This is a genomic window from Micromonospora zingiberis, assembly GCF_004331455.1.
GTDB classification, from domain to species: Bacteria; Actinomycetota; Actinomycetes; order Mycobacteriales; family Micromonosporaceae; genus Micromonospora; species Micromonospora zingiberis.
Genome location: NZ_SJJR01000019.1, coordinates 56,841 through 114,511, shown reverse-complemented (window position 1 = coordinate 114,511; position 57,671 = coordinate 56,841). Strand labels below are relative to the sequence as shown.

The 57,671-nt window shown below is 72.4% G+C and carries 45 protein-coding genes and 3 pseudogenes (2 of these 48 cut by a window edge); 28 read left to right on the top strand and 20 right to left on the bottom strand.

Annotated features, from left to right (window positions below; all coding sequences use genetic code 11):
• The 7 genes from pseB to E0H26_RS23155 form a co-directional block, all read left to right on the top strand.
• Positions 1-155 carry the 3' end of a UDP-N-acetylglucosamine 4,6-dehydratase (inverting) gene (pseB, locus tag E0H26_RS23185; RefSeq protein WP_131307179.1) on the top strand. It extends 829 nt beyond the left edge of the window, so 155 of the gene's 984 nt are visible here — the last part of the coding sequence; its start codon lies off the left edge, out of view; its stop codon occupies positions 153-155.
• Positions 152-1,306 (top strand): DegT/DnrJ/EryC1/StrS family aminotransferase, encoded by a 1,155-nt coding sequence (locus E0H26_RS23180; protein WP_131307176.1) that lies wholly within the window; start codon positions 152-154, stop codon positions 1,304-1,306. The genes pseB and E0H26_RS23180 overlap by 4 nt, the downstream gene beginning before the upstream one ends.
• A 15-nt stretch (positions 1,307-1,321) precedes the next feature.
• The gene (locus E0H26_RS23175) at positions 1,322-2,155 is read left to right on the top strand and encodes a hypothetical protein (protein ID WP_131307174.1); all 834 of its coding nucleotides are present in this window, start codon (positions 1,322-1,324) and stop codon (positions 2,153-2,155) included.
• Positions 2,152-4,059 (top strand): class I SAM-dependent methyltransferase, encoded by a 1,908-nt coding sequence (locus E0H26_RS23170; protein ID WP_131307172.1) that lies wholly within the window; start codon positions 2,152-2,154, stop codon positions 4,057-4,059. Before E0H26_RS23175 ends, E0H26_RS23170 begins: the two co-directional genes overlap by 4 nt.
• Complete coding sequence (locus E0H26_RS23165; protein ID WP_131307170.1) at positions 4,052-4,786, top strand: cytidylyltransferase domain-containing protein; 735 nt, start codon at positions 4,052-4,054, stop codon at positions 4,784-4,786. Before E0H26_RS23170 ends, E0H26_RS23165 begins: the two co-directional genes overlap by 8 nt.
• A complete protein-coding gene (locus tag E0H26_RS23160; RefSeq protein ID WP_131307168.1) occupies positions 4,783-5,838 on the top strand; it encodes a PseG/SpsG family protein in 1,056 nt (351 codons plus the stop codon). The genes E0H26_RS23165 and E0H26_RS23160 overlap by 4 nt, the downstream gene beginning before the upstream one ends.
• 277 nt (positions 5,839-6,115) lie before the next feature.
• Complete coding sequence (locus E0H26_RS23155) at positions 6,116-7,462, top strand: uracil-xanthine permease family protein (protein WP_131307166.1); 1,347 nt, start codon at positions 6,116-6,118, stop codon at positions 7,460-7,462.
• An 88-nt stretch (positions 7,463-7,550) separates the two neighbouring features.
• Here the strand turns inward: E0H26_RS23155 and E0H26_RS30485 are convergent.
• The 4 genes and pseudogenes from E0H26_RS30485 to E0H26_RS23145 all read right to left on the bottom strand — a co-directional run.
• Positions 7,551-9,632 (bottom strand): annotated as a pseudogene (locus E0H26_RS30485) (DNA gyrase subunit A); the annotation flags it as partial.
• A gap of 393 nt (positions 9,633-10,025) precedes the next feature.
• Positions 10,026-10,619: pseudogene (locus E0H26_RS30480) on the bottom strand (LAGLIDADG family homing endonuclease); the annotation flags it as partial.
• An 81-nt stretch (positions 10,620-10,700) separates the two neighbouring features.
• Positions 10,701-11,321, bottom strand: a pseudogene (locus E0H26_RS30635) (DNA gyrase subunit A); the annotation flags it as partial.
• A gap of 31 nt (positions 11,322-11,352) precedes the next feature.
• Entirely contained in the window at positions 11,353-13,410 is a 2,058-nt protein-coding gene (locus E0H26_RS23145; protein WP_131307162.1) for a DNA gyrase/topoisomerase IV subunit B, read from the bottom strand.
• A 343-nt stretch (positions 13,411-13,753) separates the two neighbouring features.
• On the opposite strand from E0H26_RS23145, the gene E0H26_RS23140 reads away from it, so the two are divergent.
• The 4 genes from E0H26_RS23140 (at position 13,754) to E0H26_RS23125 (ending at position 17,243) form a co-directional block, all read left to right on the top strand.
• Positions 13,754-15,013: an SGNH/GDSL hydrolase family protein gene (locus E0H26_RS23140; RefSeq protein ID WP_131307160.1), complete on the top strand. Its 1,260-nt coding sequence runs from the start codon at positions 13,754-13,756 to the stop codon at positions 15,011-15,013.
• A 176-nt stretch (positions 15,014-15,189) separates the two neighbouring features.
• Positions 15,190-16,041, top strand: coding sequence for an alpha/beta hydrolase family protein (locus tag E0H26_RS23135; protein WP_131307205.1), 852 nt, complete (start codon positions 15,190-15,192; stop codon positions 16,039-16,041).
• Positions 16,042-16,152: 111 nt separating this feature from the next.
• Complete coding sequence (locus E0H26_RS23130; RefSeq protein WP_240742324.1) at positions 16,153-16,803, top strand: hypothetical protein; 651 nt, start codon at positions 16,153-16,155, stop codon at positions 16,801-16,803.
• Between the two features lie 59 nt (positions 16,804-16,862).
• Positions 16,863-17,243: a hypothetical protein gene (locus E0H26_RS23125; protein WP_131307156.1), complete on the top strand. Its 381-nt coding sequence runs from the start codon at positions 16,863-16,865 to the stop codon at positions 17,241-17,243.
• A 75-nt stretch (positions 17,244-17,318) separates the two neighbouring features.
• Here E0H26_RS23125 and E0H26_RS23120 read toward each other — a convergent pair whose 3' ends face one another.
• The gene (locus E0H26_RS23120; protein WP_131307154.1) at positions 17,319-18,251 is read right to left on the bottom strand and encodes a DUF72 domain-containing protein; all 933 of its coding nucleotides are present in this window, start codon (positions 18,249-18,251) and stop codon (positions 17,319-17,321) included.
• A 79-nt stretch (positions 18,252-18,330) separates the two neighbouring features.
• Here E0H26_RS23120 and E0H26_RS23115 point away from each other — a divergent pair, with 79 nt between their 5' ends.
• The 3 genes from E0H26_RS23115 to E0H26_RS23105 all read left to right on the top strand — a co-directional run bounded on the left by E0H26_RS23115 (position 18,331) and on the right by E0H26_RS23105 (position 21,022).
• A complete protein-coding gene (locus E0H26_RS23115) occupies positions 18,331-19,329 on the top strand; it encodes a glycoside hydrolase family 88 protein (RefSeq protein WP_131307152.1) in 999 nt (332 codons plus the stop codon).
• Positions 19,330-19,427: 98 nt separating this feature from the next.
• Entirely contained in the window at positions 19,428-20,474 is a 1,047-nt protein-coding gene (locus tag E0H26_RS23110; protein ID WP_131307150.1) for an NAD(P)-dependent alcohol dehydrogenase, read from the top strand.
• 32 nt (positions 20,475-20,506) lie between these two features.
• A complete protein-coding gene (locus tag E0H26_RS23105) occupies positions 20,507-21,022 on the top strand; it encodes a 2'-5' RNA ligase family protein (protein WP_131307148.1) in 516 nt (171 codons plus the stop codon).
• A gap of 460 nt (positions 21,023-21,482) precedes the next feature.
• On the opposite strand, the gene E0H26_RS23095 is transcribed toward E0H26_RS23105, so the two are convergent.
• Genes E0H26_RS23095 through E0H26_RS23080 form a run of 4 tightly spaced genes read right to left on the bottom strand, consistent with a single transcriptional unit; the run spans position 21,483 to position 26,421 of the window.
• Positions 21,483-22,424 (bottom strand): siderophore-interacting protein, encoded by a 942-nt coding sequence (locus tag E0H26_RS23095; protein ID WP_131307146.1) that lies wholly within the window; start codon positions 22,422-22,424, stop codon positions 21,483-21,485.
• A gap of 38 nt (positions 22,425-22,462) precedes the next feature.
• Positions 22,463-24,571 (bottom strand): iron ABC transporter permease, encoded by a 2,109-nt coding sequence (locus tag E0H26_RS23090; protein ID WP_131307144.1) that lies wholly within the window; start codon positions 24,569-24,571, stop codon positions 22,463-22,465.
• A complete protein-coding gene (locus E0H26_RS23085; RefSeq protein WP_131307142.1) occupies positions 24,568-25,548 on the bottom strand; it encodes an ABC transporter substrate-binding protein in 981 nt (326 codons plus the stop codon). Before E0H26_RS23085 ends, E0H26_RS23090 begins: the two co-directional genes overlap by 4 nt.
• Positions 25,549-25,587: 39 nt before the next feature.
• A complete protein-coding gene (locus E0H26_RS23080; RefSeq protein WP_131307140.1) occupies positions 25,588-26,421 on the bottom strand; it encodes an ABC transporter ATP-binding protein in 834 nt (277 codons plus the stop codon).
• Positions 26,422-26,720: 299 nt separating this feature from the next.
• Here E0H26_RS23080 and E0H26_RS23075 point away from each other — a divergent pair, with 299 nt between their 5' ends.
• Entirely contained in the window at positions 26,721-28,379 is a 1,659-nt protein-coding gene (locus tag E0H26_RS23075; RefSeq protein WP_131307138.1) for a hypothetical protein, read from the top strand.
• 133 nt (positions 28,380-28,512) lie between these two features.
• Here E0H26_RS23075 and E0H26_RS30105 read toward each other — a convergent pair whose 3' ends face one another.
• Positions 28,513-29,172, bottom strand: coding sequence for a hypothetical protein (locus tag E0H26_RS30105; protein ID WP_240742323.1), 660 nt, complete (start codon positions 29,170-29,172; stop codon positions 28,513-28,515).
• Between the two features lie 329 nt (positions 29,173-29,501).
• Between E0H26_RS30105 and E0H26_RS23065 the strand changes: the two genes are divergently transcribed.
• The 4 genes from E0H26_RS23065 to E0H26_RS23050 all read left to right on the top strand — a co-directional run bounded on the left by E0H26_RS23065 (position 29,502) and on the right by E0H26_RS23050 (position 34,711).
• Positions 29,502-30,464: an AraC family transcriptional regulator gene (locus E0H26_RS23065; protein ID WP_165521965.1), complete on the top strand. Its 963-nt coding sequence runs from the start codon at positions 29,502-29,504 to the stop codon at positions 30,462-30,464.
• A 66-nt stretch (positions 30,465-30,530) separates the two neighbouring features.
• On the top strand, positions 30,531-33,467 hold the full coding sequence (locus E0H26_RS23060; protein ID WP_240742322.1) for an AAA family ATPase: 2,937 nt from the start codon (positions 30,531-30,533) through the stop codon (positions 33,465-33,467).
• Between the two features lie 163 nt (positions 33,468-33,630).
• Positions 33,631-34,155, top strand: a complete 525-nt coding sequence (locus E0H26_RS23055) for a hypothetical protein (protein WP_240742321.1) — start codon at positions 33,631-33,633, stop codon at positions 34,153-34,155.
• Positions 34,156-34,177: 22 nt separating this feature from the next.
• Positions 34,178-34,711 (top strand): DUF3558 domain-containing protein, encoded by a 534-nt coding sequence (locus E0H26_RS23050; RefSeq protein ID WP_131307132.1) that lies wholly within the window; start codon positions 34,178-34,180, stop codon positions 34,709-34,711.
• Positions 34,712-34,725: 14 nt separating this feature from the next.
• Here the strand turns inward: E0H26_RS23050 and E0H26_RS23045 are convergent, their stop codons facing one another.
• On the bottom strand, positions 34,726-35,934 hold the full coding sequence (locus tag E0H26_RS23045) for an FUSC family protein (protein ID WP_131307130.1): 1,209 nt from the start codon (positions 35,932-35,934) through the stop codon (positions 34,726-34,728).
• Positions 35,935-36,238: 304 nt separating this feature from the next.
• On the opposite strand from E0H26_RS23045, the gene E0H26_RS23040 reads away from it, so the two are divergent.
• The 6 genes from E0H26_RS23040 (at position 36,239) to E0H26_RS23015 (ending at position 42,412) form a co-directional block, all read left to right on the top strand.
• On the top strand, positions 36,239-38,338 hold the full coding sequence (locus tag E0H26_RS23040) for a cellulase family glycosylhydrolase (protein ID WP_131307128.1): 2,100 nt from the start codon (positions 36,239-36,241) through the stop codon (positions 38,336-38,338).
• A 62-nt stretch (positions 38,339-38,400) separates the two neighbouring features.
• Positions 38,401-38,781 (top strand): YccF domain-containing protein, encoded by a 381-nt coding sequence (locus E0H26_RS23035; RefSeq protein WP_131307126.1) that lies wholly within the window; start codon positions 38,401-38,403, stop codon positions 38,779-38,781.
• A 380-nt stretch (positions 38,782-39,161) separates the two neighbouring features.
• Positions 39,162-39,581, top strand: coding sequence for an FAD-binding protein (locus tag E0H26_RS30710; RefSeq protein WP_476703379.1), 420 nt, complete (start codon positions 39,162-39,164; stop codon positions 39,579-39,581).
• Positions 39,582-39,648: 67 nt separating this feature from the next.
• A complete protein-coding gene (locus E0H26_RS23025) occupies positions 39,649-40,383 on the top strand; it encodes a polysaccharide deacetylase family protein (RefSeq protein WP_131307199.1) in 735 nt (244 codons plus the stop codon).
• A 137-nt stretch (positions 40,384-40,520) separates the two neighbouring features.
• Positions 40,521-41,621, top strand: coding sequence for an MGDG synthase family glycosyltransferase (locus E0H26_RS23020; RefSeq protein ID WP_240742326.1), 1,101 nt, complete (start codon positions 40,521-40,523; stop codon positions 41,619-41,621).
• Positions 41,609-42,412, top strand: a complete 804-nt coding sequence (locus tag E0H26_RS23015) for a polysaccharide deacetylase family protein (RefSeq protein WP_131307122.1) — start codon at positions 41,609-41,611, stop codon at positions 42,410-42,412. Before E0H26_RS23020 ends, E0H26_RS23015 begins: the two co-directional genes overlap by 13 nt.
• A gap of 37 nt (positions 42,413-42,449) precedes the next feature.
• On the opposite strand, the gene E0H26_RS23010 is transcribed toward E0H26_RS23015, so the two are convergent.
• The gene (locus E0H26_RS23010) at positions 42,450-44,795 is read right to left on the bottom strand and encodes a flippase-like domain-containing protein (protein WP_131307120.1); all 2,346 of its coding nucleotides are present in this window, start codon (positions 44,793-44,795) and stop codon (positions 42,450-42,452) included.
• Between the two features lie 126 nt (positions 44,796-44,921).
• Between E0H26_RS23010 and E0H26_RS23005 the strand changes: the two genes are divergently transcribed.
• Both E0H26_RS23005 and mgtA read left to right on the top strand, forming a co-directional pair.
• The gene (locus tag E0H26_RS23005; protein ID WP_165521964.1) at positions 44,922-45,563 is read left to right on the top strand and encodes a DedA family protein; all 642 of its coding nucleotides are present in this window, start codon (positions 44,922-44,924) and stop codon (positions 45,561-45,563) included.
• Between the two features lie 47 nt (positions 45,564-45,610).
• Positions 45,611-48,169: a magnesium-translocating P-type ATPase gene (gene mgtA, locus E0H26_RS23000; protein WP_165521963.1), complete on the top strand. Its 2,559-nt coding sequence runs from the start codon at positions 45,611-45,613 to the stop codon at positions 48,167-48,169.
• On the opposite strand, the gene E0H26_RS22995 is transcribed toward mgtA, so the two are convergent.
• The 5 genes from E0H26_RS22995 to E0H26_RS22975 form a co-directional block, all read right to left on the bottom strand.
• Positions 48,156-48,644, bottom strand: a complete 489-nt coding sequence (locus E0H26_RS22995) for a hypothetical protein (protein WP_131307113.1) — start codon at positions 48,642-48,644, stop codon at positions 48,156-48,158. The two genes, mgtA and E0H26_RS22995, sit on opposite strands and share 14 nt — an antisense overlap.
• A 72-nt stretch (positions 48,645-48,716) precedes the next feature.
• Positions 48,717-49,343: a vitamin K epoxide reductase family protein gene (locus E0H26_RS22990; RefSeq protein ID WP_131307111.1), complete on the bottom strand. Its 627-nt coding sequence runs from the start codon at positions 49,341-49,343 to the stop codon at positions 48,717-48,719.
• Positions 49,340-50,002, bottom strand: a complete 663-nt coding sequence (locus tag E0H26_RS22985) for a DsbA family protein (RefSeq protein WP_131307109.1) — start codon at positions 50,000-50,002, stop codon at positions 49,340-49,342. The genes E0H26_RS22990 and E0H26_RS22985 overlap by 4 nt, the downstream gene beginning before the upstream one ends.
• A 50-nt stretch (positions 50,003-50,052) precedes the next feature.
• Entirely contained in the window at positions 50,053-52,077 is a 2,025-nt protein-coding gene (locus E0H26_RS22980; protein WP_131307107.1) for a bifunctional copper resistance protein CopD/cytochrome c oxidase assembly protein, read from the bottom strand.
• A 154-nt stretch (positions 52,078-52,231) separates the two neighbouring features.
• Complete coding sequence (locus E0H26_RS22975; RefSeq protein ID WP_131307104.1) at positions 52,232-53,146, bottom strand: cation diffusion facilitator family transporter; 915 nt, start codon at positions 53,144-53,146, stop codon at positions 52,232-52,234.
• Between the two features lie 200 nt (positions 53,147-53,346).
• Here E0H26_RS22975 and E0H26_RS22970 point away from each other — a divergent pair, with 200 nt between their 5' ends.
• Complete coding sequence (locus E0H26_RS22970) at positions 53,347-54,618, top strand: vanadium-dependent haloperoxidase (protein WP_131307102.1); 1,272 nt, start codon at positions 53,347-53,349, stop codon at positions 54,616-54,618.
• A gap of 61 nt (positions 54,619-54,679) precedes the next feature.
• On the opposite strand, the gene E0H26_RS22965 is transcribed toward E0H26_RS22970, so the two are convergent.
• The 3 genes from E0H26_RS22965 to E0H26_RS22955 all read right to left on the bottom strand — a co-directional run.
• A complete protein-coding gene (locus tag E0H26_RS22965) occupies positions 54,680-56,056 on the bottom strand; it encodes an FAD-dependent oxidoreductase (RefSeq protein WP_131307100.1) in 1,377 nt (458 codons plus the stop codon).
• Between the two features lie 172 nt (positions 56,057-56,228).
• Positions 56,229-57,125 (bottom strand): bile acid:sodium symporter family protein, encoded by an 897-nt coding sequence (locus tag E0H26_RS22960; protein WP_131307098.1) that lies wholly within the window; start codon positions 57,123-57,125, stop codon positions 56,229-56,231.
• Positions 57,126-57,193: 68 nt separating this feature from the next.
• Positions 57,194-57,671, bottom strand: the 3' portion of a protein-coding gene (locus tag E0H26_RS22955; RefSeq protein ID WP_131307096.1) for a cellulose binding domain-containing protein. It continues 263 nt past the right edge of the window; the window shows 478 of its 741 coding nt (coding positions 264-741); its start codon lies beyond the right edge, outside the window; its stop codon occupies positions 57,194-57,196.

The following is a 57,671-nucleotide window of genomic DNA, read 5'->3' as shown; positions in this document are numbered from 1 at the left end:
ACCGCTTCATCGTCCAGCCGACCATCGCCACCTGGGGCTACCAGCCGCCGCTCGGCTGCGAACCGGTACCCGACGGCTTCGCCTACCAGTCGGACACCAACGACGAGTGGCTCAGCGTGCCGCAGTTGCGCGACATGCTCGGCCTGCCGGCATGACCTTCCTACCGTACGGCCGGCAGTCGGTGACCGACGACGACGTCGCGGCCGTGGTCGCCGCGCTGCGCAGCGACTGGCTCACCACCGGCCCCGAGGTCACCGCCTTCGAGTCGGAGCTGTCCGGCTGGGCCGGTGGGGCCGGGGTGGCCGTGGTCTCCAACGGCACCGCGGCGCTGCACGTCGCCTACGCGGCGGCCGGGATCGGCCCGGGCGACGAGGTGATCGTGCCGCCGATGACGTTCGTCGCCACCGCCAGCAGCGCCGCCGCGCTGGGCGCCCGGGTGGTCTTCGCCGACGTCGAGGAGGAAACCTTCACCCTCGACCCGTCGGCGGTGGCGGCGGCGACCACCGAACGGACGAAGGTCGTCGCCGCGGTGGACTACGCCGGTCACCCCGCTGACTACGACGCGCTGCGGGTCAGCCTCGCCGGCAGCGGCGCGCTGCTGCTCGCCGACGCCGCGCACTCCATCGGGGCCACCTACCGGGGCCGCCCGGTCGGGACGCTTGCCGACCTGACCACCTTCTCGTTCTTCCCCACCAAGAACCTGACCACCGCCGAGGGCGGCGCGGTCGCCACCGGCGACCCCGAGTTGCTCAAGCGGGCCCGCCGGTTCCGCAACATCGGGCTGGTCCGGGAACGGGACGAACAACGCTGGCCCGACGAGGGCGGCTGGCACCAGGAGGTGCACGCCTTCGGGCTGAACTACCGGCTGCCGGACGTGCTCTGCGCGCTGGGCCGCAGCCAGCTACGCCGGCTCGGTGACTTCCTCGCCCGGCGGGCCGAACTGGTGGCCCGCTACGACGAGGCGCTCGCGGACCTGCCGGGCGTACTGACGCCGGGTCGGCGGCAGTGGGCGGCCCCCGCCTGGCACCTGTACCCGATCCGGGTGCTCGACGGTCGCCGCCGCGAGGTGTACGACCGGATGCGGGCCGCCGGCATCGGGGTGCAGGTGAACTACATCCCCGCACACTGGCACCCGGCCTTCGCCGACCTCGGCTACCGGCGGGGCAGTTGCCCGGTGGCCGAGGCGTTCTACGCGCAGCAGTTGTCCCTGCCGCTGTACCCGGGCCTGCGCGACGCCGACCAGGAGCGGGTCATCGACGCACTCGCCGCGGCGTTGCGCGGCGTCCCGGTCCGCCCCGCCGCCTGAGGGGGTCGGCCGCCGATGCACCACGCGAACCACTTCTACGGCCACGCCCACGTGCTGGCCCGTTACGCGGGGCTGGGCGACGGGCATCCACCCCGGATCAACGGGTACGTCCAGCACGGCTGGAACATCGGCGACGGCCTCGCCCCCGGGCACCCGTACGCCGAGGGCACGCCGAGCCTGCTCTGGTCCGAGCAGACCCGGCGGCGCGCCTGGTCGGTCGGGCGGCGCAACGTCACCGTGATCGGGGCGCCGTTCAGCTACCTGCTGGCGATGGCTGACGAACCGGAGTCGCCGCAGCGGGCCGGCACCATCTGGTATCCGTTCCACGGCTGGGAGGGCCAGCACGTCGAGGGGGACCACGAGAGACTCATCGCCCAGATCCAGGACACCGAACCGGGGCCGGTCACCGTCTGCCTCTACTGGCACGAGCACCGGATGCGCCGGGTCCGCCGACGCTACGAGAACGCCGGCTTCCGGGTCATCTGCCACGGCTACCGGGGCCACTGGTGGACCAACACCGATCCGGACTTCCTGGACCGTCAGCTCACCGAGCTGCGCCAGCACGCCCGGGTCGCCTCCAACCGGCTGACCAGCGCCATCTTCTACGGCATCGCGGCCGGTTGCGCCCCGGCGGTGTACGGCAACCCGATGGTGCTCGCCAACGAGGACCCGACCTTCGGCGGCACCGCCCGGATCCGCCGGCAGTGGCCCGAGCTGCACGGCGAACAGGTGCACCTGCCGACCGCCGTGGAGATCGCCCGTGCCGAGTTGGGCATCGACCACCGCTACCCACCCGCCGCCCTGCGTGAACTGCTGGGCTGGGCGTACCTGCGCGAGGAGACCACGTGACAACCGAGACGGCGCCGACGGTGGCGCTGCCCGGCGGCGAGATGCTGACCTGGTCCGACCAGCGTGCGGAGGGCGGTAACCGGCCACTCGCCGCGTTGGCGGCACGGCTGGTGCCGGCCGGCGCGAAGGTGCTGCTGGCCGGGCCGGCCGACCCGGCGGTGCTCGACGCGTTGGGTCAGGCCCGCGTCACCTGCCTGCTGCGCGGCTACCCGGACGCGGCAGCAGTCGCCGGCCGGGTCGACCGGGTGGTGGTCGCCGGAGCTGCCGGCCTGCCGTACGGCGCCGAGTACGACGTGGTGATCGCCGCTGGCGGGCTGGACACCGTCGAGTCGGTCGAGGGCACCCGGCTGGGCTGGGGCGGGGTGCTGGCCCGGTTGGCCGCCGTGGTGCGTCCCGGCGGCGCCCTGCTGTTGCGGCTGGACAACCCGCTCGGTGTGCACCGGCTGGTGGCGGCGTCCGGCTGGTACGTCGGCCGCGACGACGCCGAGTGGAGCGTCGGCGGGGTGCTCGACGACAGCCGCCCGGCCAACCTGGAGCAGTTGCGGCTCCGGCTCGGCACCGCCGGGCTGCGGCTGGGCGACTGCTACGCCGGGTATCCCCACCCGGAGGCGACCACCGCGTTGCTGGCGACCGAGGCGTTGGCCCGGCAGGCCAGGTCCGGGCTGTTCGACGCGGTGCTGCACGATGCCTGCACCAGCGGCTACGCCGGTCGGTCCGTGCTCGCCGACCCGGCCCGGCTGGCGGTGGACGCGCTGTACGCCGGCCGGGCGGCCGACCTGGCCCCGTCCTGGCTGGTCCTCGCCCACCGGCCGGACACCGGCGGCCACCAGCCGATGACGATCCTGGCAGCCACCGCACCGACCGCCGCCACGGCCACCGGTGGCCCTTCGGCAGTCACCGCCACCACGGCCCACGGCGACGCCACGGCCCCCGGCGACGCCACGGCCCCCGGCGACGGGGCGGGACGGCTGCCGGTGGCGGTGCTGTGGGCCGGCAGGTCGGGCGGTCGGATCGTCGAGGTCGTCGACGGTCCGCACGGCTGGCACTGGCATCGGTCCGGCCCGGTCGTCCCCCGGTCGGCGCCCGCGCCGTACGCCAGCCGGGAGATCGCCCAGCTCGACCCGGCGGCGCCGCACGGACCGGTGCCCGACGGGCGCCTGCTGCGGAGCCTGCTGCTGGACGGCTGCCTGCGCCGCGACACGGCCCTGCTACGTCGGCTGCTGCGCGGGTACGCCGACTGGCTCACCGGCCAGGCCGACCACGGGCGGCTCACCGGCGCGGTGGCGCTGGCCGGGGTGGACAACCTGGTCGTCGCCGGTGACCGTTTCGCGGTGCTCGACCCGACCTGGCGGGCCGACGAACCGTTACCGGTCGACGTGGTGCTGGCCCGCGCCCTGTGGCGCTTCGCCACCGACCTGCTCACCGGCGGATACGCCCACCCGTGGACCTCCACCCTGGACGTGGCCGGCCTGACCGTGGTGCTCGGTGGCGTGGCGGGACGGGACTTCGACCGGGCCGTTGTCGACGCCGCGCTGGACATCGAGGCCGCCGTACGGCGCGGACTGCACGCCGACCGGGCCGCCGGCCCCGACGCCGAACCGGTCACGCCCACCGACCCGCCACCCGGGCGGCACAGCTACCAGCAACTACGCGACGCCTGGCTACGACAGCGCGACGAGAACACCCGGTTGGCCGCAGCGCTCAGGTGGACCGAGGAGCTGCTCACCTCGCGGGAACGCGCGCTGCGCCGGGCCGAGGCGAAGCTCGACCTGCTCAGCGGCACGGTGGGCTACAAACTGGCCCGCCTGGCCATCACCCCGGCCCGGATGGCCAGGCGTGGGGCGGGAGCCGCCAAACGACGGGCCCGTGCGGCCCTCACCCGCAAGGAGGGCACCGGTGAGTGAACGGATCGTGGGCATCGTCCAGGCCCGGATGGGCTCGTCCCGGCTGCCCGGCAAGGTGCTGCGCCCGCTGGCCGGACGCAGCGTGCTCGGCCGGGTGGTCCGGGCCGCCGAGGACAGCGGGGTGCTCGCCGACCTGGTGGTGGCGACCAGCACCGACCCCTCCGACGACGCGGTGGTCGCCGAGTGTGACCGGCTCGGGGTGGCCTGGCACCGGGGGCCGGTGGACGACGTGCTGACCCGGTTCGTCGGCGCGCTCGACGCGCACCCCGGGGACGCGGTCATGCGGTTCACGGCCGACTGCCCGCTGCTGGACCCGGAGATCGTCACGCTGGTCGCCTCGGTGTACCGGGCGGTGCCCGGGCTGGACTACGCCAGCACGTCGATCGCCCGTACGCTGCCGCGCGGGCTGGACGTCGAGATCATCCGGGCCGACGCGTTGCGCACCGTGGACCGGCTCGCCACCGAGCACCACCGGGTGCACGTCACCTCGTACGCGTACCGCCATCCGGAGGTGTTCCGGGTGCTCGGCGTTACGCTCACGCCGGACCGCTCGCAACTGCGGCTCACCCTCGACACCGAGCCGGACTGGCACCTGGTGCGTGCGGTGGTCGACCAGTTCGGCGACGTCAGCGTGCCGCTGGCCAAGCTCGCCGACTGGCTCGACGGACAGCCGGAGCTGCGGGCACTCAACGCCGAGGTCCGGCAGAAGCGGTTGGAGGAGAGCTGAAAACCCTACGTGTCGGCCTGCGTTGCGATGCCGGTCCCCAGCGTGGCGTCGGGCATCTGGTCCGCTGTCTCGCGCTCGGTGAGGAGTTGCTGAGCCGGGGTGCGCGGGTCGAGGTGTTCGGCACGGTGGCCGGCGTCGACTGGGCGGCCGGCCAGCTCGCCGCCCGGGGCATCCCGCTGCGTCCCGGCCCGGACACCCCGGACCAGTTGGTCGAGGCGGCTCGCCGGCACGACCTGGACGTGCTGGTGCTCGACTCGTACGAGTTGGATCCGGCCGGGGCCGGCGCCCTGCGCGCGGCGGGCGTACTGACCCTGGCCATCGTGGACGGCGACACCCGGGGACAGGATGCCGACCTCTACCTGGACCAGAACTTCGGCACCGAGCTGAGGGTGTCGGCCGGCCGGCTCCTGGCCGGCAGCCGGTACGCCCTGCTGCGTGCTGAGGTGCTGGCCGCCCGGCCGGCGGCGGCCCGCCCGGCGGCGCCGGTGCAGCGTCCATCGGTGCTGGCCTTCTTCGGCGGCACCGACGCGGTGGGCGCGGCGCCGCTGCTGGCCGAGGTGCTGCTGTCGACCGGCCGGCCGATGGCGCTCACCGTCGTCGCCGGCCGGCCCGCGTTGGCCGCCCGGCTGGCCCGGGTCACCCCGGCGCCGGGGCAGTCGCTGGCGGTGGTGCCACCGACCGGCGAACTGCCCGACCTGATCGCCGCCGCTGATCTGGTGGTCAGCGCGGCCGGCACGTCGACGTGGGAGCTGTGCTGCCTGGGTGCGCCGTCGGCGCTGGTCTGCGTCGTGGACAACCAGCGTGCGTCGTACCACCGGGTGGTCGCCGCCGGGCTGGCCGCCGGGCTCGGCGAGCTGCCCGACCTGGTCGCCGACCCCACCGCCCGGGCCGCCGCCGCGCGCACCCTGGACGAGTTGCTGACCAGTGGGGTACGCCGGGCGGCGCTGTCGCAGCGGGCCCGGTCGGCGGTCGACGGCCGGGGCCGGACGCGGGTCGTCGACGCGATCCTCGACACGCTACGGACGACCAGATCAGTAGAACGGGTGCACTAATCACCTGCCCGGGGGTGCACGGCTCCGACCAGGTGATCCTGCTGCGGGAGGTGCCGTGGCGGGCCGACCGTTGCCGCACCGCCCCACCGGCGTCGCCTGACGTGCAAGGAAGGGCACCTTATTAACGCCTCAGGTAGAGGAAGGGCCCCTTCCTAACATCGCGGGCCGTCGACATTCGGCCGTTACCGTGCCGACATCCCGCCCCGCGACGGCCGTGCTAGAAACTACGTCCAGGGTCGATCGCCCCCGTCAGCACTTCGACGCAAAGGGGCCACCCATGACCCAGACCCCCACCGGGCCGCGTTCCCGCTGGTCCCCCTGGTCGCTACACGGCGACGGTCGCACCGTACGCCCCGGCGACGTGGTGCATCCCGACGAACGACTCTCCTGGCCCCGCACCCTGGGCGTCGGAGTGCAGCACGTGGTGGCGATGTTCGGCGCCACCTTCACGGTGCCGCTGATCACCGGTTTCCCGCCGGCCACCACGCTCTTCTTCTCCGGGCTGGGCACCCTGCTGTTCCTGCTCATCACCGGCAACCGGCTGCCGTCGTACCTCGGCTCGTCGTTCGCCTTCATCGCGCCGGTGCTGGCGGCCAAGGCCGGCGGCGACATCGGCCCCGCCCTCGGCGGCATCGTCGTGGCCGGCGTCGCGCTGGCCCTGGTCGGCCTGGTGGTGCAACTCGCCGGGGCAGGTTGGATCGACCGGCTGATGCCACCGCTGGTCACCGGCGCCATCGTGATGCTGATCGGGTTGAACCTCGCCCCGGTGGCCTGGGACGGCGGCGGCGACGGCGGGGTCAAGGCCCAACCGCTGATCGCGGTCATCACGCTCGGCGCGATCCTGCTGTTCACGGTGTTGTTCCGGGGCTTCCTGGCCCGGCTGTCCATCCTGCTCGGGGTGCTCGTCGGCTGGCTACTCGCCGCACTGACCGGCGGGCTGGACCCGGCCACCGTCACCGGGCTACGGGAGGCCGCCTGGATCGGGTTGCCCGAGTTCCACACGCCCAGCTTCAGCCTGCGCGCCACGGTGCTGGTCATCCCGGTGGTCCTGGTGCTGATCGCGGAGAACGCCGGCCACGTGAAGGCCGTCGCGGCGACCACCGGGCGCAACCTGGACCGGGACATGGGCAAGGCGTTCATGGGCGACGGCCTGGCCACCGTGCTCGCCGGCTCCGGCGGCGGCTCCGGCACCACCACGTACGCCGAGAACATCGGCGTGATGGCGGCCACCCGGGTCTACTCGACCGCCGCGTACTGGGTGGCCGGGCTCGCCGCCGTGCTGCTCGGGCTCAGCCCGAAGGTCGGCGCGCTGATCCTGACCGTGCCGGCCGGCGTGCTCGGCGGCGCCACCACCGCCCTCTACGGGCTGATCGCCATCCTCGGCGCCCGCATCTGGCTGGACAACCGGGTCGACTTCCACGACCCGGTGAACCTGCTCACCGCCGCCGTCGCGGTGATCATCGGCGCCGCCGACTACACCCTCAACGCCGGCGACCTCTCCTTCCACGGCATCGCCCTAGGCACCGCCGCCGCCCTGCTCACCTACCACGGCATGCGCCTCACCGCCCGCCTACGCAACACCACCCCACCCCCACCCCCACCCCCACCCCCACCCGCCGCCTGAACCGCCCTGTTGATCAAGAAGTTCTGGTCAGGACGAGCGCGAATCATGACGCAAACTTCTTGATCAACAAGGCCAAGCGGGGGGTGGGTCAGGGGCGGTCGATTTGGTGGCCGATCACGGTGGGGCCGAGCATGACGGCGAAGCCGGAGCCGTCGCGGCGGGGGTCCTCGGCGGGCAGCGCCACCGGCTCACCGTTGGCGGTGGCGCCCACCGGGCGGGGGCCGACCCAGGCGACGACCACGTCGGTCTCGCCCTTGAGGAAGCGCTGGGCGCGCACCCCGGCGGTCGCCCGCCCCTTGCCCGGGTACGCCGAGAACGGCGTCACCTTCACCGTCGCGCCGGTGGAGGTGACCACCATCGGCGCACCGTGCTCGGGATCGTCCGTGCGGACCGCGCCGAAGAAGACCACCTGCGCTCCGGCCGGCAGGGCGACGCCCGCCATGCCACCCCCCTTGAGCCCCTGCGGGCGGACCAGCCCGGCGGGGAACCGCAGCAGCCCCGCCGCGCTGGTGAGGAAGGTGAGGTGCTCGGCGCCGTCGGTGAGCCAGGTCGCCCCGACCACCTCGTCACCCTCCCGCAGCCCGATCACCTCGAACTCGTCGGACCGCACCGGCCAGTCCGGGGCACACACCTTCACCACACCATGCCGGGTGCCCAGCGCCAGGCCCGGCGAGCCCTCGGCGCTGGCGCCGAGCGGCGCCAGCGCGACGACCGTCTCCCCCGGCTCCAACGGCACCAGCTCGGCCGCCGACATCCCGCCGCGCAGCGACACCGTGCCGGCCTGCTCGGGCAGCACCGGCAACGGCAGCACGTCCACCTTGAACGCCCGACCGGCGCTGGTCACCAGCAGCACCCGGCCCCGGGCGGTGGAGTGCACCACCGCGCGTACCGCGTCGTGCTTGACCCGGCCGTGCCGGCGCCGCCCCTCGGCGGCCTCCTCCGACTCGGCGGCGGTACGCGCGACCAGGCCGGTGGCCGACAGGATCACCTGGCACGGATCGTCGGCCACCTCCAGCGGAGCGGCCGGCGCGGACGCGGCGAGCACCTCCTTGAGGTCACCGTCGACGAGGGTCGTCCGGCGCGGCGCGGCGAACTGCTTGACCACCGCCGCCAGCTCGTCGGAGACGAGCTTCTTCAGCACGTCCTCGTCGTCCAGGATGGTGGACAACTCGGCGATCTCGCCGCGCAGCTTCTCCTGCTCGGCCTCCAACTCCAGCCGGTCGTACTTGGTCAGCCGGCGCAGCGGGGTGTCCAGGATGTAGCTCGCCTGGATCTCGGAGAGCTTGAACTGCCGCATCAGGCCGCTCTTGGCCGCCTGGGCGTCCTCGCTGGCCCGGATCAGCTTGACCACCTTGTCGATGTCGAGCAGGGCGATCAGCAGCCCGTCGACCAGGTGCAGCCGCTCCTCCCGCTTACGCCTGCGGTACGCGCTGCGCCGGGTCACCACCTCGTAGCGGTGCGCCAGGAACACCTCCAGCAGCGCCTTGAGCCCGAGGGTGCGCGGCTGCCCGTCGACCAGCACCAGATTGTTCACACCGAACGACTGCTCCAGCGGGGTGAGCCGGTAGAGGTCGGCGAGCAACGCCTGCGGGTTGACCCCGACCTTGCACTCGACGACCAGACGGGTGCCGTTCTCCCGGTCGGTCAGGTCCTTGACGTCGGCGATCCCGGTGAGCCGCTTGGTCTTGGTGACCTCGTTGGTGATGGCCGCGATCACCTTCTCCGCGCCCACCCCGTACGGCAACTCGACCACGGTGATCGCCTGCCGGCCCCGGCTGCCCTCCAGCGGGCCGATCTCCACCTTGCCGCGCATCCGGACCACGCCCCGGCCGGTCTCGTAGGCCCGGCGCACCTCGTCGAGACCGAGCAGCAGACCGCCGGTGGGCAGGTCGGGACCGGGCACGAACTCCATCAGCTTGTCGAGGGTGGCGTTCGGGTGCCGGATCAGCCACCGGGCCGCCGAGACGACCTCACCCAGGTTGTGCGGGATCATGTTGGTGGCCATCCCGACCGCGATCCCCGAGGTGCCGTTGACCAGCAGGTTCGGGAAGGCGGCCGGCAACACGGTGGGCTGGGTCAGCGAGCCGTCGTAGTTGGGCTCGACGTCGACGGTCTCCTCGCCCAACTCACCGACGAGCAGCATCGCCTCCCGCGACATCCGGGCCTCGGTGTTGTGGTTGACAAAGCCGCCCGCAAGGAACGAATGGTCCTCTGTGTCGACGCGGAGCGAATAGACCTCTGCTGGTTCACAGGGCGTCACCTCGGTGATCCGCTCGAACCGGTAACCCGAATCCATCACCGGCAGAATCGTCGCGAGCACCTCGGGATCCTTGATCCGGTCAATGATGCGGAGCCGTTCGGTCTCCCAACGCTCGACACGGTCGAAGTTGTGCTGCGTCAGCCATTTTCGGCCCGACCCACGCTTGTCGAAAGCGAGCGCGCCCCGGACGTAGTCCGCCACGAACGGCACATGATCTTCGCTGGGTCGATGCGGACGCAGCGGCGAACGCTTCAGCACCTTGTGCAGTATGGCCTGCTTGGTGCGGAGGAAACCCACCCGGGTGGCGAACGCCGTGATGTTCCGCAACCCCGAGATCACCAGCCGGTGCTCCACTGAGCCGCTGGGGCGCGTATGTTGCCGCCAACACGCGATAACGCCGAACTCCGCCAGCAACTCTTGGGTCTCACGAGTCAGGCGTTCACTGAAGCTTGTGTACTGAATGGTGAAGCTGTCCTTGGCCACCCGGACGCCGCCATCTCCTTCGAACAGCGCCATCAGGAAGGCCCGCTTCACGCCCCAGCCGCCAGTCCATACAAACTGCGGGATGAATTTGTCCCGCGCCTGGCAGCCGATCAACTCGCCGAGCGGACTCGCGCGGAAGGCTTCCATTCCTCCCACGTGTTCCTGGACATCCAACTCCTGGATGCGTTCACGGTCGAGGCGGGTGTGCCGCTCACTCACATGGCGCCGTCCACCCACGATCTGGTCGTAGGCGTGCAACACCTCACCGAAGAAGTGCTCGTCGGTGTTGTTGAAGCCTGCCCGGGACTCGCTCGCGAACCCCTCCGAGACCCAGGCCCCGCCAAGGACTCCCAGCATGTACTCCCCGGCCGTGGGAGTTACCTGGTACCAGGCATTTCGCGCGACACAGACCACCGTGCCGGGTGCGACCTCATCGAGGCGCCGCCATTGGAACACCGGCACGCCGAGCGGCGCGTCCAGGCACAGGACCAGATGATTCTCGCTACCCCGGAGCGAGAATCCGGCGTCGGTACGGATCCGGATGGTGGGGTGAACGCCCGAGTTGAAGACCTTGCTCGCCCGGACAGCCTTCCCGTCCTTGTCCAGTACCTCGAAGTCGACGTCAGCCTCGCTATCCGGGGAAAGATCAACCAGCTCGCCGATACGAGGACTCGACCCATCGGCCAGGCGAACGCGGGTATCCCCCGTGACGCAGTAGCGCGCCGCGGCCGGTCCGTCGTCCGGGCTGCCGAAGTTCCCATGCCCGTCGATGAGGGGCGCGTTGAGCGAGAAGTCCTGCGCCAACCGGACCATCGCGTCGTAGATCGCGGTGTCACCGTGCGGGTGGTAGCGACCCATCACGTCGCCGACCACCCGGGCCGACTTGACGTGCGCGCGGTCCGGCCGGAAGCCCGACTCGTGCATCGAGTAGAGGATGCGCCGGTGCACCGGCTTGAGGCCGTCGCGGGCGTCCGGCAGGGCCCGGGAGTGGATGACCGAGAAGGCGTACTCCAGGTAGGAGTCGGAGACCTCGGTGACCAGCGGGTTGTCGAAGACCCGCGCGCCGGCCCGGTCGAACGCGGAGTGGTCGACCTTCGTTTCCTTGCGGCGTGCCATGGCTCAGCTTTCCTTCCGAAGAACCCGATGGTCAGGCGTCGATGGCGTCGCGGTCGACGCGGTCGGCGGAGTCGATCAGCCAGTTGCGGCGCGGCTCGACCTTCTCCCCCATCAGCAGTTCGAGGATCCGCTCGGCGGCGTCGACGTCGTCGAGGGTGATCCGGCGTACCGCCCGGGTGGCCGGGTTCATCGTGGTCTCCCACAACTCGTCGGCGTCCATCTCACCGAGACCCTTGAACCGGGGAATCGGGGTGACGATCTGCTTGCCGGACTGCTCCAGCCGACGCACCGTCGCCTCCATCTCCGCCTGGGTGTAGGTGTAGACGGTCTCCGGGTTGCGCCCCTTGGTGGTGACCTTGTGCAGGGGTGGCATCGCGGCGTAGAGCCGGCCCGCCTCGATCAGTGGGCGCATGTAGCGGGCGAAGAGGGTGATCAGCAGGGTCCGGATGTGGGCGCCGTCGACGTCCGCGTCGGCCATGATGAGCACCCGGCCGTACCGCATCGCGGAGAGGTCGAACGTGCGGCCCGATCCGGCGCCGAGCACCTGCACGATGGCGGCGCACTCGGCGTTGTCCAGCACCTGCTGGAGGTTGGCCTTCTGCACGTTGAGGATCTTGCCGCGAATCGGAAGAAGGGCCTGGTATTCGGCGGAACGGGCAAGTCGCCCCGTGCCCAGGGCGCTGTCCCCCTCCACGATGAACAGCTCACTGCGGTCGATTCCGGAGGCGCGGCAGTCGACCAGCTTGGCCGGCATGGCGGCGCCTTCGAGGGCGGTCTTGCGGCGGGCGGCGTCCTTCTGCTGCTTCTGGGTGAGCCGTACCCGGGCCGCGTCGACGATCTTCTGGAGGACCGTACGCGCCTCGGTCTTGGTCTTGCGGTCGTCCAACCAGGACTTGACGTGCTGCTCGACCAGCCCCTGCACGACCTTGGTGACCCCGGCGGTGGAGAGTTCGTCCTTGGTCTGCGAGGTGAACTGCGGCTCGGGCACCCGCACGTGCACCACCGCCGTCATGCCCTCCAGCACGTCGTCCAGGGTGGGCGCGTCCTCCTTGGCCTTGAGCAGGCCACGGGTGTTGCGTACGGCGTCGGCGACGGTACGCGCCAGGGCCCGCTCGAAGCCCTTGCGGTGGGTGCCGCCGTGCGCGTTGCGGATGGTGTTGGTGAAGCACTCGACGGTGCGTTCGTAGCCGGTGCCCCAGCGGAAGGCGATCTCGATCTCGGCGCGCCGCTGCACGTTGGACTGCATGACGCCGTTGGCGTCGGCGGCGTTCTCCCGGTAGGTGCCCTCGCCGGTGACGAGCAGGGTGCCGGAGACCGGCCGGTCGCCGGCCGGGGCGAGGAAGTCCACCATGTCGGTGAGCCCGTTGGGGTAGTGGAACTGCTCCTCGGTCGATTCCTCGCCGGTGTGGTCGCGCAGGGTGTAGCTGACTCCGGGCACCAGGAAGGCGGTGTGCCGCAGCTTGGCGCGTACGGCGTCGTGGTCGAGCGCCGCGCCGGTCTCGAAGTAGCGGGCGTCGTACCAGTAGCGGATCGAGGTGCCGGTGCGCTGGCCGCGCTTCACCGCGCCGACGACCTGGAGGCCGGGGCCGGCGGTGAACGGCGCGTCCGGGCCGTCGCCGTCGAAGATGCCGGGTACGCCGTGCCGGAACGACATGGCGTGCACCTTGCCGCCGCGGCGGACGGTGACGTCGAAGCGGCGCGACAGCGCGTTGACCGCGGAGGCGCCGACGCCGTGCAGGCCGCCGGAGGTCTTGTAGCCGGAGCCGCCGAACTTACCGCCGGCGTGCAGCCGGGTGAGTACCAGTTCGACGCCGGAGATGCCGGAACGGGCGTGGACGTCGGTGGGGATGCCCCGACCGTCGTCGTCGACCTGCACCGAGCCGTCGGCGTGCAGGGTGACCTCGATCTTCTTGGCGTGGCCGGCAACGCCCTCGTCGGTGGAGTTGTCGAGGATCTCGTTGACGAGGTGACCCACGCCACGGCTGTCGGTGGAACCGATGTACATGCCGGGCCGTTTGCGGACGGCATCCAGCCCCTCAAGATGCGTGAGGTCGTCGGCCCCGTACAGGGTCTCAGGCTCTGCGGTCAACTCCGTCGTACTCCCCGGTCTCGGCGATGTGCTGCCCCGCACCGTCGGTGGTCGGCCCAGCATGGGCTCGGCCGCAGCGAGCGTAGCCGTACGCCCCGACACGTGACGCGGACACCCGCGCGGCACGCCGCAGGAGGCCGCTGCTGGTGGTACTGCCGCGGTCAACGCCCCGGCTCCCGGCCTTATGCCCGTTGGGCGGGGCGGTGGGTCTCCCGGGCGGAGATTTAACTCCCGCCTGACCCATGTGTCACAGCTATTTCCCGTTGTTGACGTGCGTCACACCTGCGTGATTCCATCACGCACAAGAGGATCTTTCATATTTAGATGAACGGATGGGGATGCCATGTCCGGGTTGCGTCGTACCGCCGCCGCGATGGCCCTGGCCGTCGCCGCGGCGACCCTTTCCACCGCCGTGACGGGCGCCGCCCCCGCCGCGGCGGCGCTGCCCACCGCGGCGGTCGCCCTCGGCGACAGCTTCATCAGCGGCGAGGGAGCCGGGGCGTACCAGCCGGTGGTCGACTCGGCCGGGGTGGCGCAGGGCTTCCCGGGCTGGACCGCACCGAACAGCAACGCCTTCTTCTGCCACCGGTCGGCCAACGCCTCACTGCATCGGGCGACACTGCCCGGCATCCAGGACCGGTTCAACCTGGCCTGCTCCGGCGGCCAGCCGCACGACATCGCCGCCGCCTCGTCGGCCCGGGCCAGTGGGCGCCAGGTCGCCGCCCAACTCGACCAGCTCCGTGCGGTCGCCCGGACCCACGACATCGACGTGGTGCTGATCGGCCTCGGCTCCAACAACAGCTCGTTCACCTTCGGTGGGGTGGCCGAGAAGTGCGCCAACCGGTTCATCGCCGACGCCTGGACCGGCTGGTGGGAGTTCTGGGCGTACCTCAACGGCCCGGTGGAGCAGAAGCCGTGCAGCGACGCCGACCTGGCCACCGCCGCCCAGCTCAGCGCCGCGACCGCCGAGACCACCGCGGCGGTACGCCAGATCCTGACCACCCTGCGCGAGGTCGATGCCGACGGTCAGCACCGGGTGGTGTTGCAGGACTACACCAACCCGCTGCCACTGGAGTTGGAGGGGTCCTACCACTCGGAGGACAGCCGGGACGACACCCGGGACAAGTTCCGCGCCCTCGGCGCCGAGCGGTACGCCGCCGGCTGCCCGATCCACCGGGCCAGCCTCGCCCCCGGCCACCGCTTCTCCCAGGGCCTCGGCACCATCGTGCGTTCCAGCCGGGACACCCTGGCCGCCGAGTTCCCCGGCGCCGACCTGGTCTACCTCAACGTGCAGCGGGCCTTCGACGGCGCGCGGCTGTGCGAGAACTCGAACAGCCCGACCGGCACCCTGGCCACCCCGATCCGGTTGATGGACAACCCGCCCAACGGCACCTTCGTCACCAGCCTCTCCGGCAAGGACAAGATCGCCATCCAGCGGATCGCGAACACCTGCGTGACCTACTTCCAGACCTGCCAGGAGTCGTGGCACCCGAACGCCGCCGGGCACCAGGTGCTCGGGCAGTGCCTGTCCGGCGCCGCCACCACCGCCGCCCGCTCGGTGAGCTGTGTACGCGCGTCGAACGGCACGATCAGCGTCTCCTGAGCACCGCCCGTACGCCGCAGCGCTCGACCCACCTCGGGCCGGGCGCCGCGGCGTACGGGTCGCACGACCGGCTGGCCGCTGAATGCGCGCGGACCCGGATCCGGCCGCCGGCGCCGGCCGAGGCGGGGCCACGCAGCGGACCTACCCGCCGGTAACCTGATCTGGTGAGCGCGACGGTGGAATACGTGCAGGACTTCGTCCAGGTCGACGGCGCCCGCCTCGGCATCCAGGTCTATCCGGAGCCGGCAGGCCCGGCAGGGGCGCCGGTGGTGCTGATCACGCCGGCGATGGGCGTCCGGGCCCGGTACTACCGGCCGTTCGCCGCCGCACTACACGCCGCCGGACTGGCGGTGGTCGTGGCCGACCTGCGCGGCACCGGCGAAAGCACGCCCCGACCGAGCCGAACCTGCCGGTACGGCTACGCGGAACTGGCCGCCGACGTCGGTGCCGTCCGAGCGGCCCTCAAGAGCCGGCTCGACGGGCGGCCCACCCTGCTGCTGGGACACTCCCTCGGCGGGCAGGCCGCCGTACTGCACCTGGCCCTGCACGGCGAGCAGGAGATCGACGGGTTGGCGCTGGTCGCCGTCGGGATCCCGTACTGGCGGGACTTCGCCGGCCCGCGCCGCTACGGCGTGCTGCCGTACACCCAGGGCATCGCCGCCACGAGCCGGCTGCTCGGCGTCTGGCCCGGCTGGGGGTTCGGTGGCCGGCAGGCGCGCGGGGTGATCCGCGACTGGGCCCACACCGCGCGGACCGGCCACTTCCCGCAGTTGCACGGGGTCGACACCGAGGCCGCGATCGGGCGGATCCACACCCCGGTGCTGGCGGTCAGCGTCGACGGCGACCAGTACACTCCGCATCCGACGCTGGACCGGCTCTGCGCCAAGCTCACCGCGGCCCCCGTCGTACGCGAACGGCACGCCAGCTCGGGCGGCGCCGCGCTGGATCACTTCACCTGGGTACGCCACGCCGCCGCGCCGCTGGCCGCGCGGGTCGCCGAGTTCGCCGCCACCCTTCCCCGGCGTTGAGGCGACACCGCCACGGGCCCGGCGATTACCGCCCCGCAACGGGGGTAAGCCGCAGCGCTCGAAACGGCGGAAGGGGACGACATGTCGGACAGCCACACCACCCTACGATCCATGCACGACCTGGGCCTGGCGGCCTGGTTCGGTGGCTCCCTGATGGGAGCCTTCGGCGTCAACGGCGCCGCGGCCCGGGTCGGGGACTCGACCCAGCGACTTCCGGTGGCCTCGGCCGGCTGGTCCAAATGGACCCCGGTCAACGCCGCCGCCATCGGCGCCCACCTCGCGGGCGCGGTCGGTGAACTGGTCACCGAGAGCCCTCGGATGGCCGCCCAGAAGGGCGTCGGTCGGGCAAGCACCGTCAAGACGGCGCTGACCGTCAGCGCCCTCGCGGTGACCGGCTACAGCCGGCTGCTCGGCATGCGCCTGGCCAAGGCCGGCGGGCCACCCGTGCAGGGCGCCACCGAACCGAACCAGCAGACGCCGTCGGACGTGGCCTCCTACCAGCGGCAGCTCAAACTGCTCCAGTGGACGATCCCGGCGCTGACCGGCGCGCTGATCGTGGTCACCGCGTACATGGGTGAGCAGCAGAAGCCCGGGCAGGTCCTGCGCGGCATGCTCGGCCGGGCGAACGGCATGATGCACGCGCCGAGGACGATGGCCAAGGGCATGGGCCTGATGCACATGTCGAAGGCGATGGGCCGCAACGCCCGCCGGATGGCGGCGATGCAGGCGGTCCGCCGGCAGATGACGATGTCCGGCCGCTGAGCGCCGGCGGCAGCATCCGGACCGCCGGCCGGTAACCGGCGCCGATCAGCGAGGTGGCCATGACGGACAGGGACAGGCAGGACCGGGGCCCCGAAAGTGTCGAGCCCTGGGGGACGACGGGCGGCTTCGACGCCGACCCGCCCTGGGGTGCCGGTGCCGACTCACCGATGGACGAGGGCAGCGAGGACACCGCCGTACCGGAGGGCCGGCGCGGTGAACGGCGAGCGGGTGAGACCCCCGAGGAGCATCCGCTCGCCGGCCGGCACGGGTTCGGGTCGGTGGAGCCGACCAGAACGCCGGCCGCCGGTCCGGGCGCACCCCCGGATCCGGCGCCGGCACGCCGCCCGTTTCCCGAGGAGGTCGCCGACGAGGACCTGCCGGACAACGCGCTGGAGGAAGCGACCGGCATGCGACCGGAAGGGGTGTCCTGGCGGAGTTGACCGGCTGATGTGCTGCCGACCTGGCCGGTTGGTGCTGCCGATCTGACCGGTTGGTGTGCTGCCGACCTGGCCAGCTCATCGGGGCGGTGACCGGTCGGCTCCGGCGGCGACCCCGACGGTGCGGGCGGCCGTGGCGGCCGGCGCCCCGAGCAGCTCGGCGAGCCGTTCGGCGTCGCGCTGAGCCTGCCCGGCGCAGCAGTTGTTGAACAACACGTGCAGCTCGTCGGCCTGCCCGGCGAGTTCGGTCAGCAGTTCCGACCAGCAGCGCAGTTCCCGGTCGCCATAGGCGTACCGGAACCGGTCCTCCTTGTCGCCGCTGTCCCATTCGGTGCTGTGCCCGTGCATCCGCACCATGGCCAGGCCGGCGGTGGCGACCAGGATCGGTGGCACCGACTCGGGGCGGTCCTGCGGCATGTCCACGCCGCAGTTGGTCAGCTCGTGCTCGCGGAGAAAGGCCAGCGTCTCCAGCGCCGCCGGACCGTCGAACCAGGATCCGTGCCGCAGTTCGACGGCGACCCGCCAGGGTCGGCAGCGGTCGGCCAGTTCCGCGATCCGACGCCGGGCCGCGTCGCTGCGGGCCAGCCACGGCGGGAACTGCAACAACACCGCGCCGAGCCGGTCGGCCGCCGCGATCGGGGCCAGCGCCGCACGGAACCGGCGCCACAGCTCGTCGTACGCCGGGGACGGCAGGTCACGCCGCCGGATCCGGTCCGGCCCGCCGGCCGGACGCAGGTCGGCGGGGAGGGTGGCGACCGGCGTCGGGTGGCCGGTGAAGAGGCGGTACGCCTTGACGTTGAAGGTGAACCCGTCCGGGGTCGCCTCGACCCAGCCCTGCGTCGTCTCCGGCGTCGGCACCGCGTAGTACGACGTGTCCACCTCGACCAGCGCGAACCTGTCGGCGTAGTAGCCCAGCCGACCGGCCGGGTCGTTCACCTCACGCGGGTACCAGCCGGAACGCAGCAGCGTCCGGTCGGCCCACGAGGACGTGCCCACCTTGATGACAGTCATGTAATTCAGTGCACCGCCGCTCGGCCGGATCGGCAACCGCTGGCGGCCGGCCGGCCCCGCCCCTTGTTAGCGTGCCGTGATGAGCCTGCGACCTCGACCCCGGACAGTGGACGCACGGCTCGACCGGGTGCTGACGGCGCTGCTGGCCATGCAGCGGCAGTCCTGGGAGCAGGGGGTGGCCGCGCACGCGGCGCTCGATCTCGGGCTCGACGAGCTGGTGGTGCTGCTGGCCAACGCGGCGGTGACCCGGCAGCACCCGGACGGCCGGCTCGGTGACGCCGGTGCGGAGCAGGGTGCGGTCAACGGGGCGGCCTGCGGCGAGGCGGTACGGCACGCGGCGGCGCTCACCGGTGCGCCCCGATTCGCCGCCGCGTTGCGGGCCCAGTCGCGCTGGTTGCTCGTCGACGCGCCCCGCGCTGCCGACGGCACCCTGTTCCACCTGCTCGGCACCCGAGAGGTCTGGGCCGACACGGTGTACATGGTGGTGCCGCTGCTGGCCGCGACCGGGCATCCGGAGCTGGCCGCCGCCCAGGTGCGCGGGCACCGCGAACGGCTGCACGACGCGGACACCGGCCGCTACGCCGCCCGCTGGGACGAGAGCCGCGGTCGCCTGACCCATCCGCAGCACTGGGGCACCGGCAACGGCTGGGTGGTCGCCGGGATCAGCCGGGCCCTACGGCTGTGCGCCGACTGGCCGCCCGGCGTACGCGAGGAACTCGCCGGGCACGCCCGCGAGGTGATCGACGCCTGCCTGGCGTGCCGTGGCGACGACGGGCTCTTCCCCGACGTGCTGGACGATCCGGGCAGCTTCCGTGAGGCGAACGTGGCGCAGATGCTCGCGTACGCGACGCTGACCGGCGTCGCCGACGGCTGGCTACCGGCCTCCTACGCCACGGTGGGCCGGGAGTTGGTCACCGCCGCCGGGCGCCGGCTCGACGCCCGTGGGCTGGTGACCGGGGTCAGCGGGGCGCCAGAGTTCACCGCCCCGGGCACCTCCAGCGAGGCGCAGGCGTTCCACCTGCTGGCCCACGCCGCCCTCCGTCGGCTGCCGTCGGCCGGGGTGGCCGACCGGCCGTGACCCTGCCGGCCGGGCCACGGTAGCGGGCCGAGGTGGGTTTGCGCCGACCTGTGCTGGGGAGCCCGTCCGCAGGCGACAGCGGACGACGGGAGGCAAGGATGCGTGCGCTACGACTGCCCGCCTGGAAGACCGAGCCGGAACTGGTCGAGGTCGACGAGCCGACACCCGGCCCGGGTCAGGTGGTGGTGAAGATCGGTGGTGCCGGCGCCTGCCACTCCGACCTGCACCTGATGCACGAGTTCGAGGCGGGAGTCGTGCCGTGGGACCCGCCGTTCACCCTTGGCCACGAGAATGCCGGCTGGGTGCACGCGCTCGGCGCCGGCGTGACCGGGCTGGAGGTCGGCCAGCCGGTCGCCGTCTACGGTCCGTGGGGCTGCGGCACCTGCGCCCGCTGCCGGGTCGGCGCCGACAACTACTGCGAGAATCCGGCTGCGGCCCCGGTGCCCGGCGGCGGTGGCGGTCTCGGCCTCGACGGCGGGATGGCCGAATACGAGCTGGTGCCGGCCGCCCGGCACGTGGTGCCACTGCCCGACGGGCTGGACCCGGTGCACGCGGCGCCGCTGACCGACGCGGGTCTCACGCCGTACCACGCGATCCGCCGGTCCTGGCCGAAGCTGCCGCCCGGCAGCACCGCCGTGGTCATCGGCGTCGGTGGGCTCGGCCACGTCGGAGTACAGATCCTCAAGGCCACCACCGCGGCCCGGATCATCGCCGTGGACACCCGGGAGGAGGCGTTACGGCTCGCCGCGGAGTTCGGCGCCGACCAGACGCTGCGCTCGGGCGAGCGGACCGTCGAGGAGATCCGCTCGGCCACCGGCGGGCGGGGCGCCGACGTCGTACTCGACTTCGTCGGCGCCGACGCCACCCTGAAGATCGCCGCCGCCGTCGCACGTACGTTGGGCGATCTGACCATCGTCGGCCTCGGCGGCGGGTCACTGTCGGTCGGCTTCTTCTCCGTGCCGTACGAGGTCAGCATCCAGACCACCTACTGGGGCAGCCGACCGGAGCTGATCGAGGTGCTGGACCTGGGCGCTCGCGGGCTGATCCGGCCGAAGACGACCACGTTCGAACTGGACGACGCGATGAGCGCGTACCGGCGGATGCAGGACGGCACGCTCGAAGGCCGGGCCGTCATCGTGCCGTGACCACCGGCTCGTGCGACCTCTAGAGTGATCATGTGGTCGCCGCGCTGGAGCTCTACCTGGACACCGTCGCCACCCGCCGGATCCGGGTGCTCTGGGACGCCTTGGAGGCCGAGGGGGTGCAGAGCCTGCGGTCGCTGTTGGAGCAGCGGCACCGGCCGCACGTCTCGCTCGCGGTCGCGCCCCGGCTCGACCCGGAGCAGGTCGCGGCGGCGTTGGCCGGCGTCACGGTGGCCGCACCGTTGCGGCTGTCGTTCCAGCACGCCGGGCAGTTCGTCGGCCGGGTGCTCTGGCTGGGCCCGGCGCCCACGGTGGAACTGCTGGCGCATCACCGGCTCGTCTACGACCGACTCGCCGCAGCCGGCGTCGGGCTGGCGGAGCACTACCGACCGGGGTGCTGGGTGCCGCACTGCACGCTGTCCATGCGGGTGCCGAACTCGCTGATGGCCGCCGCCGTACGCCGCTGCCTGGAGATGCTCCCGCTGGAGGCCACAGTGGTCAGCGCCGCCCTCACCGACCACGCCCGCGGCATCTCCCACCCCCTCCCCTGACCCCACCCTCCCCCATCCCCGCCCCGCCCCGCCCCGCCCCGCCCCGCCCCGCCCCGCCCCGCCCCGGCGATCTTGCACTTTCGGTCCCCGACTCGTCACCTTTGCCGCATTTGTCGCGGCAGAAAGTGCAAGATCGCGGGGCTGTGGGGCGAGGGTGGGGGCGGGGTGGGGTGGTGGGTTCTGTCTCGCGGATCTTGTTGGTTGGGGACGGCGGGTCGGCCGTTCGACGTTCGACGAGTCGAGCAAGGCGTGGAAGTGGATACCGAGCATGTCGTACCTGGCCGCCTGGTCGCGCCACTGCTTACGCCGCTGAAGGCGCCTTCGACCTGGCTACGTTGCTCGTCCACGCCGCGGTCCACCATCGCTGGTCGGCCCCCGGGCGACCCGGTCCTATCCGCGGATCTTGGTACGGAACGGCCCGCATGGGGGCCGTTTCGTACCAAGATCCGCGAGACAAAACCTAGGTGGAGGGGTCGGGGCGGCCTTGCCGCCAGTAGCCCATGAAGGCGACGGCGCGGCGGTCCAGGGCGCAGTCGGTGACGAGGTGTCGACGCAGGTTTCGGATGACGCCCGCCTCGCCCGCCAGCCAGGCGTAGAGCGGGGCCGACGGGAGTGCGTCGGGCACCTCCCAGAGGATCGTGCGATCCACGTCCACGTCGTCGACCGGCACACCCGCGCCCACGGTGGCCGGCGCACCCACTCCCACCGGCAGGTCCGCCCGGCCGCGGAGCAGTTCGTCGGCCGCGGTGGCGACGGCGTCGACCAGCCGGTCGCCGTGCCGGGCGCCGTTGCGGGGCAGCCAGGTCACCTCGACGCCGGGTGGCGCGGTCAGCGGCAACACGTCCGCCGCTTCGGGAACCTCCAGCAGGACCCGACCCCGGGCAAGTAGCGGCAGTCGCTCGCAGATGCCGCTGATGGCCGGCACCGCCGTCTCGTCCCCGGCCAGCAGCAGGCGCGCGGTCGAGGGCGGCCGGAACTCCAACCCGCCGTGGTCACCGTCGTATCCGGCGTCCGGGCCAGCGATGGCGATCTCGTCGCCGGGGCGGACCCGCCGGGCCCACCGCGTCGCCGGTCCGCCGTCGCCGTGCAGCACCAGGTCGACGTCGAGTTCGTGCAGGTGCGGACGGACCGCCCGAGCGGTGTAGGTACGGATCGGGTTGCGGCGGTGCTCCGGCAGCGCCCGCCACTGCGCGTACCAGTCGGGCCCCTGGGGCAGGTAGACCCCACGCTGGCCGGGCAGCGGCAGGGCCAGCTTGATCCGCTGGTCGTAGCCGTTGTCGGCGAAGCGGTCCAGGTCCGGGCCGGTGAAGGTGATCCGGATGAAGGACGGGCTGAGCCGGCGTACCGCGCGGATCTCGACGGCGAACAACCGCCAGGGCGCGACGGGCAGGGTGTTGGTCATGCTGCCTTCCTGGGTGCGGGCCGGTTGGCGGGGACGCGCTACCGGGACTGGGGGGCCGAGGCGCGCGAGCGCCACAGCAGCCAGACGAAGTAGGGGGTGCCGATCATGGCGGTGACCAGGCCGGCGGGGATCTGGGCCGGGGCGATCACGGTGCGGCCGAGGGTGTCGGCGAGGCTGACCAGGGCCGCGCCGAGCAGCGCGGCGACCGGCAGCACCCGGTCGTGCCGGCCGCCGACGAGGGCGCGGGCGGCGTGCGGGGCGACCAGGCCGACGAAGCCGATCACGCCGACGGCGGAGACCGCGGTCGAGGTGAGCAGCGCCGCCGCGCCGAGGGCGACCAGCCGGGTACGTTCCAGCCGTACGCCGAGCACCCGGGGGGTGTCGTCGTCGAGCGCCATCAGGTCCAGTTCCCGGCGGGCGGCGACCACCGCCGGGGTGAGCACCAGCAGCGCGATCGCCACCGGCAGCACCTGGCCGGCGGTGCGGCCGTAGGTGGAGCCGGAGAGCCAGGTGAGGGCCTTTCCGGTGTTCCACGGGTCGAACGCGACGATCATGAAGGTGATCATCGCCATGCCACCCTGCCAGGCACCGAATCCGATCAGGACCAGCCGGTCGGAGCTGAGCCCGCCACGCCAGGCCGCGCCGTAGACCAGGGCGAAGGCCAGCATCGCGCCGAGCCCGGCCACTCCGGAGACGGCCCAGACGCCGGCCAGCGGTACGAAGGTGAGCAGCGAGACGGCGCCCAGTCCGGCACCGGCGGTGATGCCGAGGATGCCCGGCTCGGCCAGCGGGTTGCGGCAGACCGCCTGCACGGTGGTGCCGGCCACCGCCAGGGCCGCGCCGGCCAGCAGGGCCGCGGCGACCCGGGGCCACCGCTGGTCCAGCACGAAGGTGTACGCCGGGCCGGTGCTGCCGTTGACCCAGTTGACGATGTCGCCGAGCAGCACCCAGGTGTCGCCGAAGAGCATGCCCACCAGCACCGCGACGACGGTGACCGTGGCGGCCACGGTGACGACGGCCCGATGGAAGGTGGCCGACCGCACGGCGGCGTGACCGCCCGGCGGGCGGCGGGTGGGGCCGGCGTCGCGGTGCCGCCGGGCCAGCCAGATCAGGATGGCCGCGCCGAGCAGGGTGGTCACCACGCCGGTGGGGATGTCGACGCCGGCCTGGCCGCCCATGACCGCCCGGAGCAGCACGTCCGAGCCGAGCACGATGATCACTCCGGCGATACCGGAGAGCGGCAGCAGCACCCGGTGCCGGTGCACGCCGGGCACCAGGGAGCCGAGCAGCCGGACGATCACCGGCGCGCAGAGGCCGACGAAGCCGACCGGTCCGGTGAGGGTGACCGCCGCAGCGGAGAGCAGTACGGCCAGCACCGTGACGACCAGCCGGGTACGCCGCACGTCGAGGCCGAGCACGGTGGCGGTGTCGTCGCCGAGGGCGAGGATGTCGAGGCGGTGCCCGAGCAGCATCAGCACCACGATGGAGACACCGATGACCGGGGCGAGTTGGCCGAGCGCGGTCAGGTCGCTCTGCACCAGCGAGCCGTTGCCCCAGGCGAACAGGCCGATGGTGGCCTGCTCGAAGAGCAGGAGCAGCAGCATGGTCACCGAGCTGAGGGCCAGCGCGGTGGCCGAGCCGGCGAGGATCAGCCGGGTGGTGCCGGCCTGCCCGCCGGAGGACATCGCCATCACCAGCCCCGCCGCCGCGAGCCCGCCGCAGAAGGCGAGCCCTCCGGCGGGCAACGCCGGCAGCGCGATGCCGAACGCGGCGACCGACACGATGGCCAGGTGGGCACCGGCGTTGACGGCCAGGGTGTCGGGCGAGGCGAGCGGGTTGCGGGCGATCGATTGCAGGGCCGCGCCGGCGAAGCCGAGGGCGACACCGATGGCCAGCCCGGCCAGCAGCCGGGGCACCCGGGAGGCGACGAGTACCCGGATGGTTTCGTCGTCGCCACCGGTGAGCAGCCGCAGCAGGTCGAGCGCGCCCACGGCGGAGGTGCCCTGGGTGAGGTGTACGGCGGCGACCACGAGCAGCAGCGCGGTGGCCGCGATGAAGGCCCCGACGACGCGGGGGGCCGAGAGGCGCCCGGCCGGAGCCGACCCGAGGGCCGGCTCCGAACGCGGGGGCGCGGACAGCGCGGTCACACCGCGAAGGTGTTGACGAGCTGGTCGAGGTACTGCTTGCCGGAGAGCGGCCCGCCGAAGGTCCAGATGCCGTCCGGCATCCGGTGCAGGTTGCCCTGCTGGACGAAGGGCAGCGACTTCCAGATGGCGTTGTCGGCCAGGCCGTCGGCGAAGACGTCGGTGCCGTCCGAGGCGTTGTAGAAGAAGTGCAGGTCGGGACTCTTGAGGCCGGTCAGCCCCTCGACGTCGGTCTGGCCCAGGCCCCACTCCTCGTCGGTCTTGCCCTGCCAGGCGTTGGTGAGGCCGAGCTGGATGCCGATCTGGGAGACCAGTGCGCCCTGGCCGAACATCCGGATGCTGACGGTGCTGCCTTCCTTCCAGCCGTCGGCGATGGCGAACGGCTTTCCGGCGGCACCGGCGTTGGCGATCTTCTGCTTGCCCTCGGCGATGGCGGCGTCGAAGTCGGCCAGCAGCTTCTCCGCCTCGGCGGTCTTGCCCACCGCCTGGGCGATCATGTTGAGGTCGGCGCGCATCCGGCCGAGGTTGTCGGCGGCGTCGCTGCCCTTGGTGACGACGACCGGTACGTAATTCTCCAGCTGGGTGACCAGGTTGGCGCCGCGACCGTCCTCCATGACCACCAGGTCGGGCTGCAAGGCGACGATCGAGTCGACGCTCGGCTCCCCCCGGGTGCCGACGTCCTTGACGCCCGCGTCGAGTCCGGCGGCGGTCACCCAGGTGGCGTAGCCCTTGGGGTCGGCCACGCCGACCGGCATGACACCGAGGCTGACCAGCATCTCGGCCTCGCCCCACTCCAGGGCGACGACCTTGGTGGCGGGGTTGTCGAGCTTCACCTCCTTGCCCCGGCTGTCGGTCACCGTGACCGGCCCGCCGGCGGCGGATCCGGCGGGGGTGGGCTCGGTGGTGCTCTCGGTGGTGCCGCAGGCGGTCAGCAGCAGCGCGGTGGCGGCAGCCAGGGCGGTGACACGGGTACGGAACATGATGCTCTTTCTCGGGTGCGGTTTGCGGATGGTCCGGGTTCAGACCGGGATGCGGGTGAGGTGCCGGCCCACCGGGCGGGTGGTCACCAGGCCGCTGGTCGGATCGGTGTGGACCTCGATGCGGATGCCGTAGGTCTCGGTCAGGTCCTGCTCGGTGAAGACCTCGGCCGGGGTGCCGGTGGCGCGGATCCGGCCACCGTGCAACAGCACCACCTCGTCGGCCACCGCGGCGGCCTGGTTGAGGTCGTGCAGCACCACGCCGACGGCGACACCGTGGTCGTCGGCGAGGTCGCGCATCAGGTCGAGGATCTCGACCTGATAGCGCAGGTCGAGGAAGGTGGTGGGTTCGTCGAGCAGGAGCACCGGGGTGTCCTGGGCCAGGCAGGTGGCCAGCCAGACCCGTTGCAGCTCGCCGCCGGAGAGTTCGTCGACCGGACGGTCGGCCATCGTGGTGACCCCGGTGACCGCCATCGCGCGGGCGACGGCGGCCGGGCCGTCGGGGTCGTCGGTGCGCCAGCGGCCCCGGTACGGGTGGCGGCCGTAGCCGACCACATCCCGGACGGTGATTCCGCTGGGGACGGGGCGACTCTGGGCGAGCAGGGTGACCCGGCGGGCGAACTCCTTGGCCGGCAGGCCGGTCGCGGCGGTGCCGTCGGCGCAGAGCACGGTGCCGCTGTCGACGGGATGCAGCCGGGCCAGCGCCCGCAGCAGGGTGGACTTGCCGCTGCCGTTGGGCCCGACGAGCGCAGTCACCGCACCGGCACGGAGGGTGATCGACGCTTCGTGAACCACTGCCACACCGTGATACCCCAGGCAGAGGTCGACGCCACGTAGGCGCTGCTCAGCGTCGTCCGACGCCAGTCCGCTCGACATATGGTTAGGCTAACCTAACCTAACTTTGTGTCAAGACGCGGGCCCTCGTCACGTACCCCCGGCGATCTTCTCGTCGACGGCCCTCGATGCCCGCGGTACGCGCGACCGACCGCCACCGCCGGACGCCGGAGCGCCGCCATCTCGGCATCTCGTCATGCGGGCACCGCCGACACCGCACTTTGGGCAACCCGAAAACGTACCGGGGTGGGACGACAGACCGGTACGGGCAGCGGTAGCGTTGCGCGTCATCGCCGCCGGGTCGCCGGTGTGCCGACCCGCGATCGTACGGAGGATGAGGCATGTCCATCGGCGAGGAGCCGTTCGCAGTCCGCGACGACCTGGCCTCGCGGCCGAACTTCGAGGTCACCCTGCGCGGGTACGAGAAAAAGCAGGTCGACCGCTTTGTGGAGCAGTTGGACGGTCGGCTCGCGGCGATCGCGGCCGAGCGGGACCGAGCCGTCGCGCACGCCCGGGAACTGACCAGCAAGATGCAGTCGATCCAGGTCGAGATGGCCGAGCTGCGGCAGCGCCCGCCGCAGCTGGACAAGGCCACCGTCCGGGATGTGGGCCCGATCATCGGCGAGATGCTGGAGCTGGCCGAGAAACAGGGCGCGAAGATGATCGAGGACGCCACCCAACTCGCCACCAAACTTCAGGCGGAGGCGGACAAGACCCTCGCCAACGCGCGGGAGCGGACGGTCAAGTCGCTGGCGGATCTTGAGGAGGAGCTGGCCGGCCGGCGGGCCGAGCACGACAAGAAGTACGAAGAACTCAGGACCACGGCCGAGGCGGAGTTGGCGGAGACCCGGGAGCGGGCCGACAAGCTGCGCGCCGAGGGCGAGGCCGCGCACGAGCGGGCCCAGCAGGAGGCCCAGCGCATCGGGGAACAGTGCCGACAGCAGGTCGAGCAGGCCAGGTCGGCGGCAGAGGCACTGACCACCTCCGCGCGTACCCAGATCCACCAGGAGATCCAGGCGGCCCGCTCGAAGAGCCAGCAGGAGCTGGCGCAGTGGCGTACCACCGTCGAGGAGGAGTTGGCGGAGCGGCGGGCCACGGCCGAGGAGGACCTGGCCGAGCAGCGGGCGGCGGCCGAGCGGGAGTTGGCGGCTCAGCGCAGCGCGGCGGAGCAGCGGGTCAGTTCGATGATCGCGGACGCGCAGCAGTACTCCGCGGAGATCCGCAAGCGGGCCGACGAGCAGGCCGCCGAGGTGCGCAAGCACAGCGACGAGCAGGCCGCGGCGGCCGAGGAGCAACTGCACGCCGTCCAGCTGGAGATCGGCGAGCAGCAGGACGCGCTGGCTCAGGTGCGGCAGGAGCTGGACACCGCGAGCCAGCAGCTCGACGAGACGCGGCGGGACCAGGAGGCCACGGACGCCGAGCTGACCCGGATTCGGCAACAGCTGGAGGAAACCGTTCGGGAGCTCGCGGCGGAGAGCCAGCGGCTGGACGAGGTGCGGCGGGGCGTCGAGGCGGCCGAGCGGCACGCCAAGGAGACCCGGGCCCGGGTGCAACGGGAGGCCAAGCGGGTCGCCGACCTGGCCGCTGCTGCGGTGATGGCCGCCGCGGCCGGTGGCGGCGAGACCGCCGAGTATCCGATGGTCGGCGCCCGGTCCGTGGAACGCCCGCCGGGTCGGCCCGGCGTGGAGTCGCCGACGGTCCTCGCCGCGACGCCGCCCGCCGGTAACGGCGCCCCGGCCACCAACGGGAGCGCGCCGACGATGAGCCCAGGTGGGCAGAACGGCAGCGAACCGACCGACGATGCCGACGGCGTCGACGGAGAGCGGGCCGACCAGCCGCAGGCCGAAACCGCCGCGGGGCTGCCGCGTGATCCGGTGGCTCGGGCGGAGGCGGCGCTCGCCGCCGGTGGGCCGCGGGGCATCGACTGGTTCGCCGGCCCTCCGCCGGGCCAGGAGGACGAGGCCGGCAGCGAGCGGGCACCCCAGCCGACGCCGCACTGACCACCACTGGGATCGACCCGGCCGCCCCGCGCCCCACTGTGGAGCGCGGGGCGGCCGGCTTTCGCCGTTCCCGGCGCCGCAGCGTGTGCGGCGCGGTCGACCGTCGCGACAGGTCACCGGCCCGCCGCCAGGCTCAGAACGGTCGGCGCGGCAACCAGCCGAGGAACCGGTTGCGAGCCCGCTCCAACTGCAGACCGGGCAGGTCCCGCGCGGCGGCGAGCAGGCAGGAGCCCAGGTAGACCGCCAGCGCGGCCCGGGCGCCACCGAACTCGACCAACAGTTGACTCTGTTTGACCGCGCACGGCCACTCCCGACCACAGCCGGTGCAGGTCCAACCCGGTGGCGACGGCAGATGCTCCGGCGGTTTCACCGTGCGGTACCGCGCCGTCGCACTGTTGCGCCGGGCGACATGGGCGCGGATCGGCGGTGAGCCGTCGGGCGCCAACGACGACGGGTCGAACAGTGTCCGACGCGCGAGTCCGAGCGCTCCGCCGACCCGGACCAACGCGTCCGGGCCCGGCCGGTAGTCGACCAGGGCTCCGAGGAGATGGTGGCCCAGCAGGTCGAACGCATCGGGCCCGACGTCCATCTCTCGGCACAGTGCGATGAGCCGCGACGGCATCGCCACCCGCTGTGCCACGAGGGCGGTCCGCAGCACCTCCCGAAGACCGTCACCGGCGGCTGTCAGCCGCGTTCCCAAGATGTCGGTGAGCAGCACCTCCCCGGCGATCCGCCGGAGCGCCTCGGCCGTCGCCAGCCGGACGATGTCAGTCGGATCCTTGATCACCAACATCCACCCCTTCATCCGTACGGTCGATCAGCTACCTCTCGGTCAACACCCTTTGCATGATCATGGCCACCCTCGGTCAACAGCTAGCCCGAAGTACGCACGGGTCCGGTCCGGCTAGCCCGAAAACGAAGCTTCTACCGTCGGCAACGACTGACATCCCGCCCACGCGACGCATTTGCCGCCAAACATCACGGGATTCCCCTCCTATGTGGATAGCATCGACGGGAATCCCGGAGATCTGCCGGACGCCGAACCCGGCATGTCCCGCTCGGACGCCGGCCGGCGCGCGAGGAGACATCACACACGACTCCGTCCATGTCGATGGAGACGCATTGAAGACGCAGGGGCCGACCGCTCACCGTTTCGACAGTCAGAACCCGGACACCATCCAGCAGTTTCTGACCAACGCCTACGGCACCCAGATGACGATCCGCGCCGCGCGGGCCTACCGATTACGTCACGACCGCATCGACGCCGGACCGTTCTGCCTGGACACGATGGCGCAGTCCAGCCAACTCGACATCGACGTCGGCCCCATCGACGCCCTGGTGGTCAGCCACGTCGTCAGCGGTCGCATCGACCGTGACTGCGCCGGAACACGCGGCCGGTTCGGCCCCGGGGACGTCTTCCTCGCCGCCATGCCCGGGCTGCCGTACTCGATACGCTGGCGGCCAGGCAAGATCACTTCCTGTCTGCTCGACCTGTCGGTACTCACCAAGGTGGCCAGCGGCACCTCGCCGAAGCGGATCGACGCCGTCAGGTTCACTGGGCTGGCACCTGTCTCGTCGGCGCTGGCCCGGCTGTGGCGGCACACCACGAGCTACCTCGATCGGGTCGTACTGGCCAACCCGCACGCCTACCGACAGCCGCTGGTGATCGCCAACGCCGCCCGGATGCTGGCGGCCTCAGCCCTCGCGGTGTTCCCCAACACCGCCGCCGCCGGGCCGACCGCGGCCGATCGGCGCGACGCGACGACCGCGACGCTGCGCCGCGCCACGGACTTCATCGAGGAGTACGCCGACCGCGACATCGTGGCCGCCGACATCGCCGCCGCAGCCCGGGTTTCCCTACGAGCGCTGCAAATGGCGTTCCGCCGTCATCTCGACACCACCCCAATGGCACACCTACGCCAGGTCCGGCTCGATCGTGTCCACCGCGACCTGCTGCGGGCCGACCCGCGTCAGGACACTGTCTCGGCCATCGCCTCCCGGTGGGGATTCGTCAGCCACAGCCGATTCACCGCGCGCTACCACGCCGCATACGGCATTCTTCCCAGCCGGACGCTGCACGCCTGACGGCCCCCGGCGCGTCGGGCGTCCGCAGGATGGTCACCGGTGACCGGCGATGCCAGAATCGGCCCCATGCGGGGTGCGCTCGTCGGCCGGGACGAGGTATTCGACCAGGCCTGGCGCTCGCTGAGCGAGCCCGGGGCGGTGCTGCTGGAGGGCCCCGCCGGCATCGGCAAGACCGCACTGCTGCGGGCGTTGGTCGCCGAGGCCGCGCGGGCCGGCTGGTCGGTGCTGGCCTGCGCACCGACCGAATGCGAGGCCGACCTACCCTTCGCCGCCCTGGCCGACCTGCTGCGCCCACTGGCGGACCTGGCGGCGGACCTGCCGCGTCCGCAGCGCGTCGCGGCCGAGATGGTGCTGGTCACCCGCGACAGTGACGAGACGATCGACGAGCGCGTGATCGGCGCGGCCACCCGGTCGCTCCTGGAGGCCGCGCTCGCCTCGGGCCGGACCGTGCTGGTGGCCGTGGACGACGCACCGTGGCTCGACCGGCCGAGCGAACGCGCCCTGCGGTTCGCCCTGCGCCGGGTCGGCCCGCGACTGGCCACACTGGTCAGCAGCCGCAGCGCCACCGGGCCGGCGGTACGGCCGGCCCCGCTCGGGCTCGACGCGGGTGCCGGCCGGCTGACCCGGCTGACGCTGACGCCGCTGAGCGTGCACGCGCTGCACCACGTACTGCGGGAACGGATCGGCGTCACCCTCAACCGCCCGCTGTTGGCCCGCATCGCCCGGGACTCCGGCGGCAACCCACTGGTCGCCATCGAGGTGGCCCGCGCGGTACAGCGCCTGCCCAAGCCACCGGAACCGGCACAGGACCTGCCCGTCGCGTCCTCCATGCACCAGCTCCTCGGTGACGTCTTCGCCGGGCTGCCGGCCGGGTGCCGCGACGCCGTGCGGTTGGCGGCGCTGCTCAGCGTCCCCCTGCTGCGGGACCTGGCGGCGACCGGCGTGGGGCCACACGCTTTCGACGCCGCCGAGGAGGCCGGGCTGCTGGTGGTGACCCCGACCAGGGTGGAGTTCGCCCATCCGGTGTACGCGGCGACGGTCCGGGCCGGCATCCCACCCGGGGTCCGACGCGGGCTGCACCGCAGGCTGGCCGAGGTCGTCGCCGATCCCGACGAACGGGTTCGCCAACTCGCTGCCTGCACCACCACCGCCGACCCGGTGGTCGCCGACGCCCTCGCCGCCGCCGCGGCGCGACAGCGCGCACGAGGGGCACCGGAGGCCGCGGCGAACCTCTACGAAGCGGCCGCGCGGCTCACCCCGTCCGACGACCTCCTCACCCACGGCGAGCGGCTGCTGGCGGCGGCCCGGTGCCGGTTCGACTGTGGCGACCATCCGGGGGCACGAGCGGCCGCCGAGCAGGTGGCCGCCGGATTCAGCGGCCACATCCGGGCCGAGGCGCTGCTGCTGCGCGCCGTGGTCGCGTGGAGCGCCGACGAGCCGGGCGGCACGGCGGTGGCCGCCGCCGGACGCGCACTGGCCGCGACGCAGCCCGGGTCCGCGCTCGCCGGTCGGATCCACGCCCACCTGGCCCTCTTCGTCGACCTGCCGGATCCGGCGCGCACGCACGCCGAGGCGGCCATCGCCCTGCTCACCGGCCCGGGCGGCGACGGCCCGCTACTCGCCGCGGCCCTGTTGCACCTGTTCTTCAACGAGGTACGCGCCGGTGAGCCGCCCCGCACCGAGTTGCTCGACCGGGCACTGGGCATGGAAGGGGCAGAGCCCTCCTGGCTGGCCGGCACGATACCGGCGATCTGGTGGAAGGCCATCGACGACCCCGACCGGGCGCGGACCCGCCTGACCCGGCTGCTGGACCGGGCGGCGGCGCGCGGCGACGAACCCTCCCAGTACGACCTGCTCAAACACCTCGGTGAGACCGAACTGCTCGCCGGGCGCTGGTCGATGGCCGAGCGACACATCGCGGCGGCCCGCGACCTCGGCGAGTTGCTGGGCACCGAGCTGACCGCGGAAATCTGGCTGACCGGGCTGCTCGACGCCCTGCGTGGCCGGCTCGACGCCGCCGCGCGGGTGGCCGAGGCGGGCGTACGGCTGGGCGAGGAACTCGACGACGACTGGTGCCGGCGGATCCACCTGCAACTCGGCGCGTTCGTCGCGCTCTGCGCCGGGCGGGTCGCCGACGCGGCGGCCGGATACGGTCGGCTGGCCGCGACGGTCGACCGGATGGGCCTGACCGAGCCGTTGGCGCAGCGCTTCGAGCCGGACTGGATCGAGGCGTGCGTGGCCGCCGGTGACCTCGGCACCGCCCGCGCCGCCCTGCATCGGCTGACCGAGCGGCACCGCCGCATGCCCCGGCCGTGGACGCTGCTGGGCCTGGCGCGCAGTCGCGCCCTGCTGGACAGCGCCAGCGGCATCGACCCCTCGGCCGCCCTCGACGACCTCGCCGCCGCCCGCGCCGCGGTGGCACCGGACATCCTGCCGCTGGACCGGGCCCGCTGTCTGCTGGTCTCCGGCGTCGTGCACCGGCGGTTGCGGCGCAAGCGACCAGCCCGGGACGCGCTACAGGCCGCGGCGGCCGAGTTCGACGCGCTCGGCGCGGCGGCGTTCGCCGCGCGGGCCCGGGCGGAGGCGGCCCGGCTGGGCGGCCGGCCCCCCGCGCCGTCGGCCCTCACCGCGACCGAAGAGCGCGTGGCGCGGCTCGCCGCACTCGGCCGGACCAGCCGCGCCATTGCCGACGAGCTGTTCGTCAGCCCCAAGACGGTGGAGACGAACCTCTCCCGCGTGTACCGCAAGCTCGGCATCTCCCGCCGGGCCGAACTGAATGCCGCGCTGGCCCGAGCCAGCACAGAGCCCAATGCGGTGCTGGGCCGAGCCAGCACAGAGCCCAAAGCCGCGCTGGCCCAGGCCAGCACAGAGCCCAATGCGGTGCTGGGCCGAGCCAGCACAGAGCCCAATGCGGTGCTGGGCCGAGCCAGCACAGAGCCCAATGCGGTGCTGGCCCAAGCCAGCACCGAGGCCGATTCCGGGCGTCGGGAGCGCAAAGGCTAGGGAAAAGCCGGATTCCTTCGCCCAAGAGCGGCCGTAGCGTCGAATCGTCCCGGCCGGCGCTAGGCCGGGGGTACGACCGGCCGGGCGTACGGGCCGGTTGTCGCCGTCCAGGGCGTCGGCGCCGGTGCCTGCGACGGGCCCGGCGGAAGAAGGGAACAGACAGGTGCGGCGACTGATCCTGCCCATGGTCCTCGCGGCCATCCTCGCACTGACCGGCTGCGGCAACGACGGGCCCGCGACGCCGGAGCCGGGCGTCGGCACGGACGCCGACGCGGACGTGGATCTCGACCTGCCCGACGCCGCCGCGGACGCGGTCCGTCCGGCCTGTCCTTTCAGCGCCGAACAGATCGCCGGATTCGTCGGCCAGCCAATGGTCGACCAGGGCAACTGCAGCTTCGGCGACGGCAAGGGCGTCGCCCTGCTCACCGTGACCACGGCTTCCCAGGTCGCCGGTGAGATGACCTACGCCTACCAGCGCCAGCAGGCCGACCAGATCTACCAGACGGTGACCGATCTCGGTGCCGGCGAAAAGGGCTACCTGGCGGTGAAGGACATCGGCGCCGAAGCGGTGGTGATCAGCGGTGCCGGCAGCTTCACCGTGACGCTGAGCAGTTTCGAGCGCCTCGGCGCCCAACCCGACGGATACGCGCAGGCGGTACGCCAACTGCTCGACGCCCTGCCACGGTGAAGCCCGGACGAAGGAGACCTACATGCGGCACCTGACCTCCGTCGCCCGACTCGCCGGGGCGGCCACCACCCTCGCCGTCCTCGCCGCCTGCGGCGGCACGGAACCCACGGCCGCGCCACCACCACCGGTGCAGCCGTCGGAGATCGTGGCGCCGACCGAGGCCACCGAGGCACCCGAGCCACCCGCCCCGGCGCAGGTCGACGCCTGCGCGCTGGTGACGAAGCCCGAAGCCGAGAAGTTGGCCGGCACACCGCTGAACGATCCGGTGCCAAGCGGGGAGAGCTGCTGGTACACCGGGCCCGTCTCGGGGCCGGTGGCGCAGGTGGAGATCCACGTCGGGGACGGGGCGAAGAAGATCCTGGACATCGACCGCGACCTCAACCACGAGTTCGAAACCCTCTCCGGCATCGGGGACGAGGCGTACCTCGAGGACGGGATGGTGTTCGTCAACGCTTCCGGGGTCTGGGTGGGCATCCGGCTGGTCCGGTCGGACGACATGGCCAAGTACGACAAGCGGCTCACCGAGGTGGCGCGGACGGTGGCCGGGCGGCTCTGAACCGGCCGGGTCGATCAGGTGGAGCCGGCCTCGGCGGCGCCCCGGCCGGCAGCAGGATGCTGTTGCTCGAAGCGTCTCCGGATCACGGCGCTGGCCTCCTCTTCCTCGCAGCCGAGGCTACGCAGCAGGTCGGTGGCCACGGTCCGGACCTGGGCCACCACCACGCTGCCGGAGAAGCCGACCCCCTCGCCGTACGCCTCGGCGGCCCGGTCCACCGCCTTGAGGATCAGTTGTTCGGAGCGGCTGGTGTGGTGCCCGCTCTCCGCCTCCAGTTGTAGCAGCGCGAGCGCGTCGCCGAAGTAGTGCACGGCGGCAATCAGCCCGGGCGGCACCGGCTCGCCGTCGCGGATCGCGGTGGTGGCCCGGCGCAACATCTCCTGGCCGCCCCGGATGGCCAGTTCGAGGTAGCGCGTACCGCGTTCGTAGTGTTCGAACTCGGCCCGCCGGTGCCAGCGGGCCGGCGATATCGCGACCGCTTCCTGTGCCCCGGAGACGGCGTCGTTCAGCAGCTTGACCTGGGGGTGCAGGCCGTTCAGTTCGTCCCGGGCCCGGGCCACGGCCGGGTAGTCGGCCCGGGACATACCGTCCGCGGCATTGTGCAGGTATTCGACCAGGTCCGCGAAGAGCGGACGCGCCGCCCGCTGGATGATCCGCACCGGGTTGACCGGCAGCACGGCGACCACCAGGACGGCGGTCAGCCCGCCGATCACGGCGTCGATGATCCGAGGAACCTCCAGCCCGCGCTGTACGGGTGCCAACGTGGCGATCAGCACGGCGGTACCGCCCGCCTGGGTGACCACCTGCCCACCCCGACTCAGGGTGAGCGCGAGCAGGATGGCCAGGGTGACGACGGTGCCGGTCTGCCACGGGCCGGTGCCGATCACCGCGATCAGCGCGTCGCCGACCAGCAGCCCGGCCAGCACCCCGAGCAGCAGTTCCAGGGTGCGTCGGGTGCGCCGCCCGATTGCGGCGGCGATGGTGCCGACGGCGGCGGTGGGGGCGAAGACCGGCGACGGGTGTTGCAGCAGGTTGTGCGCCACCGTCCAGGCGAGCGCGGCGGCCACCCCCGCCTGGACGGCGAGGATGGCGTACAGCTCCAGGGTTCGACGCCGTTCCCGCCAGCCGACCCGCTGGCTGAGCCCGGCAACCCCGCCCGCGATCCGGGCTCTCGTCCAGCCAGCGGCGCTTCGCGCCCGCCTTCCGCTCTGTTCGCCCGCCGCCACGCGGCCGACTACCCCGCCCGGCCACGCTCATACACCGACCGGCCGCACCGATGCGGTGGCCACCGAGCCGGCCGGGCGACTCAAGGCCGAACCGTACGCCGAGGCAGGGCCAGATCGTACGTCGAGGCGAGTAAGGCAGGGCCGGATGCGGCGGTCTCACCTGCACAGAAGCCCGTAACATCGCATCGCTTCGATTGACAAAGTTCATGATCCCAACTTATTGTGCGAGCCGGCCGGACGTTGCCGGCGGTCCGGCGACACCCGGCCAGCCACCCGTCGACACCATCACCCCACGAGGAGCGACATGGCCGGGCTGCGCGGCACACTACGAAGGACACGATGGCGACTGGGCCTGGTCGGCACCAGCGTCGCCGCCCTGCTGGCCGGGGTCGGGCTGATCAGCGCGGGCGCCGCCCACGCGGCGGCCGGCTGCCGCGTGGTCTACTCCGCGCCGAGCCAGTGGCCGGGCGGCTTCACCGCCAACGTCGACCTGACCAATCTCGGCGACCCGCTCAACGGCTGGCGGCTGACCTGGACCTACCCCGCCGGTCAACGGGTGGCGCAGGCGTGGAACGCCAACGTCACCTCCTCCGGCAACGACGTCACCGCCACCAATGTCGGCTACAACGCGGCGCTCGGCACCAACCAGACGGTGTCGTTCGGATTCAACGGCTCATGGTCCGGCAGTAACCCGGCCCCCACCTCGTTCGCGCTCAACGGGGTCACCTGCACCGGCAGCGTCGGCCCGACCACCCCACCACCGACCACGCCGCCGCCGACCACCCCACCACCGACGACCCCGCCGCCGGCCGGTGACGCGATGGCCTACGTGGCCGCGATGCAGCCGGGCTGGAACCTCGGCAACACCTTCGACGCCGTCGGCGCCGACGAAACCGCGTGGGGCAACCCGCGCGTCACCGCGGCGCAGCTGGACGCGATCCGGGCCCAGGGCTTCAACAGCATCCGGATCCCGGTCACCTGGAGCAACCGCCACGGACCGGCACCGTCGTACACCATCGATGCGGCGTGGCTGAACCGGATCAAGGAAGTGGTCGGTTGGGCCCTGGACGACGGCTTCTACGTGATGATCAACCTGCACCACGACTCGTGGCAGTGGATCCACGAGATGCCGACCAACCGGACCACCGTGCTCAACCGCTACAACGCGCTCTGGACCCAGCTCGCCGCCGCGTTCCGGGACGCCGCACCGAGGCTGCACTTCGAGAGCGTCAACGAGCCGCAGTTCGCCAACAGCTCCGGTGACGCCCAGAACGCGCAGTTGCTGCACGAGCTGAATGTCAACTTCCACCGGATCGTCCGCGCCTCCGGCGGCAACAACGCCACCCGGATGCTGGTCCTGCCGACCCTGCACACCTCCTCCGAACAGGCCCGGATCAACGAGCTGACCACGACGATCAACCAGCTCAACGACCGCAACCTGATCGCCACCGTGCACTTCTACGGCTACTGGCCGTTCAGCGTGAACGTCGCCGGCGGCACCCGCTTCGACGCCACCACCCAGCAGGACCTCGTCGACTCCTTCGACCGGGTCTACAACGCCTTCGTCGCCCGGCGCATCCCGGTGATCATCGGCGAGTACGGGCTGCTCGGCTTCGACCGGCACACCGGCACCATCCAGCAGGGCGAGAAGCTCAAGTTCTTCGAGTACTTCGGCTACTACGCCCGGCACCGACAGCTCACCACCCAGCTGTGGGACAACGGCCAGCACTTCAACCGGACCACCTTCCAGTGGCGCGACGCGGAACTGATCAACCAGATCAAGTCGAGCTGGACGACCCGCTCCGGCACCGCCTCCGCCGACCAGGTGTACGTGCCGCGGACCGGCTCGATCACCGCCAAGTCGCTGACCCTGAACCTCAACGGCACCACCTTCTCCGGGCTGCGCCAGGGCAGCACGGAACTGGTCCGGGGCACCGACTACACCGTCTCCGGCAACCAGCTGACGCTCACCGCGAGCGCGCTGACCCGACTGGTCGGCAGCCGGGCGTACGGGGTCAACGCCACCCTCCAGGCGCGGTTCTCGGCCGGCGTACCGTGGCGGATCGACGTGATCAGCCACGACCCGCCGGTGCTGTCCAACGCCACCGGGTCGACCGCCTCCTTCGCTATTCCGACCCAGTTCCGCGGCGACCAGCTCGCCACCATGGAGGCGAAGTACGCCGACGGCAGCAATGCCGGCCCGCACGACTGGACGCCGTTCAAGGAGTTCGACGTCACCTTCGCCCCCGACTACACCGGCAACCGGATCACGCTCACCGACACCTTCTTCGGCGAGGTACGCGACGGTGCCCCGGTCACCCTCACCTTCCACTTCTGGAGCGGTGCCCGGGTGACCTACCGCGTCACGAAGTCCGGCGGCAGCGTCACCGGCCAGCTCGGCTGACCCGCCGCGCGCCACCGGCCACCCCCGGGCGGTCGGTGGCGCGCACCGGTCATGATTGGTTCATGATCCGATTCGTACTGAACGTGCTCTGGCTCATCTTCGGCGGCGGGCTCGTGCTGGCGATCGGCTACGGCATCGCCGCTCTGATCTGCTTCGTACTCGTCGTCACCATCCCGTTCGGGGTGGCATCGCTGCGGCTGGCGTCGTACTCGCTGTGGCCCTTCGGCCGCACCCTGGTCCCCAAGCCCGGCGTCGGTGTCGCCTCCGGCATCGCCAACGTGATCTGGGTCGTGCTGGCCGGGTGGTGGCTCGCCCTGTCCCACATCGTCGCCGGCGTCAGCCTCTGCCTCACCATCATCGGCATCCCGTTCGGGGTAGCCAACTTCAAGCTCGTGCCGGCCGCGATCTGGCCCCTCGGCCAGGAAGTGGTCCCCGCACCGTAGGCCGGGCCCCGGCCCGGCGGCAGGGGATGCCGGGCCGGTGGCACGCGAGGTCGGACGTTTGACCGGCGCGCATCGGGTACCGATGACGACGTGCGCCGCGAACCGGAGCAGAGCCGAACCGCCGCCGAGGCCAGCCCCTCGCCCGGCGGGACGGTGCTCGTGCCGCCCGGTGGCGGCGTGCCGACGCCGCCACGGCGGGTCCGCTGGGCCGGCGCCGTGGCCGCGCTGGGTTGTCGGCCGTTCCGGGTGTTCTGGGCCGGCGCGGTCTGCGCCAGTACGGCCACCTGGATGCTCAACCTGACCGTGCCGCTGCTGCTGTACCAGGCGACCGGCCGGGCACTCTGGGCTGGTCCGGCAGCCTCCGGTTCACTCCTCGCGGGGTGCTGGAGCCCGCCGACGAATCCGAGGTGGTCGACCTGGTACGGCGGGCCCGGGAAACCGGTACGACGCTGCGACCGGTCGGTTCCGGCCACTCGTCGAGCCCGCTGGTGCGTACCGACGACTGGCTGGTCAGCGTCGACCGGCTCGCCGGGGTGCTGTCGCACGACGCCGACCGACGGCAGGCCACAGTGGCCGCCGGCACCAAGCTGGAGGACCTGGGCGAGGGCCTGTTCGACGCCGGCCTGGCGATGGAGAACCTGGGCGACGTCGACTACCAGACGCCCGTATGGTGCGGTGCTCACCTCCGGCGTACCGGTGGTGGTGCAGTTCCAGCGGCAGGACACCCGCCGACCGGGGGTGGTGGCGCTGACCGACGTGATCGCCCACCCGCTCGGATAACGGGGCGGGCGCCCGGATAGTCGGGCCGACCCGCGATCCGGTCGGTATAAAGAGGCTGTGCAGTCACTTCGGGCGGTCGCCGGCACGATGACCGCCGGGCTGGTCCTGCACGCCGGACCCGCGCTGACCGCCGTTGCGCCGCTGCGCCGCCGGCTGCTGCCCGAACTCAGCGGGATCGGCCGGCCCGGGCACGTGGCCCTGACCTTCGACGATGGGCCGGACCGGCACTCCACGCCCCGGTTCCTGCGCCGGCTCGACCAGGCGGGCGTACGAGCGACGTTCTTCCTGCTCGGCACGCTGCTGGACCGGGATCCCGCCCTCGGCCGGGAGATCACCGCCGGCGGCCACGAGGTGGCGGTGCACGGCTGGGAACATCGCCACCTGCTCGGCCGGACGCCGCCGGCGACGTACGCGGACATCGCCCGCGCCCGGGACCGGATCGCCGAGCTGACCGGCGAGACACCGCGCTGGTACCGGCCCCCGTACGGGGTGCTCACCACGGCGGCGCTGCTGGCCTGCGCCCGGCTGGGCCTGCAACCACGGCTCTGGACCGCCTGGGGCCGGGACTGGACGTCCCAGGCCACCGGCGGCTCGGTCTGCCGCGCGGTGCTGCGCACGCTGCGCCCCGGCGGCACCATCCTGTTGCACGACACGGACTACGCGGCGACCGCCGGGTCGTGGCGCGCGACGTTGGCCGCGCTGCCGGAGCTGATCGACTGGGCCGCCGAACGGAGGCTGACGCTCGGACCACTGCGCGATCACCAGCCGGCGACCGTACGGACGGGCGCTTGGCCGGAGACGGTCCGGCTCGGCCGGGAGTGACCCGCGCCACGACGGGTATGCGCGCCCGCGTGACGGAGTGCAGGCGGGAGGCGCAGCGGGCCGGGCCGGCGGCCTACGACTGGACGGAGTCGGTGCTGGGCCACACCGACGACGGCTGGTTCACCCACCAGGCTCCGGTGCGCAACGAGCCGGCCGCCGGTCGGATCGTGGTGGTGTCGGCCGACATCGGGGCCGGGCACGACGCCGCAGCCGCCGAGTTGGCACGCCGGCTGCTCCGCCAGGGTCGGCAGGTGGATCGGTTGAACTTCCTGTCCCTGCTGCCCCGGCCGCTGGACGCCACGGTCCGGGAGACCTACCGGGGCATGTTGCGCTGGCTGCCCTGGTGCTACGAGGCGCTGTTCAACGCGACCGGCCGCTCGTCGGTGTCGGTGGAGCTGCTCCGCGCCGCGCTGCGTCCTGCGGTCCGTCGCATGCTGGGTCGGCTCCCCCCGGACACCGGGGCGGTCGTGACGACCTTTCCGTTCGCCAACCAGCTCCTCGGGCCGATGCGGTCCGCCGGGCTGATCAGCGCACCGCTGGTGACGTACGTGACCGACTTCGCGGTCCACCCGACCTGGATCGCGCCGGGCGTGGACCTGTACTGCGTCGTGCACGAGCTATCGCGCCAGCAGGCCGCAGCCGCCGGCGCGGATCCGGTTCAGGTGGTCCGCCCGCTGGTCAATGCCCGGTTCGCCGCGCCGCCGGGGTTGACCACCCGGGCCGCCCGGCGACATTTCGGGCTGCCCGAGCGGGGCCGGCTGGCATTGATCGTCGCGGGCTCCTGGGGCATGGGGGACGTGGCACGGACCGCGACGGAGGTGCTCGCCACCGGCTGCGCCGAGCCCGTCGTGGTGTGCGGACGCAACCAGCGCCTGTACCGCCGGCTCCGGCGGTTCCCCGGGCACGTGCTGGGATGGGTCGACGACATGGCGACCCTGATGCGGGCCGCCGACGTGGTGGTGGAGAACGCGGGAGGGCTCACCTGCCAGGAGGCGCTCGCCTCGGGCCGGCCCACGATCACCTACCGACCGATCGCCGGACATGGCCGGGCCAACGCGGACCTGCTCAGCCGCTCGGCGCTGACCAGTTACATCGACTCGGCGCAGCGGCTACGACCGGCACTGGCCGCGCTGCTGGCCCAGGTCGACAGCGGCGACGCCGGTGCCGACGTGCGGGTCGACATGGCCACCGTCGTCGCCGAGGTGCTGAGGCCGCCGAGGTGGGGATGGCCGGGCTGAAGCACAGCCGACGACGGGACCTGCTGCGCGGCGGGGTCCTGGTCACGTTCGGCGCCGGACTCGGGGTGGTCGGATTCGCCGAGGCGGCGGACGTGGCCGACCGGAAGCTGCCGATCCGTGGCGGCGCGGCCAGCGCCGTGGTGCCGGGCCGGCCCGACCTGCTCGGTGCTGGCCGGCTGGAGGTGAACTGGTTCGTCCGCACCGACCGCAAGCTCGTCGCGCTCACCTTCGACGACGGGCCGGGGCCCCGCTGGACGCCGATGGTGCTGGACATCCTGCACCAGCACCACGTGCCCGCCACCTTCTTCATGGTCGGTGAGCGGGCCCGCCGACACGCCGCACTGGTCCAGGGCCGGCTCGCCGGACACGAGGTGGGCAGCCACAGCTGGGCCCACCACGATCTGGCCCGGATGTCCTTCGAGCAGGCGTACCAGGACCTGGCGCGTACCCATCGGGAGTTGGTCGCGGTGACCGGCCAGGAGCCACGGTTGCTGCGTCCCCCGTACGGTCATCTGGCCGGTAGCACCACGGCGGCGGCCGCGCGGCTGGGCTACCAGGTGGTGCTCTGGTCGCAGCAGATGCGGGAGGGGGAGTTTCCCGACGATCCCGGCGGGCACGCGCGAAGGATCGTCGCCGACATCCAGCCCGGCACGATCCTGCTCGCCCACGACGTGGGTGACCATCAGCGGCTGGTCTCGCTGCACGGGCTGCCGGAGATCATCGACCAGTTGCGGGCCCACGGCTACGAGTTCGTCACGGTGTCCCAGCTGCTGGCGGTGCGGCAGCCGTGAGCGGTGCTGCCGCACCCGCACTCGGCGGGCCCGCTCCTCAGACCAGCCGCCGCCGGGCCAGTATCCGCAGTGCGACGTAGCCGAGCGGGGCGGGCAGCCAGAACGTCGCGAGCCGGTACACCAGGACACCCGCGACCGCGGTGTCGACCGACACCCCGTAGAGCAGCAGTCCGGAGACCAGCGCCGCCTCGGTGGCGCCCAGGCCGCCGGGGGTGGGCGCGGCGGAGGCGACCCCCTCCCCGATGACACAGACCAGGATCACCGGCGGCACCAGCGCGAGGTTGACCGGCTCACCGACGGCGAGCAACCCGAAGTAGAGGCTGAACCCGTACGCCAGGGTGAGCGCCAGGGCCGCGCCGATCAGCCGGGTCAGCCTGTGCTGGCGGGGCAGCGCCCGCAGGGCGGCGAGGCTCTGCCGGAGCACCGTGCGGCCCCGGCGGCGCAGCCGGGGTACGGACAGCACCGCCGCGACGGCGAGCAGCACCACCAGCACACCGAGCAGGACGGGTAGTGCCTTCCCGGTGACGGCCTGCTGGGCGGCGCGGGCGGGTTGGTGCGCGAAGGGCAGCAGCACCGGCAGCAGCAGCGCGACCGACACCACGCCGGCCACCCGCGACACCACGACGGCGGTCGCCGACTCGGCACCGCTGAACCCCTTCTGATGCAGGTAACGCAGGCTCAGCGCGGCACCGCCGACGCTGCCGGGCGCCAGCCGGTTGGCGAACGAGGCGGCCACCTGCACCCCGGTGGCCTCACCCAGCGGCACCCGGTTGCCGGTCGCCAGGCGCAGGACGACCGCGCTGAGCAGGTAGGTCGCGGCGGAGCCGAGCAGGGTAGCCGCGAGGGCCAGCGGATGCGCGTGGACCATCAGCCGTAACGCGGCGCGTACCTCACCGATCTGGGGCAGCAGCAGGTGTACGAGCAGGCCCAGCGCGACCAGCAGCAGGATGCCCCGGGGCGTGATCCGCACGACCCGGGCCAGCCGCTGTTCCCGCTGCGGGCAGCGGTGCAGGATCTGCGCGCGTAGCTGTTCCAGCAGGTCGGGGGTACGCCGCAGCAGCTTCCGGCTGGCCCGGGAGAGGACCGGCGGTTGCAGGTACGGCAGGCAGCCCACGACCTCGTCGGCACCGAGTTCGGCGATCGCGACCCCGACCACCGTCTCGGAATCCACCCGGCTGGCGAGGGCGACCAGCAGTTCGACCACGTCCCGGGCCCGCTGGTCGGCTGCGGCGTCGTCGACACCGAAGCCGAAGTCGACCAGGTGGGCGGTGTGGCCACCGATCAGGATGTTGGCCGCCCGCAGGTCCCGGTGGGCGATGCCGGCGCGGTGCAGCAGCGCCACCTGCCGGCACACGTCGACCACCACCGTCGCCGGCAGCGGTCCGTACGTGGCGTCCAACGGGGCCGCGTCGACGAACTCCTGCACCAGCACGGCGTCACCGCCGGGCAGGGTGGCGGTGGTGACGACCGCCGGCACCCGGACCGCCGCCCGTTCGGCCAGCAGGGTCAGGCAGGTCTCGTGCTCGCTCTGCTGCTTCGCACTGAGGTAGGGCGGCTCGTCGGCGACGTGCCGGAAACGCACCCGCCGGTAGAGCTTGTACGCCCAGTCGGCGTCGCGCTGCTGTCCACCGGTGACCTTGACGAACAGTCGCCGGCCGTCGGCGCCGACCACCAGCCAGGGCCACGAGCCGCGGGCGTCGCCGGTCAGCGGCGCCAGGCGAGCCACCTCGAAGCCACGGTGCCGCAGCGCCTGGCGCAGCACCTCGGCGGACCGTTCCGGGCCCACCTCCCCGACGGCCAGCCGGGTCAGACACACCGCGAGCCAGCCGACGAGTACCCCACCGATGGCGTCCACCGGCAGATGCGCGCCGACGTGCACACGCGCCACCGCGACCACGACCACCACCACCCAGAGCAGGCGACGCCACCGGGTGCCGCCGGCCCGTGCCGCCACCAGGGCCAGCGCGGTGGCGACCGCGACATGCCCGGAGGGGTAGCCCAGCAGACCGGTGACCGTGTCGTGCAACACCACGTCGGCCAGGAGTTGCCCGGGCCGCTGCCGGGCCACCGCGACCTTGTTGGCGATCGCCAGCCAGTAGGCCAGGTTTCCGGCCAGCAGCAGGTCCCGGGCGGTGGTGAAGCGCCGCAGCAGGGCGGCCACCGCGGCCGTGCCGAACACCGCGAGGTACGAGCCGACCTGCATGATCACGAACAGCGCTGGCGTCAGCCCCGCCGGCAGCCGGTTGAGCAGGGTGAACAGGTCCCGCTCCCAGGCGGCGACCGGATGGTGGCGCACCAGCAGGCTCACCCCGACCAGCAACACGGTCGAGACGGCCAGACTGACCAGCAGTGCCGGCGACGGACGATGCGTCCGGGATTCCACGGTCCTAGTCCCTGGGCGTCTGTGGACCTGCTGTCGGTTCGAACCCTACGGGCTGGCCCGCCGCCACCTGACGGTTTTCCTGGTTCGTTCGCCCGGCCCGACGCCGGCAGGAGCCAGAATCAGCAGATGGACCGGCTACTGACCGGGATCGCCGCGCTGCCACCGGTGGTCGTACTGACCCTGGTCTTCCTGCTGCCCGCCCTGGAGTCCTCGACGCTGCTGGGGTTGTTCATACCCGGCGAGACGGCCGTGCTGGTAGGCGGGGTGGTGGCACACCTCGGCGGGCTGCCGCTGTGGGCGGTGATCGTCGCCGCGGTGGCCGGGGCATGCCTCGGCGACCAGGTCGGCTACCTGGTGGGTCGGCGCTACGGGCCGGGGGTGCTGGCCCGCGCGCCGGCGGTGGCCCGCCGCCACCTCGACCTGGAGCGGGCCCGGCGCCTGGTGGCCAGCCGGGGCGCGGTGGCGGTGGTGACCGGCCGATGGGTGGCGGTGCTGCGGGTGCTGGTGCCGCTGGTCGCTGGTGCCAGCGGCATGCCGCGGCCCACCTTCGGGTGGGCGAACGTCACCGGCGGGCTGCTCTGGGCGACGGCGGTGTCGCTGCTGGGCTATCTCGGCGCGGCCTCCTACCGCTACCTGGAGCGGGAACTGGGCATCGGCACCTATGCGCTGCTCGCCGTGATCGCGGTGGTGGCCGTGCTGACCTTCTGGCGGCACCGTCGGCGGACCGATGCCGGCAACCGGCCGCGCCGGGCGACCCGGGGTCGGTAGCGTCAGCTCGGGGCGTACCGGTGTCGCGGCGAGGCTGCGGAGGTCGGGTGGGGCGAGGAGACGGGCCGCGCGGCCGCACCAGCGCGTTCTGGGCCGGTCAACTGCCCGAGGCACTGGCCGCGATCGGCGCACCCGCCCAGGGACTCACCGCCGACCGGGCCGCCCGGTTGCTGGCCGAGCACGGACCGAACCGGGTCACCGTGGCCCGCCGCCACGGCTGGCGGCTGCTGCTGGGCCAGTTCACCAGCCCCATCATGCTGATCCTGATCACCGCGACGGTGCTGTCGATGATCGTCGGCGACGTCATCGACGGCGCCATCATCCTGGCTATCGTCGCCGCCAGCGGCGGGCTGGGCTACTGGCAGGAACACGCCGCCGGGCGCGCTGTCGACGCACTACAGGCACGGGTACGGGTCTGCGCCGAGGTGCTCCGCGACGGCCGGGAGGTTGCCGTACCCGTCGAGGAGGTGGTGCCCGGCGACCTGGTGGTGTTGCACGCCGGTGACGTGGTGCCCGCCGACTGCCGGCTGGTCGACGCCGAGCGACTTCAGGTCGACCAGGCGGCGCTGACCGGAGAGTCGCTGCCGGTGGAGAAGAGTCCGCAGCCGACGCCCGTGGAGGCGGACCTCGCCGGTCGGACCAACGCCCTGTGGATGGGTACGCACGTGGTCAGCGGCACCGGGCGGGCGGTGGCCATGCGAACCGGCCGGGACACCGCGTTCGCCGAGGTGGCCGTCCGGGTCACCGACCGGCCCGCCGCCACCGGCTTCCAGCGCGGCCTGACCCGCTTCGGGTTGTTGCTGGTCCGGATCATGGTCGTGCTGCTCGTCGGCATCGGCGTGGCGAACCTGCTGATGGGTCGGCCGGTCATCGACTCGCTGCTGTTCTCCGTGGCGCTGGCCGTCGGCGTGACCCCGCAGATGCTGCCGGCCATCGTCGCGGTCAGCCTCTCCGCCGGCGCCCGGGCGATGGCCGCGCACCGGGTCATCGTCAAACGTCTGGAAGCCATCGAGGACTTCGGTGCCATGACGGTGCTGCTGACCGACAAGACCGGCACCCTCACCGCCGGCAACGTGACGCTGACCGCCAGCTTCGGCGTCGACGGCGGGCCGGACCGTGAGGTGACCCGCCTGGCCAGGCTCAACGCCGGGCTGCAACGCGGCTTCGCCAACCCGATGGACAGCGCGATCATGTCCGGGCAACCGCCGATCGATCCCGCTCTCCGGATCGCCGAGGTGCCGTACGACTTCAGCCGGCAACGGCTGTCGTTGCTGGTCGACGAGGCCGGCACGGCCACCCTGATCACCAAGGGATCACTCGCCGCGGTGTTACGCGGCTGCACGACGGCCCGGACCGGTGCCGGCGTCGTGCCGCTCGGCACGGTCCGCGACCGGGTCGAACAGCGGTTCGCCGAGCTGAGCGCCGAGGGGCACCGGGTGCTCGGGGTGGCCGTACGGGTCCTGCCGGCAGCGCGTACCGCCACGCCGGAGGACGAACGGGAGATGACCCTCGTCGGCCTGCTCGCCTTCCAGGATCCCGCCAAGCCGCAGGCCGCCGAAGCCATCGACCGGCTCAGCACCATGGGCATCTCGGTCCGGCTGATCACCGGGGACAACCGGCATGCCGCCGCGCACATCGCCGCGACGGTCGGCCTCACCGGTGAGCCGATGCTCGGTGCCGACATCGCGTCCTGTTCCGACGCGGACCTACCCGACCGGGTCGCCGGCACCAACGTGTTCGCCGAGGTCGACCCGGTACAGAAGGAGCGGGTGCTGGTCGCGCTGCGGTCCCGGGGCGCCGTCGTCGGGTTCATCGGCGACGGCATCAACGACGCACCCGCCCTGCACGCCGCCGACGTGGGCATGTCCGTCGACACCGCCGTCGACGTCGCCAAGCAGGCCGCCGCGATCGTGCTGCTGGAGAAGGACCTCGACGTGGTCGCCGACGGCGTACGGCTCGGCCGGCGCACCTTCACCAACACCCTCAAGTACATCCGGGTGAACACCAGCGCCTCGTTCGGCAACGTGGTCAGCATGAGCGTGGCCACGTTGCTGCTGCCGTTCCTGCCGCTGCTGCCCCGTCAGGTGCTGCTGCTGAACTTCCTCTCCGACATCCCGTACACCACCATCTCCACCGACCACACCGACCCGGAGCAGGTGCAGGGTCCGCGTACCGTCGACGTGCGGGCCATCCGCCGGTTCATGCTGGTGTACGGCTCGATCAGCATCGCCGTCGACCTTGGCGCGCTCGCCCTGCTGCACTGGTGGTGGCACACGCCCACCGATGTCTTCCGGTCCGCCTGGTTCATCCAGTTCACCGCCACCGAGATCATCGTGCTGATGGTGCTGCGTACCAACCGGACCTTCCTGCGCAGCCGGCCGTCCACGCCGCTGCTCACCACCGGTGCGTTGCTCATCGTGGTCACCGTCGCGCTGCCGTTCAGCCCGCTGGCCGGGCCGCTCGGGCTCGGCCGGCCGCCGCTGCCGGTGCTGGCCACCCTCGTCGCGCTCACCCTCGCCTACGTGGCCGCCAACGAGTTGGTCAAGCGGTGGGTGCCGCCCGATCAGTTGACCACCGCCGCGCCGCGCCAGCTCAGCCGACGGTGAAGCTGGTGGCGTCCGGAAAGGCGACCGGGCGGGCCTCGGCACCGCAGTAGTCGACAAGCAGCCCGACCTGCGTCGGCAGGCCCGGCTCCACCTCGTACGGGCCGGGGTGATCGTCGATGATGCCCTGCGCGGCGAAGTGGTCGCCCGAGGTGCTGTCCACGGCCAGCGTGGTGCCGCCCGGCAGCGTGACGACATAGCCGTTGAGGTTGTCGGGGTCCGGGGCGACGTTCGAGCCGGTCGGCCAGAGCGGCACCCGTTCCACCCCGTCGAGTACGACGTTGACGCAGCCGTTCGGTCGCAGGGTGAGCTGACCCGACAGCAGCACCGGTTCCGCCGTGAAGTGCCCGGGCATCAGCGGATCACGTAACGCGGCGACTTCGAGAAAACCCCGCCCGGCCTCGGAATCGTCGGTGCAACCGGCGAGCAGAGCCGCCATCACCAGCAGGCACGATGTCAGCCGGCGCGACCGTCCCATGGGGACAGGCTAGAGACGTCGGACCCGGCCCGGGATCCGCCGTAGCGGCACACCTGCCGCCGACGACTCGGCTCACCAGAGCGTGGACCAGTAGTCCCAGAAGCGGACCAGGATGGCCAGCATGATCACCACGTACCAGGCGACCAGGATGAGGCTGTGGTAGCTGGCCAGACCGGACAGCCGGGCCAGCGGGGACGACGGCGCGACCGCGCCGAGGTTACGCAGGGTGGTGTAGAGGAAGATCGCGATGGTGACGACCCAGACCACCATGCAGTACGGGCACAGCGCCGAGATCACGTACAGGCTCTGGTAGATGAGCCAGTGCACGAAGACCACGCCGAAGGTGGCTCCGGCCTGGAGGCCGAGCCAGCACCAGCGGGGCAGCGGCACCCGGGCGAGCAGCAGGACGCCGAGGGTGGTGACCACCGCGAAGCCGGCGATGCCGAGCAGCGGGTTGGGGATGCCGAAGGCGGCGGCCTGCGGCGTGGTCATCACCGAACCGCAGGACAGGATCGGGTTGATGCTGCACGTCGGCACGTAGTCGGCGTCGGCCAACAGGTTGATCTTCTCGACGGTGAGGGTGCCCGCGGCGAGTAGACCAATGCCGCCGCCGACGGCCAGCACCCAGGCGGTGACCCGGGCGACGAAGCCGACGTGCGACGCCGCCGCGTCCGGGCGCGGGGCGACGCTGGTGGTCACTGGGCGAGCGCGGCGTCGATGGCGGCGATCATGTCCGCCTGGGTACGGATCTCGGTCAACTGCCGGCCGTTGAGGAAGAACGTCGGAGTGCCCCGCACCCCGGCGGTCTCGCCGTCGGCCCGTTCGCTGGCCACCCGTTGGGCGGTGGCCGGGGCGTCCAGGTCCTGCTGGAAGCGGTCCACGTCCAGGCCCAGCTCACGCGCGTACCCGACGAACTTCTCGGTCTGTGGGGTGCTCTGGTGACCCCACTGCGACTGGTTCTCGAACAGCACGGTGTACATCTCGGCGAACCGGTCCTGGTTGGCGGCGGCCTGCGCGGCGCGGGCGGCGAGTTCGGCGTTGGGGTGGCTGGGGATCGGGAAGTAGCGCACCACGAAGGTGATCCGGTCCTGGTAGGTGTCCAGGATCTCCTTGATCGACGGGTAGACGGCGCCGCATGCCTCGCACTCGAAGTCGAGGAACTCCACCAGGGTGACCTTGCCGTCGGTCGCCGTGCTGAGCCGGTGACTGTCGGCGCGGACCAGCACCGCCGGGTCGACCTGGCCCCCGCTGTCGCTCGCCACCGGCTGGGCGGTGTTCCGGTTGACGGTGATCAGACCGATCATGGCGAGGATCACCACCAGGATCATCGCCAACGTCAGTCGGGTGTTCCTCGTCATGCCGGTGCCAACCTTCCGTGTGGGTACGCCAATGCTGTCCGGAATTCCTGTCAGCTTCCTGAAAGCCCGCGTACCCGGCGATCCCGTTCGGCCAGTTCGGCGAGCATCCGGTTGTACGCGGCGAGTTCGGGATCCTCGCGCCCCTCGGCCTCGGCCCGGTCGGCGGCCCGGTCGCGGCGGCGGGCCTCGCGCTGGTCGGCCTTGACCCACTGGTACATCAGGGCACCCATCACGATCACGGTCGGCAACTCGCCGAAGGACCAGGCGATACCGCCTGCGGCCCACTGGTCCTCCAGCGGGGTCGGGCCCCACGGGCGGCCCAGCGCCAGCCACCAGTCGGCGGCCAGCACGGTGGCGGACTGCATGAGCGCGACCCCGAGGAAGGCGTGCAGCACCATGCTGATCAGGACCAGGACCATCTTCAGCGGATGCGGGACCCGACGCGGGGTCGGGTCGATGCCGATGACGGTCCAGAAGAAGAGGTACCCGACGCCGAGGAAGTGGGCGACCATGGCCAGGTGGGCGGCGTGCGAGCGGACCGCCAGTTCGTAGAGGCCGGTGAAGTAGAGCACGTACAGGCTGGCCACGTAGAGGACGAGCGCCACGACGGGGTGGGTCACCACCCCGGACACCCGGGAGTGCAGGGCCGCCTGTAGCCATTCGCGGGGGCCGGGCCAGCGGGGGTCGGTCGAGGGTCGCAGGGCCCGCAGCGCGAGGGTGACCGGCCCGGCGAGGACGAGCAGGATCGGCGCGACCATCATCAGCAGCAGGTGCTGCACCATGTGTACGGAGAACAGCACCGGCCCGTAGCGGGCCAGGCCGCTGGAGGTGGCGATGATGATCACCGCGCAGCCGGCCAGCCACAGCGCGGTACGCGCCGCCGGCCAGGCGTCACCGCGACGGTGCAGCCGCCACACCCCGGCGACGTAGAGACCGGCGGCGGCCAGCGCAGCCGCGATGGTCAGCGGCTCGGGCAGCCAGAGCCGGGCCACCGTCTCGACGCTCAGCGGCGGGGGCATCGGGAACCCGAGCAGCGCGGTGGCCGGGTCCTCCTCGGCCGAGCCGAGCGGGGCGGGCGTACGCGACAGCGCCACCGCGGCGCCCACCGCGGCGCCGAACAGCAGCGTCTCCACGACCGCGACCCGCAGGAACGGGCGTCGCTGGCCGGCCATGAGCGCGGGGATCGCCCGGCGGCGGTGCACGAGCCCGACGACCGCGATGGCGACCAGTACGGCGATCTTGACCAGCAGCAACTGCCCGTACCGGGTGCCGGTCACATCGGCCGGGCCGGTCAGCCGGACGCCCGCCGACACCAGCCCGGACGCGCCGACGGCGACCAGGCAGGCCAGGGCCAGCGGCGAGAACCGGCGTACGGCGACGGCCAGGTCGGCGGTGCTGCCCCGGGCGGTGACCGCCAGCGCGAGCAGGCCCCCGGCCCACAGCGTGGTCGGTACGACATGCAACAGCAGGCCGGAGACCGCCACCTGATGGTTGCTGGCCGACGCGGCGTGCCCCGTGAAGATCGGCGGCAGCACCGCCGCCAGCGCGGTCAGCAGCGCCAGCACCCCCCAGGCGGGACGCAGGCTGCGCGCCGCGATCACTGCGGTGAGCAGCGCAAGTGCGCCGTTGAGCGCCAGCGCCTGCCCCAACGGGATGGTGTCCACGAAGTTCAGCACGGCGCGGAGCGAGAGCACCTGCGAGGCGGGCAGCCCGAACAGGTCGACAAGCGTCCAGCAGACCGCGAGCGCCGATGCCACCGACCACAGCGCGGCGGTCAACGCCGCGGCGCGCAGCCGGCGGTAGCCCAGCACGGAGAGTCGGCCGCCGTCGTCGCGCGGGGACAGCATGGTGGCGGCCAGCAGCAGACCGACGGTGCTCACCGCACCGAGCTGCATGCCGAGCCGGGCGGCCGGCAGCAGCCACGCGGCGGTGCGGTCCGGCTCGGGCAGCCCGGGCGGGGTCGGTGGCGTGCTGCCCCCACCCCAGCGCAGCAGCACCGCCCCGATCCCGGCCGCGACGAGGATCGTGGCGGCGGGGAGCAGGACCGGCCGCCGCAGCACGGCGGGTCGACTCATCGCCGGGTCACCGACGGTCCGGCGGAAAGCGCGGACGGGACGCGGACGGTCGGCGGGGCTGGGTGCTGCGGCGGGCGGTTCACGGAGGTCTCCCGGACGACGGGCGGTTTTCCAGATAGTCGGTGTGGAGCCGGCGATGGTTCCACCCGAAACGTCACCAATGAGCACCGTCACACACGCCGTCGGCGTTCTGCGGCTCGACCTGAAGCGTGGCGTGCTCGATCTCGAAGCGGTCGTGCAGGACCTGCCGGGCGGTGCTCAGCACCTCGCCCAGGTCCGCCCCGGCGGCCAGGGTCAGGTGGGCCGAGGCCACCTCCATGCCCGAGGTCAGGGTCCAGACGTGCAGGTCGTGCACGTCGGCGACGCCGGCCACGCCGCGCAGACCCTCGCGCACCTCGGCGATGTCCACGTGCGGCGGCGCGGCCTGCACGAGCACTCGCAGGGCGGCCCGGCCCAGCTTGTAGGTGCGGGGCAGGATGAACACGCCCACCGCCACCGCGATGATCGGGTCGGCGTACCACCAGCCGGTCACCGCGATCACCACGGCGGCGACGATCACGCCGACCGAGGCGAGCAGGTCGCCGAAGACCTCCAGGTACGCGCCCCGCACGTTCAGGCTCTCCTTGGAGCCGGAGCGCAGCAGCAGGAAGGCCACGACGTTGGCGAGCAGGCCCGCCACGGCAACGGCCAGCATCGGCCCGACCAGCACCTCCGGCGGTTCGTCGAACCGGCGTACCGCCTCGACCACGACGAAGAGGGCGACTCCGAAGAGCAGCACCGCATTCGCCAGCGCCGCCAGGACCTCCATCCGGTACAGGCCGAAGGTGCGCTGGCCGTCGCGGGAGGCCCGGCTCGCCGCCGTGATCGCGGCGAGCGCCATGCCGATGCCGAGCACGTCGGTGAACATGTGCCCGGCGTCCGACAGCAGCGCGAGCGAACCGGTCACCCAGGCCCCGATCGCCTCCACCACCATGAAAACGGCCAGCAGGGCGAAGGCGGCCCACAACCGCCCACGGTACTTCTCCCCCGACCGCAGCACCTGCTGCCCGTGGTCGTGCCCGGCACCCACCCTGCGACCTCCCCATTCCGACTGCTGTCGCCGCTCAACATATGCGAGCATTGCAATAAGTGCAACTATGGCCCCGGCCGAAGGCGGCCCGCGAGGCGTTGTCCGGCGCCACCGGCAACGCATACCATCGAAGCTCATTGATTCGGCTCGGTCCGGTGACGGGCCGGAGGGCGCCGGTCATCGATCAACGGGGGCGTTCGATGAGTACCCAGCCATTCCGTGTGTTCCTCGCCGTCGTCGCGCTCGCCGCGCCGCTCGCCGTCGTGGCCTCGGCGCCGGCGGCGGCCGGTGCCCCCGCCGGCCGGCTCGACAATCCGGTGATCACCTGGGACGTCAATGCCCAGACGGCAATCTGGGACGTCGCCGCACAGCAGCCCAACGAGCAGGTACGCAGCTTCGCCATGGTCAACGGAGCCGTCTACGACGCGGTGAACGCGATCCACGGAGTCGCCTACCAGCCGTACCTGGTGGCACCGCCGGCCCGGGGCGACGAATCCGTGCCCGCCGCCGTCGCCGCCGCCGCGCACGGCGTACTCGTGGCGCTCTTTCCCGACCAACGGCAGCGGCTGCGGGCCCAGTACGATGCGGCCCTCGCCGACCTCCCCGGAGGAACGGCCAAGCAGCGCGGCATCCGGGTCGGTGGCCTGGCCGCAGCCGCGATGGTCGCCGCCCGGCAGCACGACGGTGCCTTCGGTGACCAGCAGTGGAGCACGGGCACCGAGCCCGGCCGCTGGCGACCCACGCCACCGTTGTTCCTCTCCCAGGGCGCCTGGACCGGCCACATGCGTCCGTTCCTGATCCCGCACGCCGGGGCGTTCCGTACCCCCGGCCCGCCGCCGCTGACCAGCGCGGCCTACGCCCGGGACCTCAACGAGGTCAAAGCGGTCGGCTCGGCCACCAGCACGGTACGCACCCAGGACCAGACCGAGGCGGCGCTCTGGTGGCACGACCGGCGGTCCGCCTCCTGGGAGATCAAGCGCCAGCTCGCCAGCACCCAACGTCTGGACGTCCTGCACACCGCCCGCTTCTTCGCGATGACGGACCTCATCGTGGCCGACTCCGGCGTGGCCTGCTTCAGCCAGAAGGAGCACTGGAGTTACTGGCGTCCGGTCACCGCGATCCACCTCGCCGACGACGACGGCAACCGACGCACGGCGGCGGACCCGGGCTGGACCCCGCTGCTCGTCACGCCGCCCTTCCCCGAGTACCCGTCAGGGCACGCCTGTGGCACCGGCGCGCGAATGTCGTTCTACCGCCACTTCTTCGGCCGCGACGACATCGCCTTCAGCGGGTCGAGCGTGGACTCCGGCACGACCCGGCACTTCACCGGCTTCTCCCAGGCGCTTACCGAACTCGTCGGCGCCCGCATCTGGGGCGGCGTCCACTTCCGCAGCGCCGACGACGACGGCGCCCGCCTCGGCGAAGCGATCACCCGGTACGTGGTTCGGCACCACTTCCGCCCGCGCGGATAGCGGTGGCTGGTCTCCGGCCAGTCAGCCGGCTGTCGGTGGCCACGCCGATGCCACGCCAAGGTCACCGTGCCCGCAGGTTCGCGCGTAGCGCGCCCAGGACGACTCCGGGGGTGGCCAGCGCACTCGGATGTTTGCGCATCGAGACCACCTCGTTGAACCGCCGGGCGGTCGTGACATCCGTGATGGTCGCGGTGACGATCTGCCTGCTGACCCAGCTGGAGAAGCGGTGACCGCGCGGATACGGGCCAGCGACGTGCGGCAGGGCCAGATCCGCGGAGGTCGAGATCGACCAGGCGGCGTCCACCACGACCTGTTGCAGGGCGAGGAACTGCCGGGCCGGCAGCCGGAGATCCGGTCCGGGCCGCAGGTACGTCAACAGGCAGGCGGCGTGCAGGGCCGCCGCGGTGATGCCCTGCCCGTACACCGGGTTGAACGACGCGACCGCGTCGCCGACCGGCACCAGCCCGGCGGGAAAGCGACGCAGCGCGGGGAAGTCGCGCCGACGGCTGTCGGCATGGCGGTAGGTCTGCACGTCGCCGAGCAGCTCACTGTCGGCCAGCGCGCGGAACTCCGGCGGGAACTGCTCGCGCAGCCGGCGGACGAAATCCTCCGGGGTACGGCCCGGATGGTTCTCCGCGTAGCCGGCCATCATCGCCATCCACCGGTCGTCCTCGATGGCGAAGAAGGCCGCCCCGGCCACGTCCGCCGACTTTCCGGGGCTGTTCAGCGCCAGGACGGCCGTGTGCTCCGGGTTCGTTTCCCGGCGCCGGAACAGTGCGGTGGCGTAGTTGAGATGCACGCTCATCCGGCGCATCGCGGGCCGCTCCCACCCCGCCTGCTCCAGCCACTCGGAGAGCCGACTCGACCGGCCCATGGCATCCACCACGAGATCCGCGTGCTCCACGCCGGGCGCTCCACCGACGTCGTAGTGGACCCCGGTGGTCACGGCACCGTCGATGACGAGGCCGGTGGCGCGGGCGGTGACCGTCTTGACGTTGGGCAGCCGCAACACCTGCTGCCGGATCAGTCCCTCCAGGAGCGGCCGACTCCCGGCCAGGCTGTCGGCGTCGTCCGGTACGACGACCTTCAGCCGGCCGTCGAGGTAGTTCCGCCGGGCCGAGGGTGGTGCCTCCACTGCCCCGTGTGCCACGGCCTGCTCCCGAAACCCCGGAAACAGGCGTTCGAGCTGGAGAAAACCGCCGGGCAGCAGGGCGTGCAGCTGGGTCCCCTGCGGTACGCCGGGTCGGTGACCCGGGACATGCAGGTCGTCCCGGTCGAGGACGACGACACTCTCCGCGTAGTCGGCCAACACCCGCGCGGCCAACAGACCGGCGACACTGCCGCCGACCACGACGGCCTTGTCCATGACCGGAGACGCCTGGTCGGGAGGCCGCACCGCGTTCAACGCGGCGAAGACCTCAGCCGGAGAGAGGGACATGTGCTCTCCAAAAAGGGGTACGAGGTGGCGCCTCCCCACGTGCCTGCCGTGCTGCCAGGACAGCGACAGGCCGGCGGGGCCGGGCGGTCGGCATGACGCTCAACGATCGTTGCACAGGCAGGGCACGCCGCCCGAGCCCTTGCCGGGTGTCCGCGTCACGACAGTTGGCGCCTCAGCTGGTGGCCGCCCCGCTCGGGGAGTTGGCGGACCGGGCTCCCACCCGGTTCACCAGGTAGCCGAAGGCGGCTGCCGTGAAGAACATGACGACGCCGTAGACCGCGGCGGGAATCGCCATCTGGCTGCTGTTGAGCAGCGCCGGGCTGAGCGCGATCGTGATGGCCAGGGTGCTGTTGTGGATGCCGATCTCGAACCCGGCCGCCTTGGCGGCACTGCGCTCGATCCCGGCCAGCCGGGGCACCCCGTACCCGATCGCGAGGCTCAGCAGGTTGAACGCGAGCACGGCGAGACCGACCGAGACGAAGTAGTCGGCGAGGTTGGCCCGCTCGCCGACCACGGCGCCGGCGATCACCGCCACCAGCACGACGACCGACAGGATCCGGACCGGGCGGTTCAGGCTCGCGGCGACGCGGGGCGTCCGGGCCCGGATCATCATGCCGAGCACGACCGGCACGAGCACGATGGCGAAGACCTGGAGCACCTTGTCGAACTGGAGCCCGATGCTCCGGGCGTCGCCGAGGAAGTACGCCGCCGAGAGGTTGACCACGATCGGCAGGGTGAACACGGCGAGCACCGAATTGATGGCGGTCAGCGTGATGTTGAGGGCCACGTGCCCGCCGAAGAGGTGACTGTAGAGGTTGGCGGTGGTGCCGCCGGGCGATGCCGCCAGCAGCATCATCCCGACGGCCAGTTCCGGCGGCAGACCGAAGGCCAGTACCAGGGCGAAGCAGAGCGCCGGCAGCAGCAGCACCTGGCAGGCCAGCGCGATCACGGCGGCCTTCGGATGTTGGGCCACCCGGCGGAAGTCAGCGACGGTCAGGCCGAGACCCAGACCGAGCATGATGATGCCGAGGGCGATGGGCAGTCCGATCAGGGTCAGGGCGGAGTCCATGACACGACATCGTTACCACCCGGTAACGCATTCACAATCGTCCTTGCGGTCGGTTGCGACGGGTTCGGTCAGGACGACCGCTCGCAGCTGAGCGCCAGACCCGGTGGGACGTTGCTGGTCGCCGCCAACAGGCCGAAGGTGGTCGAGCCGCCCGGGGCGAGCGAGCCGTTGTAGCCGGCGTGCCGGGCCGTCACCTCGCCCGCCGACGTCTCCGTCACCGCGTTCCAGACCGACTGGAGGCGCTCGTCGCCGGACCACCGCCACCGCACCTGCCAGCCGTTGAGCCGCTCACCGCCGGTGTTGCGTACGGTGACCGTGGCGACGAAGCCACTTCCCCACCCGGCGTCGATCGTGGCCGTCGCGGCGCAGAGCGGTTGCGGCGCGGTCCGAGCCGGCCCACCGATGACGTACGGATCCCGCACACCCGCCGCGTCACTGAGCCGGAACCAGTACTCCGCGCCCGGGGTCAGCCCGTCGATGGTGACCGCGCCGGAGCGCTCCGGTCCGGAGGTGCCCTGGGCCACCGGGTTCTGCCACTGGATGGCG

Bases quoted from the DNA above. Each gene is read 5' to 3' on its own strand.
- E0H26_RS23080 (WP_131307140.1), bottom strand. From the start codon at position 26,421: ATGTCGAGCGGACTGGCGTCGGACGACGCTGAGCAGCGCCTACGTGGC.
- E0H26_RS23180 (WP_131307176.1), top strand. From the start codon at position 152: ATGACCTTCCTACCGTACGGCCGGCAGTCGGTGACCGACGACGACGTC.
- E0H26_RS23005 (WP_165521964.1), top strand. From the start codon at position 44,922: ATGGACCGGCTACTGACCGGGATCGCCGCGCTGCCACCGGTGGTCGTA.
- E0H26_RS22995 (WP_131307113.1), bottom strand. From the start codon at position 48,644: ATGGGACGGTCGCGCCGGCTGACATCGTGCCTGCTGGTGATGGCGGCT.
- E0H26_RS30105 (WP_240742323.1), bottom strand. From the start codon at position 29,172: ATGTTGGTGATCAAGGATCCGACTGACATCGTCCGGCTGGCGACGGCC.
- E0H26_RS23060 (WP_240742322.1), top strand. From the start codon at position 30,531: ATGCGGGGTGCGCTCGTCGGCCGGGACGAGGTATTCGACCAGGCCTGG.
- E0H26_RS22980 (WP_131307107.1), bottom strand. From the start codon at position 52,077: ATGAGTCGACCCGCCGTGCTGCGGCGGCCGGTCCTGCTCCCCGCCGCC.
- E0H26_RS23025 (WP_131307199.1), top strand. From the start codon at position 39,649: ATGACCGCCGGGCTGGTCCTGCACGCCGGACCCGCGCTGACCGCCGTT.
- E0H26_RS23130 (WP_240742324.1), top strand. From the start codon at position 16,153: ATGCACGACCTGGGCCTGGCGGCCTGGTTCGGTGGCTCCCTGATGGGA.
- E0H26_RS23125 (WP_131307156.1), top strand. From the start codon at position 16,863: ATGACGGACAGGGACAGGCAGGACCGGGGCCCCGAAAGTGTCGAGCCC.
- E0H26_RS23110 (WP_131307150.1), top strand. From the start codon at position 19,428: ATGCGTGCGCTACGACTGCCCGCCTGGAAGACCGAGCCGGAACTGGTC.
- E0H26_RS22960 (WP_131307098.1), bottom strand. From the start codon at position 57,125: ATGGACTCCGCCCTGACCCTGATCGGACTGCCCATCGCCCTCGGCATC.
- E0H26_RS23095 (WP_131307146.1), bottom strand. From the start codon at position 22,424: ATGACCAACACCCTGCCCGTCGCGCCCTGGCGGTTGTTCGCCGTCGAG.
- E0H26_RS23120 (WP_131307154.1), bottom strand. From the start codon at position 18,251: ATGACTGTCATCAAGGTGGGCACGTCCTCGTGGGCCGACCGGACGCTG.
- E0H26_RS23140 (WP_131307160.1), top strand. From the start codon at position 13,754: ATGTCCGGGTTGCGTCGTACCGCCGCCGCGATGGCCCTGGCCGTCGCC.
- E0H26_RS22985 (WP_131307109.1), bottom strand. From the start codon at position 50,002: ATGACGAGGAACACCCGACTGACGTTGGCGATGATCCTGGTGGTGATC.
- E0H26_RS23085 (WP_131307142.1), bottom strand. From the start codon at position 25,548: ATGTTCCGTACCCGTGTCACCGCCCTGGCTGCCGCCACCGCGCTGCTG.
- E0H26_RS23155 (WP_131307166.1), top strand. From the start codon at position 6,116: ATGACCCAGACCCCCACCGGGCCGCGTTCCCGCTGGTCCCCCTGGTCG.
- E0H26_RS23040 (WP_131307128.1), top strand. From the start codon at position 36,239: ATGGCCGGGCTGCGCGGCACACTACGAAGGACACGATGGCGACTGGGC.
- E0H26_RS23035 (WP_131307126.1), top strand. From the start codon at position 38,401: ATGATCCGATTCGTACTGAACGTGCTCTGGCTCATCTTCGGCGGCGGG.
- E0H26_RS23175 (WP_131307174.1), top strand. From the start codon at position 1,322: ATGCACCACGCGAACCACTTCTACGGCCACGCCCACGTGCTGGCCCGT.
- E0H26_RS23115 (WP_131307152.1), top strand. From the start codon at position 18,331: ATGAGCCTGCGACCTCGACCCCGGACAGTGGACGCACGGCTCGACCGG.
- E0H26_RS23050 (WP_131307132.1), top strand. From the start codon at position 34,178: ATGCGGCACCTGACCTCCGTCGCCCGACTCGCCGGGGCGGCCACCACC.
- E0H26_RS22970 (WP_131307102.1), top strand. From the start codon at position 53,347: ATGAGTACCCAGCCATTCCGTGTGTTCCTCGCCGTCGTCGCGCTCGCC.
- E0H26_RS23075 (WP_131307138.1), top strand. From the start codon at position 26,721: ATGTCCATCGGCGAGGAGCCGTTCGCAGTCCGCGACGACCTGGCCTCG.
- E0H26_RS22965 (WP_131307100.1), bottom strand. From the start codon at position 56,056: ATGTCCCTCTCTCCGGCTGAGGTCTTCGCCGCGTTGAACGCGGTGCGG.
- E0H26_RS23015 (WP_131307122.1), top strand. From the start codon at position 41,609: ATGGCCGGGCTGAAGCACAGCCGACGACGGGACCTGCTGCGCGGCGGG.